The sequence below is a fragment of the Collinsella aerofaciens genome, assembly GCF_015555045.1.
GTDB classification, from domain to species: domain Bacteria; phylum Actinomycetota; class Coriobacteriia; order Coriobacteriales; family Coriobacteriaceae; genus Collinsella; species Collinsella aerofaciens_W.
The window spans coordinates 1-54727 of the sequence record NZ_JADNJQ010000015.1; the positions used below are offsets into that span (position 1 = coordinate 1).

Genomic DNA, 54727 nt, shown 5'->3' on the forward strand with positions numbered 1-54727 from the left:
TCGGGGTCGCCTACCTGCCCGGGCTCGCCGCCAGCCGCGCCGCGGGCCTGTTCGCCGGCGAGGCCAAGACCGACGAGCGCGACGCCGCGGTGATCGCGCGGACCGCCCTGGGCGTGCCGGACTCCCTGTCGGGGGTCCCGGGCCGCGGCGAGGCCCTCGAGGCCGCCCGCGCCCTCTCGTCGCAGCGCGACCACGTCGTCGCCTGCGCGACCAGGGACAAGAACCGCCTGCGCGCGGTGCTGCTCGAGTCCTGCCCGGCCCTCGAGGCCGCGGTCGACCTGTCGGACCGGCGGTGGCTGGAGCTGCTCACCGTGCCCGGCATCGGCCCGAGGACCGCGGCGCAGCTCGCGGTGTCGGTCGACATCGGGAGGTTCCCGGACCACGACCACCTGGCCTCGTACTGCGGCATAGCCCCGAGGGTGAGGAGCTCCGGCACGTCGGTGAGGTCGGTCAGGGCGTCCAGGCGCGGCGACGCGAGGCTCAAGTCCCTGCTGATCTTCTCGTGCAACAGCCTGGTGAGGTCCTCGGGGCGCTACGGCGAGTACTACCGGGCCTGCAGGGCACGGGGCATGGGGCACGGGCGGGCGCTCAAGGCCGTCGCGAGGAAGCGGCTCAGGGCGATATACGCCGTGATGCGCGACCGGGTGCCCTACCGGGAGTAGCCCCGACGGTTGACAAAACTATAGGAACACCTAACGACTACTCATTTAAGTCTGTCCCCAATGACTGCCCAATGGCTGGGAAGGCGCATCCCACACCGACGCATTGCCTTCGGGCCCTCTCCCCAGGCTCTCCATAGCTCAGCTGGACTCCCCGCAACCTGTTCCGAGTTGGCGGAACGAGCGCGACGTGGAGTGTCATTCTTTACCGCGTTAGACTAGACGCAGGGAAAGGAGGAGGACATGGATGCTCGCGTCAAGCAGCTTGTAAATATGATCGAGGACGCTCAGCCTGTCGCTGTCGCGGTACTTGCCAAGCGTCTCGAGGTAAGCGAGCGCGCCGTGAGAAACTATATCCATCGCGCAAACGACAACCTTGCAGGGGTTGCACGCATCGTTGGCAGCAAGGGGCAGTATCGTATCGATGTTGCACGTGCAGATGAGCTTGCTCGCTTGCTAGACGGTGCGGCTCTGGCCCATCCGGGCATTCCTGATACGCGCGACGGCCGTGTGTCCTTCCTTCTTAACGACCTCCTCATGCGGTCCCAGTGGGTGACGATTGAGGAGTATGCGGATTTACTCTACGTTTCGGCGCGAACTCTGTCCAATGACATGCGTCTGGTAGAGCAGAAACTCGCCCAATTTGACTTAACGCTCGAAAAGCGCCCACGCTACGGAATCCGCGTTGCGGGCGGGGAGTCGCAGCGGCGCCTGTGCCTGGCCTCGCTGGTGAGGCCCGTGTTGCCCGACACCGACGATGCAAAGCTCGCCGAGCGCCTGCGGGCCATCGCCGCATGTGTGGACGATGCTCTGACGGCCTCGCCCGTCACGGTGAGCTCGCTGGCATCCCGCAATCTCATCATGCATCTTTACATTGCTCTTGGCCGCATCGAGCAGGGCTGCTATGTCCCAGCTGCAGAATCGGACGTTCAAAAACTGGAGGGAACGCGCGAATACGCCGCGGCTTTCCAGATTGCCGCAAACATCAAGGATGCCCTGGGCGTGAGCATGCCCCGAGAAGAGGTTGCCTTTATCGCAATCCATTTGCTCGGCAGGGGCACGGGCGTGCCCGAGAAGGGCTCTGCCGTTATCTCGGACGAGATGTGGGAGATTGCTTCCGAGATGGTACGTGCGGTCAACGATGAGTTTAGGTTTGACTTTAGCGGCGATCTTGAACTTCGCATGAACCTTGCTCGGCATATCGGCCCTCTGGGCTATCGCCTTGAATATCACATGCATATGGATAACCCCATGCTGTCCGATATCAAGACGAGGTTTCCGTTGGCCTATTCGATGGCAGCTGGCACCTCGCAGGTACTCGAGCGTCATTTTGGCAGCCAGCCCTCTGATGAAGAGCTCGGCTACATCGCCATGGCATTTGCCCTGGCCCTCGAGCAGCAAGCCGACCAGCCGCGTCGCAAACGCATCCTGATCGTGTGCGCCTCGGGAGCGGGAAGCGCCCGTATGCTCGAGCACCAGTACCGCAAGCAGTTTGGCATGTATATCGATTCGATTGAGACATGCGATGTCGCCCGCGTGGGAACGTTCGATTTTTCGCATATCGACTACGTGTTCACAACGGTGCCGCTCAACGTCAAGTTGCCCGTGCCCGTCCGCGAGGCCGATTTCTTCTTGGAGACGAGCGATGTCAACGCTATCCGCAAGGTGCTGAGCGACGACACTGCGCAATCGGACTCCGTGAGCTCTTTCTTTAGCCGTGCCCTGTTCTTCAACCGCGTTGAGGCGTCGTCGAAGCAGGCCGTTCTCCGATATCTCTCCGAGCGCGCCGTCGAGAGCGGCCGTGTCGATGCCCAGTTTGCCCAAGAGGTCGCCGAGCGCGAGAGCGCGAGCGCCACCTCGTTTGGCAATGGGGTAGCCATGCCCCATGGGATGCATCCCTTGAGCGCCGAGGCCTTTGTTACCGTGGGCCTGCTCGAACATCCCATTCTTTGGGACGAATACGGCCATGAGGTCGATATCGTCTTTATGGTGTCGTTTGCCCGGTCGGGCGGCGATGAGGCGCGGATCTTGAGCTCACTGCTCGCCGAGATCTTTATGGACCGCCAGGGGGTCGAGCGCCTACGCGAGCGCCGGTCCTGGCATGAGCTGATGGCGCTTGTGCAAGCGCATACGGCTTAAGACTTCTTTTGTCGATGACCCTGTCAGTCTACCTGCAATAAACCTCGAGGATTGCGGGCGGGAGATAGGCGTTTCGAATATTCAAGTACAAACCAAACATCACGGGAGAGGAGACCGTTATGGACGATCAGGGAACCGAGATGGTTTCGTTTCAGCTGGTCGCTGCAGCGGGAGAGGCACGCAGCCTTGCCTTCGAAGCCCTTGAAAAGGCAAAGGCGGGGGATTTTGACGCCGCCGCCAAACTCATGAAGCAGTCAAAGGATGCGGGAATCAAGGCTCACCACATCCAAACGCAGCTGCTTTCGACTGAGGCAGCGGGCGAGCATCTGTCGGTGGATGTGTTGCTGGTCCATGCTCAGGACCACCTCATGTGCTCCATGCTTGCTCAGGAGCTCGTGCAGGAGCTGATCTGCCTGTATGAGCGCACTGCAACCAAGAACGCCTAGCGGCGTGCGGTGACTATCCAACCAATCAATGCGAAGGGAATCCCTTATGAAGATCCTTCTTGTTTGCGCAGCTGGTCTGTCTACAAGCATTCTGATGAAGAAACTCGAGAAATATGCGGAGCAAAACGGCATCGAGCTCGATATCGATGCGGTGGGTATCGGCGAGTATCAGGAGACGTGCGCCAATTATGACGTGCTGCTCTTGGGGCCGCAGGTGTCCTACCAGCTCAACACCGTCAAGCAGGGGAGCGGTAAGCCGACCGCGGTCATCCCCGCACAGGACTACGGCATGGGCAACGCCGCCAACGTGCTGGCACTCGCCCAGTCGCTGTTGGGTTAGGAGGCAACCATGGAGAAGTTCATGACCCTGCTTCAGGAAAAACTGACCCCTATCGCCAATTTCTGCGGCACCGAGCGCCACTTTGCCTCCATGCAAAAGGGCTTTATGAGCGCGATCAGCTTCATCTTGGTATCTGCCGTCTTTATGATCCTCGCCAACCCGCCGGTCACGGCCGACCTGGTGGCGCAGGGCGGGTTCTGGTCCGTCTTTGGCCCTTGGCTCGATTTTGCCACGGCCAATAAGCTCACGCTGCTCATTCCCTTCAACATGACGATGGGCATACTGTCGGTGATCGTGACGTTCGCAATCGCCTATAACCTGGCGGGCACCTACAAGATGCCCAAGCTTAACGCCGGCATGACCTCGCTGGTGATGTTCCTGATCGCCGCGGCGCCGTCGTCCTACTACCAGCTTGCTGACGAGTCCGTGCTCCAGGCGGTCCCCTGCACCTATCTGGGTGCGCAGGGCCTGTTTACCGCCATCATCGTTGCCTTGGTCTCCGTCGAGGTCACGCGCTTCTGCCAGACCAAGGGCATCACCATCAAGATGCCCGATGGCGTGCCGCCGTTTTTGTCCGAAACCTTTGGCGCCATCGTACCTATGCTCGCCAACATCCTCATCTTCTTTGGCGGCAACCTGCTGATCCAGATGATCGATCCCGCGCTGTCCATCCCCTCGGTTATCGAGAAGCTGCTCGCTGCCCCGCTTTCCGTCGCAGTTGACTCTGTGCCCGGCGCACTGCTTATCTGCTTCATGACGCTGCTGTTTTGGTGCTTTGGCGTCCACGGCAACATGATCGTAATGCCCATCACCGCCCCGGTCACGCTTGCCGCCTTTGCCGCCAACGCCTCGCTCTATGCTGCCGGGCAGCCGCTTGAGTTCCACCCGGCGCTCATGTCGTTGGCCATCAACCTCATCGGCGGCACGGGTAATACGTTCTCTTTTGTGGCGCTCTGCGCGTTTAGGGCAAAGTCGCAGCAGCTCAAGGCATTTGGCAGGGCATCGATCGTGCCGAGCTTCTTCCGTATCTCCGAGCCCGCGATCTTCGGCGCGCCCATCATCTTCAACCCGATCCTCATGATTCCGTTTGTGCTAGGCGGCATGATCTCGGCCCTGCTGTATTGGGGTGCGGTCTCACTGGGTCTTGTCTCTAACTTCTACATCTTGGTGAGCGGCACGTTCCCCATCTTCGTTCAGGGCTTTGTCCAGTGCCTCGACCCGCGCATCTGGGTGTTTACGATCGTTTTGATCGTGGTCATGGCTGTGGTCTGGTACCCGTTCTTTAAGGTGTACGATAACCAGCTCCTGGCTCAGGAGCAGGAGAACGCCGCGGCAGCTTCTGCCGAGGATGCTGAGTAGCATGAGTTACTTTGACAGAACGTCTGCCGCCGGTATGCCCGAGGGCTTTTTGTGGGGTGGTGCCCTCGCCGCCAACCAGGCCGAAGGGGGCTGGAACGAGGGCGGCCGCGGCATGTCGCACTCCGACCTGATCCCACAGGGTTCCGACCGCTGGGATGTAATGTTTGGCAGGCAAAAGCCCGTGGACGATCCGGACAGGCTGTATCCATGCCGCTGGGGCAACGACTTCTTCCATCATTGGCACGAGGATGTCGAGCTCTTTGCCGAGATGGGCTTTAAGTGCCTGCGTCTTTCAATTTGCTGGAGCCGTATTTTTCCCACAGGGATGGAGACCGAGCCCAACGGCGAGGGCTTGGAGTTTTACCGTCAGGTATTCGAGGCGCTGCGCGAGCATGGAATCGAGCCGCTTGTGACGCTGTCGCACTACGACTATCCGTTGGCTCTGGTCGAGCGCTATGGTGGCTGGCAAAGCCGAGAGATGATCGAGCGGTATGCGCACTACGTCGAGACCGTCGGACGCGCGTACCAGGGCCTCGTGCGTTATTGGCTTACGTTCAACGAGATCAACAGCGTGGCGCTGTCCTATCTCAACGCGGGTGTCACGCTCGAGGATGAGCGTGACCGTGCAGCCGTGACCGCGGCGTTCTCGCACCATATGTTTATGGCGAGCGCTCGCGCTGTCGAGATTCTGCACAAGATCGATCCCGCAAACAAGGTGGGTTGCATGGTCGCTGCCGGTGCGACCTATCCGTACCGTTGTGCGCCCGAGGACGTATGGCTTGCGTATGAGGAGGACCGCGGCCGCTACTTCTACACAGACGTGATGGCTGCGGGCGCCTATCCTGCTTGGAAGCTGCGTGCACTCGAGAAAGAGGGTGTTCACGTGCCCTTTGAGCCGGGCGATACGGAGTATCTGGCAGAGCATACGGTCGACTTCATCTCGTTCTCGTACTATTGCTCGCGCTTGGTGTGCGCCGATGATCAGGTGATCGCCGAGAAGGCGGAGGGCAACGTGTTCCCGACGTTGCGCAATCCGTACCTCAAGGATAAAGAGACTGCCTGGAAGTGGCAGATCGATGCGCTGGGTTTGCGCGTGACGCTTGCCGGCTACCACGATCGTTACCATCTTCCGCTCTTTATCGCCGAGAACGGTGTGGGCGGACTCGATGCGCTGGAAGACGGCAAAGTCCACGATGCGTATCATATTGATTACCTGCGAAGGCATATTCTTGCGCTGCGCGATGCAATTGTCGAGGACGGTGTTGACCTGATGGGATACACGCCGTGGGGCTGTATCGATTTGGTGTCGGCCTCGACGGGGCAGATGAAGAAGCGCTATGGCTTTGTTTATGTTGATGCCGATGATATGGGCAAAGGCACGTTCGATCGCTACCGAAAGGACAGCTTCTGCTGGTACCAAAAGGTCATTGCATCAAATGGCGAGGACTTGAGTTAACTCTTGCAGGTCTGTTGCCCCCGCGGTCCGCTTCGGCCGCGGGGGCTTTTGTTATTTACCTAGTCCCCGATGAGACCCTCATTCTGTGGGTAGTCATTGGACGTTCTTAAACGACTAGTCATTTAAGTCTGTCCCCAATGACTGCGGAAACCCGGCACCTGGGGACGTTCCTTTTCTGCCGGCAGCTTGGAACAGTCCTTAAAGCCCGCATCAATCAACTGCGGAAAGCGCATCCCAGAATGAGCGTCCAACATGGGACATGGTTTCCCTTGAGGGCCTCAACCGGAAAATGCATCCCGGAATGTTGCCGGAAAGTGGAACGTAGTTTCCCAAACAGGCCGTGCGCGGAAAGTGCATCTCGCTATCGAACTTCAAAGCGGGATGCATTTTCCGTGCCAGCAGTTCCGGGCAGCCAGAGACCACTCATTTAAGTCTGTCCCCAACGACTAGTAGTAGGCCCACATGGCTTCGACTTCGTTGAGGACCTCTACGACGCCCCAGCGTCGGGCGCTGCGGCTGGCCGAGTTGGGATCGAAGACTTCAATCTGGTCGGCGTCGTCAATACCGTAAAGTACAATGTAGTGGCCCACGTTGGTAAAGGTGCCCGGCCGAACGGCGGCGATGACGGGCGCTCCCGAACGCAGCGCCTGAGTCATCGAGTCGCGATCGTTATGAAGCTCCGTTCCGTTAAGTCCCAACTGCCACGCACCGCTCGTCATAAACGACCATTCGGTTGCACCGGTGGGGGCGTAATTGCCTGCCTCGGAAAGCGCGCACATATTGACGGGGGTCATATCGGTGCGTCCCGTCTTAAAGATATAGACCATGGTGAGGCACGTAGGCCCGCAGGCATTTTGGCGGATGGTACCGCCGGCGTAAGGCAGCTCCGACCATGCAGGGTCGATCTGATAGATATGGGGCATCGTGCCGGCTTGCCATTGCGAGCGCGGGGTCGAAAAGGCGAAAGAATAACCGGGCGCGACGGGGGCCTTGAGCAGCTTGTCCTCGGCGGTGGGCTCGAGACCGGCCGAGCCGTGGGACATACAGGAGCTCATAAGCACAAAGACCAGACAGATGAGGATAGAGCACAGTGCGAGGCAAAGCCGACGAGCCGGCAGGGCGGGGGCATTCACGTACGATGTCGAGCGGTAGGGCTTGCCGTCGCGTCCGCCTTGGGGATGCGAAAAGAAGCGGTTGATATGGCTGCCGGGCTGACGTGCGCCGTTGCGGCGCAGTTGCGGAACCTCGGCTTGGCGCTGTCGAGTGCGCGCGCCCAAGCGGCTATCTTGCTGTGCGCTTGTGCCCGTGCTCGGACGGCCACTCTGCCGTGTTCTGTTTGTCTGCTGCCGAGACGAAGGCCTGGGTTGCTCTTGAGGGCGTTGCGGATTGCTGCTCGTGGCACTTCTGGGCGTCGGCGTGGTGCGGCCAGCAAGGCGAACGCTTTGTCGCCGTTGATCACCGTCGTTGTATCCGTATGCCATTCGTACCGCCTTGTCTCATGTATAACCTGTCTATCCTACAAAAAAGATGTGCAACAAATGGGTCCGCGCGTCAAAAGCTCGGTAAACGGTACGAAAGGCGCAAAACACACGGCCTCAAAAACATCTCTATATGCGTCCGATGAGCGTACGCCCGTCGGACGGGCGACAACAATGAGCGGCAAACCGTGCCGTTCGTCCCAAAAACGGCGCCGCTCGTTTTGCAGCTCTGCCTTCGGTCGAGCCACAAGCGGCGCTGCTGTGCCAAGGCCGTATCTTAAAGCCATGAAATAAAAGCGCGCGGCAAAACAGACCGCGCAAGGGGTGACGCCAAAGAGGCGTCAATAAGGAAAGGAGGGGAACAATGGCGGACAAGAACGCAGAAGTTGCAGTCGAAGGTAACGGCGGCATGAAGAAAACGCTTTCGCTCTGGAACTTCTTCACCATCGGTTTCGGTGCCATCATCGGAACTGGCTGGGTTCTGCAGGTCGGCGACTGGATGGTCGTGGGCGGCGGTCCCGTTCCCGCTATGATCGCATTCCTCTTGGGTGCAATCTTTCTCGTGCCCGTCGGAGCTGTTTTCGGTGAGCTCACGGCTGCTATCCCCATCTCGGGCGGCATCGTCGAGTATGTCGATCGTAGCTTTGGCCGTACGCTGAGCTATATCACCGGTTGGCTCCTGGCCCTGGGCAACGGCATCCTGTGCCCGTGGGAGGCAATCGCTATCTCGACCCTCGTGTCCGAGATGTTCGGCAGCCTGCCCGGTCTTGAGTGGCTGCGTGCCGTCAAGCTCTATACCATCCTGGGCGCCGACGTTTACCTGTTCCCGACGCTGATCGCGCTCGGCTTTGCAACCTACGTCATCTTCCTCAACTTCCGCGGTGCCAGCTCGGCCGCCAAGCTGCAGGCCTTCCTGACCAAGGCCCTGCTCTGCGGCATGCTGCTCGCCATGGGCGTCTCGCTGTTCACCGGCTCGCCGGACAACGCCATGCCCGTGTTCTCCCAGGTCACCGGTGCTGGCGGCGGCAAGCCTGCTACCGAGGGCACCAGCCTGTTCGCAGGCATCGTTTCGGTCCTGGTTCTGACCCCGTTCTTCTACGCCGGTTTCGACACCATTCCTCAGCAGGCTGAGGAAGCGGCCGAGGGCCTCAACTGGAACAAGTTCGGCAAGATCATCTCCCTGGCCCTGCTGGCCGCAGGCGGCTTCTACATGGTCTGCATCTACTCGTTCGGTACCATTCTCGACTGGCATGAGTTTGTTAAGAGCCCGGTTCCCGCGCTTGCCTGTCTCAAGGGCATCAACATGCTCCTGTACCTGGCCATGCTCGTCATCGCCACGCTTGGACCCATGGGCCCGATGAACTCCTTCTACGGCGCAACGAGCCGCATCATGCTCGCCATGGGCCGCAAGGGCCAGCTGCCCGAGAAGTTCGCCGAGGTCGATCCCAAGTCCGGCGCTCCCAAGCTCGCCTGCGTCGTTCTGGGCGTCATCACCGTCGTCGGTCCGTTCCTGGGCAAGAACATGCTCATCCCTCTGACCAACGTGTCGGCTCTCGCCTTCATCTTCTCCTGCGGCATGGTCGCCCTCGCTTGCCTGCGCATGCGCTTCACCGAGCCCGACCTGCCTCGTCCCTACGAGGTGCCCGGCGGCAAGTTTGGCATCAGCCTCGCTATCGTTGCCTGCGGCACCATCATTGGCCTGCTCGTGATCCCGTTCTCTCCCGCCTCCCTCAACATGGTGGAGTGGAGCATCGTGATCGGCTGGTTGGCTATTGGCCTGGCCCTCATGGCTTTCACCAATTCCCGCAAAAAGTAACGCCGAGCCGGGGCGGATCGGGTGCGCGGAATCCTCTCTTCCGTGCACCGAACCCGGCGCCACTTGGGTAGCTTTGTGAGGCCTTAACCCAACACGGCCTCGCCCACTATATGGATCCATAAGGAGGAACCATGTCCACTAAGTATGCAATCGTTGGCGGTAAGCTCATCGACGGTACCGGTGCCGAGCCGGTCGAGAACTCCCTCGTTCTCGTCGACGACAACGGCAAGATCGAGTACGCCGGTGCTATGCAGGACCTTCCCGAGGGCGTTGAGGTCATCGACGCCGCCGGCAAGACCGTCCTTCCCGGCCTGATCGACACCCACCTGCACTTCTCGGGCAACTTGACCGACGATGACACCGACTGGGTCATGCAGCCGCTCCTCGAGAAGCAGGCCGTCGCCGTCAAGCAGGCCTACGACTGCCTCACCCACGGCCTCACCACCGTCTGCGAGATCGGTCGCTTTGGTATCCAGATCCGTGACTGCATCGACAAGGGCGTCTTCAAGGGCCCGCGCGTTCTGGCCACCGGCCTTGGCTTCTGCCGCGTTGCCGGCCACGGCGACTCCCACCACTGCAGCCAGGAGCTCAACAAGGAATCGCACCCCTGGGGCGATCAGGTCGACGGTCCTTGGGATCTGCGCAAGGCCGTCCGTCGTCGCCTGCGCGAGAACCCCGATGCCATCAAGATCTGGGCTACCGGTGGCGGCATCTGGCGCTGGGACTCCGGCCGCGACCAGCACTACTGCTCCGAGGAGATTCAGGCCGTGGTCGAAGAGGCCAAGATGGTCGGCATCCCCGTGTGGAGCCACTGCTACAACAACCACGCCGCTGCCTACGATTCCGTTCGCTTTGGCTGCGAGCAGCTGATTCATGGCTTCGATATCGATGAGCGTACCATGGACCTCATGGCCGAGCAGGGCACCTTCTTCACCCCGACGATCGCCTTCCTGCCCACCTGGTACGCCACCTATCCGCCCGTTTACGTCCCCGAGCTGCACGACAAGTACGAGGGCACCCTGGTCGAGAAGGAGCTGCAGCGCAACTACGACTGCCTGCGCGAGGCCAAGAAGCGCGGCGTCGTCATGACGATCGGCTCCGACTCCTTCTCCTTCGTCACCCCGTACGGCACCTGCTCCATCGAGGAGATGTACGAGTTCGTCGACAAGATCGGCTTCACCCCGGTCGAGACCATCACCTGCGCCACCCTCAATGGTGCCAAGATGTGCCACATCGAGGACGAGACCGGTTCCATCGAGGCCGGCAAGTGCGCCGACCTGCTGGTCGTCAACGGTGACGTCACCGCCGACATCCACGTGCTCAACACCGACAACATGGACGTCATCATGAAGGACGGCTGGATTGTCGAGGCCGGCACCTTCGGCGAGGCAAACAAGTACAGCGCCTAAGCTACCGTTCATCGATGGCTTGATGTAAAAAACAGTATTTGATTGCATAATGCAATGGAGAGGGTCGCTTGCGGCCCTCTTTATTGCTATGGGGTGCGTCAGTAAGAAGGAGATGACAGTGGATCTCAATAGGCTGATTCTGGGCAAGAGCTACAACTCTACCAAGGTCTTTCGTACCGCTCAGCATGTGGTTCAAGCCATCTTGCTCGGTATTGTCGTTCCACTGCTTATCCTGCTGCTCATCTGGGATCTAACCGATAATCCCAATCCCGTTCCGGCCGTTGTCGTCATTGCCGGCTTGGTCATGCTGTGCTTCTTCTTCTCGTACGTCTTTGTCGTTCCCGACGACCTCACATCGAGCGCAACCGACCGCACGCTCGCCATCGCTTCAAAAATATTCGCCTACACGTCGCGCGGCCTTACGCCCGAAGCTGCCCTGGGCGCCTCTAAGATCATCCTGTCCGAAACTATCGCCTCTGCCATCTGCTTTACCGACGGCAAGCAGGTGCTGGCGAGCTGGGGCGAGGACTCGGCAAAATGCCCCGCGGGCACCCCGGTGGTGCTGCGGACCACGCTCAATGTGATCAACAGCGGTGAGCAAAGCGTGTTCTCGCGCGATGCCTCGACCGAGACGGGTGGCTACTTTCCGCGCCTGCGCGCCGGTATTGTCGCACCGCTTACCGTGCGCGGGCATTGCGTGGGCACGCTCGAGCTGTATTATCCCCGTCTGAGCAGCATCGATATGCGCCAGACGGCGCTTGCCTCGGGCTTTGCCGACCTCATTTCCACGCAGCTTGCAAGCTTTGAGCTCGAGCGCCAGGACGAGCTTACGGCCCGCGTGGAGCTGCGCGCCTTGCAATCGCAGGTCGATCCTCATTTTCTATTCAATACCATCAGCACCATCGTGTCGCTCGTACGTACCGAGCCGGACAAGGCCAGGTCGCTGCTGATTGACTTTTCCAATTACTACCGTCAGACGCTTTCTGATTCCGATACCCTCACAACGCTCGAGCACGAGGTGGAGCAGGGCACTCGCTATATCAATCTTATGCAGGCTCGTTATGGCGACGGCCGTCTGCGCGTCTCGGTCGATATCGACTTTGAGGTGCGCGATTGCATGGTGCCGCCGTTTATCTTGCAGCCGTTGCTCGAAAACTGCATCAAGCACGCGCAGCGCGAGACCGAGCCGCTTTCTATTCATGTTAGGGCTTTCGAGACCGATGACGGTTTGGAAATCATCGTCGAGGACGATGGCATCGGTATGAGCGAAGAGGTCTGCGCGCATCTGTTTGAGCAACATCGCCGAGAGGAGCCCGAGAGCATTACCGCCGACGGCTCCGTCAAGCGAGGTTGCGGCCTGGCGCTCTTCAACGTGCTTCAGCGCATCCATTTCTTTTACGGAGAAGATTCCGGCATGCGCGTGAAGTCCCAGGAGGGCGTGGGAACGCAGGTCATCGTCGAGCTGAACGGCGAGCCGCATGAGCCCGCGCCGTTGACGGCGTAGCACGCGGTTGGATTGAGAGAAAAAGAGGGGAAGCACATATGTCCGAAGGCTGGAACATCTTGGTGGTTGATGACGAGCCTCCAATTAGGGCTGAGCTACGCTATCTGTTGGAAAAGGATATGCGTGTGGGTCAGATTGCCGAGGCGGGCAATGTCACCGAAGCCGTGGAGTCGATTCTGTCGAATAAGCCCGACGTGCTGTTTTTAGACATTACCATGCCCGGTCGCTCGGGAATTGAGCTTGCCGAGACGCTGCAGAACCTAAAGACGCCGCCGGTGGTTGTGTTTGTGACGGCGTTTGCCGAGTTTGCCGCCGATGCGTATAACCTCGATGCGGTCGACTATGTCGTCAAGCCGGTCGAGGACGCACGCCTGTCAAAGGCACTCGACAAGATTGAGGCAGCCTTGGGTGCCCGTCGTGTTATCCACGCTCCGCGCCAGCCTTTGCGTCTGACGGTGGACCGCGGGGGCAAAAAGGTGTTCATTCCCGCCGCAGACGTCTGCTACTTTGAGGCGCGCGCCGATTTTTGCAATGCCATCTGCGCCGAGGGAACGTACCTGATCAATGAGTCGATCTCTTCGCTCGAGCGTCGCTTGGTCTCCGAGGGCTTTATTCGCGTTCATCGCAGCTATCTGGTCAATTTGGAAGACGTGCACAATGTTGAGATCGGTTCCACGGGTCTTATGGAGCTCAGGCTCGACCACGTGAACTCGACGGTGCCGGTGTCCCGTCGTCGTGCCGCCGAGGTCAAGTCGCACCTGGGGCTTGCGTAAGAGGCTTGCGTGCCGTCGTTTACCATCGCAGGTTTGGCATGGGCGCGCGGTGGGCATAATGGGTGGCATCGAATGAAATCGAAAGGATCATTATGCCCGCGCTTATCACCCATCATCTGTTTGGCGAGGAAAGCATCGACCGTCTTCCGCAGGGCGTCATCGCGTCCGATGAAGAGCGCATTGCCTTTATCTTGGGCAACCAAGGCCCCGACCCGTTCTTCTTTCACATTCTGACACCGCGTGTTTCCGACTGCACGCTGCTGGCACAGGTCATGCATCGGTCGCGCATGTCTCGTCAGTTTGCGTGCCTGCGCGACGGCGTGTCACATCTGCTGCCGCGCGACGCCAGCTTGGGTCGCGCCTTTGCGCTGGGCCTGCTGTCTCATTACGTGCTCGACCGCAACGCCCATCCCTTTGTCTATGAGCAGCAGTTTGGCATCGTGGAGTCCGATTCAGAGCTTGAGGATTCGAGCAGTCAGGTCCATGCCGTGATCGAGAGCGACCTGGATGTACTGATGCTGCAGCTTAAACGCGATGGCGCTACGGTCGACGATTACCCGCCGACGGGCGAGATCGTCACCACCGATCGCATCAATCGCGTGGCCGGCGTGCTGATGAGCTATGTTGCCGGACGCGTGTACGGCATTGACATTCCGGCGGGGGAGTACGGTGCTGCCGTTGCCAATATGCAGCGACTTTACCGCGCGATTGAGCCGGCCGGCTCCGCAAAGACGTGCGCGATCTCGCTGGTTGAGGGCTTGGTGCACGACTACTCGCTGCTCGACGGCCTTGCCCATCGCGTGACGACGGAGCTGCCCGAGCGCACCGGTAACCTGGGCCATCTGACATGGAAGAATCCCTTTACCGACGAGGTCTCGAACGAGAGTTTCCCCGAGGTCTTTGATCGCGCGCTGGTCGATTACGAGTGCACGGTCGCACGTTTTATCGAGACCGGTGACATGGATGCCGTGACCAGTCACGTCAACTACAGCGGTCGCGTGCTCAATGCCGATGAGGAGTTCGACCGCGAGGAATAGGGCCCGTGCGTGCCCCTTTGCCGAATCCTTACCGGCGGTTCTGGACAATTGGGGTACGATGAACTAACTGCATATCGGGCGAATACGAAGGGTCCCTGTCCATGAAATACACCAAGCTCGAGCGTAACTGGGTTATGTATGATGTGGGCAATTCGGCCCTTGTGCTGCTCAATACCTCGGTGGTGCCCATTTACTTTAACGCCATCAATACCGGCGCTTCCTCGGCCGACCTGGTGGTCGCCTGGGGCAATGCGCAGACGATCGCCTCGCTGGTCATCGCCATGCTCATGCCCATTCTGGGCGCGCTTGCCGACTACGCCGGCAACAAGATCAAGTTCTTCTTGGGCTTCTTCCTCACGGGCCTGGTGCTTTGCCTGGCGCAGGCTATCCCAATGTCCGCCATGGCATTTTTGACCGTGTACGTGCTGTGCACCATCGGCCTTAACTCTTCTATGACGTTCTACGACGCCATGCTGCCCGACATTACGACCGACGAGCGCATGGACGCCGTGTCCAGCTCGGGCTATGCCTGGGGCTATATCGGTTCCACCGTGCCGTTCGTCATCTGCCTGGCGCTCATCATGGGTGGCCCCGCTCTTGGCGTCCCCACCATGCTGGCAACGCGTCTGTCGTTTATCATCACTGGTGCCTGGTGGCTCATCTTTACCCTGCCGCTCATTCGCACCTATAAGCAAAAGTACGGTCGCGAGCACGGTCCCGAGGACACTATCGGCCACATCGTGGGCGGTGTGTTCTCCGAGGTCGGACACACCATGCGCGAGATCGCCCACAACAAGACCGTGCTGGTCTACATGATCGCGTTCTTCTTCTATATCGACGGTGTGCACACGGTCATTTCCATGGCCACCAGTTACGGATCGGCCTTGGGCATCGATTCGACGCAGCTGGTGCTGGCGCTGCTCGTTACGCAGTTCGTGGCCTTTCCGTCCGCCATCATCTACGGCAAGCTCGCCGGACGCGTGGGCACGCTCAACATGATCCTGGTGGCGGTCGCCGCCTACATGGGCATTGTGCTGTTCGCCGCGTTCTTCCTAAAGACCGCCTTTGAATTCTGGGTGCTTGCCATTATGGTCGGCCTGTTCCAGGGCGGCGTGCAGGCGCTCAGCCGTAGCTACTTTGGCCGCATTATCCCCAAGGAAAAGTCCAACGAGTACTACGGCTTCTTTGACATCTTTGGTCGTTATGCAAGCGTTATGGGCACCTTCCTGGTGTCGGTCGTCACCTCGCTGACCGGCAACCCGTCGCTGGGCGTCCTTTCCATTGGTGTGCTGCTGGTCGTTGGCTTTATGCTGCTGGTTCGCCTGTCCCGCATGACTCGGGCGGCAGAGCATGCCGCATAGGAGCGAGCGGCTATTGTGCCTGTCCACGGTACTCTTTTGGGGTTATCCGCAATAAACATTGCGACTTGCGAGCAATGATTTGCCCAAGTGGGTATGATGGAATCAGCTAGGTCGCGGGGCGTCGCCTGTGTTTGGCGGCGTCCCGTTTTTGTGTTGCAGGGAGGGTAAGGCATGAACGCCACGGTCGTGATTCCAACGTATTGGGCGGGCGATGACGCTTGCGCAAACGCCCCTGGCACCTATGACCATTCGACGCGACTCAACGCCGACAATCCCGAACTCGACCGCTGCCTGGCCTCGCTTGAGCAGGTACGTGACATCCCGCGCATCATCCTTTTGGTGGTCTGTCCCGTTTCTGCCACAGCCGATGTGTCGCTGCGCGTGCACGAGATTGTCGACGCGCATCCCACGCTCAAGGTCACCGTTGTCACCAACACCCAGGCCTCGCGCATCGCAGACCGGGTTGCTCAGATCGCGCCCAAGGGTTCGGGCGAGTGCGTGAGCCTGCGAGGCTACGGCGCCATCCGCAACATGGGGCTAGCCTGTGCCGCTGTGCTGGGGCATGACGCGGTTATCTTTTTGGATGACGATGAGACTGTCATCGACGCCGACTTTATGAAGCGCGCGACCTATGCGTTGGGGCAGCAGACGCGTCAGGGCTTGCCGATCTTGGTCAAGAGCGGCTATTTCTACGATCGCGACGGCTCGCCGCTGGCTCCCACGGACAAGGCGGGCATCTGCCACCGTTGGTGGACCAAGCGCATCGAGTTCAACCGTTGGATGAAAAAGGCGCTCTCGGGCACCCGCATCTCGCGCTCCAACTACGTGTGCGGCGGCCTGATGGCCCTGCACGCCCGCGCCTTTACGCGTGTGGCCTTTGACCCGTTTATCACCCGCGGCGAGGACTTGGATTACCTCTTTAACATGCGCATGTTTGGCTACGACGTGTGGTTCGATAACGAGTGGACCGTGCGCCATCTGCCTCCGGAGTCCGAAAAGCGCTCACCGCGCTTTATGCAGGATGTATACCGTTGGTACTACGAACGGGCCAAGTTGACATTCGCCGCGCATCAAAAGGAGCTCATTCCCGTTACGGCGGCATTACTCATGCCCTACCCGGGCCCGTGGATTTCGCGCGAGCTCGACGACCGTGTGCGCAAGACCGCTATGGTCCGCAGCGTGTTTACCCGCGAGCATGAGGGCTACCTGCGCATTTGGCGCCATGGTATCGGTGAGGCAAAGGCCTATGCGCGCCAAAACGCTGCAAGCTACCTGCGTTTCCAGAGCTTTTGGCCCAAGATCATGGACGGGCTTTGGCGCGACGTACAACTGATCAGTATCCTGGAGGGGGCCGAATGATCGACCGCCGCGCCCAGCGCGATAGTTCAATATCAATCTTTCGCATCATTGCCGTTGCCTGCGCCATTTGCGTGCTGGTGTACTTTATTTTTGCCTTGGTGACCGGTATCGAGCCGATCGCCACGGTGATTGCCTGCGCGCTACTGTGCATCTTTCTGTGCATCTTTATCTTTTTGACGCTCAATCCCGATTCGGTGCGCTCCCAGTACACCGAGGAGACGCTCTCGGTGGCCTCGGCCATGCTCGAGGACATTAAGGGCGGTCTGACGCAGGAGTCGGCGCGTTTGGTGTGCCGGCGCATTTTGCCCGAGACGCGCGCCATGACGGTGGCCATCACCGACGAGGGCAACGTGCTTGCCTGCGCGGGAGAGTTTGAGGAAAAACTACTGCCAGATTCTCCCATCCACACGCTTGCCACGCGCTACGTTATCGAACATGGCATCGTGCAGTCGTTCAACCGTATGGTGGATGTCGTGGGCTCGGACGGCTCGCACAACCAAGTCCCCGCCGGCATTATCGCCCCCATCAAGGTGGGCGATCGTACCGTCGGCACGCTCAAGTTCTACTACAAGACCCCGCGCGCCGTCGACCGTACCCAGTACGCGCTTGCCTCGGGCTTTGCCGAGATCTTGTCCACGCAGCTCGCTATCCACGAGCTCGAGGTGCAAAAGGAACTCACGGCGCGCGCCGAGGTGCGTGCGCTGCAGGCGCAGATTAACCCGCACTTCCTGTTCAACACGCTGAACACCATTGCATCGTTTACGCGCACCGATCCGCTGCGGGCCCGCGAACTGCTTCGTGAGTTCTCATCGTTCTATCGTGCCACGCTCGACAACTCGGGATCGCTTATTCCGGTCTCGCGCGAGGTTGCACAGACCAAGCGCTACCTTACCTTTGAGAAGGCCCGCTTTGGCGAGGACCGCGTGCTTGCGACGTTCGATGTGTCCGAGGACGTGGAAGATACGCTGGTGCCGGCGTTCGTGATCCAGCCGATTGTCGAGAACGCCGTGCGTCATGGTATGGGCGATGACGACGCCCTGAGGATCGACGTGACCGTTCACCAAGACGGCGAGGATGCAATCTTGATTGCCGTGGCCGATAATGGCGTGGGCATGGATGAGGGTACCGCCGCCAGACTGTTTGACGAACGCTCTGCCCGTCCCGACGCCAGCTCTCCCCAGGGTGGCGGCGCCGGTGTGGCCATGCACAATATTTCGGAGCGCATCCATCGCTTTTATGGGCCGCACTCCTATACGCGTGTCGAATCGGCGCCGGGCAAGGGCACCAAAGTGCTCCTTCATCTTGATTTGTCAGAGAGCATCTTCGACATTCAAGAGTAAAATAAAAGGCTACGGGCTCAACGTCATGCGACGGATGCCCGGCGTAGTTAGTTGACGAAAGGTTTTATCCCTATGCTGCGTGCGATGATTGTGGATGATGAGGCGCCGGCTCGCTCGGAGCTTCGCTTCCTGCTCGAGCAAACGGGCAAGATCGGCACGATCACGGAGGCGTCGAGCGTCCGCTCCGCCATCGAGATGCTTATGGAAAGTCGCGTGGATGTCGTGTTTCTCGATATCTCGATGCCCGGTGCCTCGGGCCTGCAACTTGCCGAGGCGCTGCATAAGCTCAAAAATCCGCCGGCGATCGTGTTTGTGACTGCGTATAGCGACCATGCGGTCGAGGCATTCGACGTGGATGCCGTCGATTATCTGATGAAGCCGGTCGAGGAAGCTCGCTTGGATCGCGCGATCGAGAAGGTCATGCAACGCGCCAAGCTGGTTACGGACAGCAAGGTGACCATCGAGCGTATCCCGGTGGAAAAGGGCGGCCGCAAGGTGCTCATTCCCGTGGACGACATTAGCTTTATCATGGCCAAGGACGATTACTCTTGCATCTATACCGTCGATGATCGCTTTTTGTCGACGACCTCGCTGGCGCAGTTTGAGGCTAAGCTCTGCGATTTTGGCTTCTTCCGTGTTCACCGCCGCTATATCGTCAACTTGGCGTGCGTTACGGACGTCGAGACGGTGCCCTCGGGCGCCATCCAGCTGGGCATTACGGGCGTCGACGAACGCGTGCCGGTTTCGCGCCGCCGCGTCGTGCCGCTCAAGAAGGCCCTGAGTCTCTAGCACACTGGCCCCGCAGCCCTGTAGACCCATCGTCTGCGGAGCCGTGGGGCCTTTTTTGTATGTATCTGCCGAATCGTTTTTTGCGGAAGGGATCCCATGAACAGTGCAAGCGCCAAGCGCATCGACATCATCTCGGACACCCACGGCTATCTTTCGCCTGCGCTCCTGGATGAGCTTGAGGGCGCAGACCTGATTATCCACGCCGGAGACCTCACGTCAGAGATGGACTACGAGCACCTATGTACCATCGCCCCCGTGCGGGCTGTACTGGGCAACAACGATTACTACCGCGACTACGGCCCCGATGTAGACCGTCTTGCACTCTTTACCTACGAAGGCCTCAAATTCGCCGTAGCTCACTACCGCGAAGACCTTCCGGTGGGATCCGTAGACGTAGCCATCAACGGTCACACCCACGTAACCAAAGAAGCCCAAGTGGGCCGTTGCTTAGTCCTCAACCCGGGCAGCGCCAGCTACCCCAGAGGCACCCGAGGCCCCACCATGGCCAGAATGCTAGTAAAAGACGGCAAGATCATAAGCACCAAGTTTATTGACCTAGACTAACCGCAACAAAAACGGGGGATGCACAATGCATCCCCCGTTTTTCTTTAAGCCAAAGGCCGAAATTCAACAAGATTCATCAGACCAACCCCGCCGAGGAGCACGCGGGCTAGCCGCGCGCGGCGCACGCCCGCAAAACTGGTTGAATAATGTGACGGCAGGGAGGGTCTCCGGGGCTGAGGGCGGGGGTTAAGTTTGTCGCGAGTTCCGCACGCAAAGGAAAGCACTTAATGTGCTTTCCGTCTTGCGCAGGACTGTAGGGCAGCAAACTTAACCCCCGCCCTCAGCCCCGGAGACCCTCCCGGATGGCCCCGAAAAATTTTTTCAAAAAAGTTGTTGCGCGTCGGACAGACTTCTGTGTATACTAATCCCCGCAGCGCACGCGAGCGGAAACAAACGCGAACGTCTGCCTGGGGAGTTAGCTCAGTTTGGTTAGAGCGCCGGCCTGTCACGTCGGAGGTCGCGGGTTCGAGCCCCGTACTTCCCGCCAACGCAATTAAAGCCACGTCTTCGGACGTGGCTTTTTGCGTTTGATGCACTTTGTTTCGATAGAACGATCGCCCTGGCGCATCTTCGCCCAGAATCCCCGCGTCTTCGGGAACGCAAGTAAAATCCAGTAAGTATATCTGTCTAAACAACAGCTTTGTTGCGCAACACCTGTTCAACGAGGCAGGGGGTTAGGTTATACTAAATTGCACTGTAGGCCGCATCTGATGCATTTCGCTCCAAGCGCGGCACTCAGTGGATATCCTATTTATCATTTGGATGTCCTAGCGGTCATTTAGCGTCTCGACACAAGCTCGGCCCCGGAGCTCGTTCGAGCTGTTCGTATTCCTTGAAAGGGGAAAAATGGACATATCGAGGAAGACTGATTACGCCCTTCGTATGCTGGCGATGCTTGCCGAGGATCCGGAGCGTTTGCTTTCTGTTCGCACCGCTGCCGAAGAGGTCAATGTCCCGTATTCGTTTGCCCGCTCGATTCAGCACGGTTTGGTCCAGGCCGGTATTGTGGAGAGCCTGCGCGGCGTCCACGGTGGCATGCGTCTCAAGGTCAGTCCGGACGATGTCACTATCCGCCAGGTCGTCGAGGCCGTTCAGGGTCCTATGGTTATGAACGATTGCACCGCGCCCGATGGTGACTGTGCGCGCATGGGCACGTGCTGCTATCATCCCCTGTGGGCCGGAGCCCAGGCGTTGATGCGCGACTACCTCGATTCCGTTTCGCTCGGCGACATCGTCGCTCACCGCCAGTTCCCGGCCGTCGATCCCAAGTTCGCCGACCGCGAAGCGTTTCCCGAGTACGCCACCTGCGCGTGCGCTTACCGGGAGGAATAGCGCCGCATAAGGAGCATAGCCATGATTCAGGACCCCTTTCGTTCGATGATTCGTTCGGAAGGGGTCCTGCGTTATCGCGACCTTCCGTGGCGCCGCACACGCGATCCGTACATCATTTGGCTTTCTGAGGTCATGCTGCAGCAAACGCAGGTGCCGCGTGTGGAGGCGCGCATGCCGGTGTGGCTCGATCGTTTTCCGACCGTGCAGGCGCTTGCCCAGGCCGCGCCTTCCGATGTTTTGGACGCTTGGCAGGGGATGGGCTACAACCGACGCGCTCTGGCGCTTCACGGGGCCGCTCAGCGCGTTGTAGAGGACTGGGACGGGGAGTTTCCACACGAGACGCGTGACTTGGTCGCTCTGCCTGGTATTGGCCCGGCAACGGCGCAGGGTATCCGGTCGTTTGCGTTTGATCTTCCGGGCGTGTATCTGGAGACCAATGTGCGCACGGTCTTTCTGCATCACTTCTTTCCCGATGTACCGGCTGTTCCCGATCGCGAGCTGGTGCCGCTGATTCAGGCGGCCTGTCCGGCGGCCCTCGGTGCGTCGGCGGACGAGATCGCTCCCTTTGCCGTGCCGCTCGATGATGCCGACACGCCGCGCGCGTGGTATTACGCGTTGCTAGATTATGGCGCATATCTAAAAAAGACGTTGCCCAATCCGTCCAGGCGGTCGGCGGGCTATAGCCGTCAGTCCAAGTTTGAGGGCTCGCGTCGCCAAAAGCGCGCGCATATCGTGCGTATGTTGCTGGCAGCGCGCGATGGGCAGCCGGCGGGGATTACGCTTGCTGATGCCGTGGTGGGCGTTAACGAAATGGAGACGGCAGCCGGTCGCGGGCCGGTCGAGTGCGACTTGATCGCGGGCATTCTAGCCGACCTGGAGCGTGAGGGATTTTGCCGAGCCGAGGGCGATCGCTGGCTGAGCATCTAGCCTATGCAAATCTGAAGAACAGGATTGTAAGGTTTAAATTCGCGGCTTGAGGGCATCCTAAAGACAAGGTCGCTCAAAGCCTATGGGCGGCACGTGTTGAAGGGAAGTACACCTATGGATTTTGAGAATTCCCAAACCAAGAAGAACCTCGAGACCGCTTTTGCCGGTGAGTCCCAGGCACACACCAAGTATCGCTACTACGCATCCAAGGCCAAGAAGGATGGCTACGTTCAGATCTCGAATATCTTTGCCGAGACGGCGGGCAACGAGTCCGAGCACGCCAAGCTGTGGTTTAAGTATCTGCACGACGGCGCCGTTCCGGACACTCTGGACAACCTGCGCGACGCCGCCGCGGGCGAGAACTACGAGTGGACCACGATGTACGACGAGTTCGCCAAGACCGCCGAGGAGGAGGGCTTTGCCGAGATCGCCGAGAAGTTCCGTGGTGTCGCCGCCGTCGAGAAGGCCCACGAGGAGCGCTACAACAAACTCGTCGAGCGCATCGAGTCGGGCGAGGTGTTTGAGCGCGAGGGCGTAAAGGTGTGGAAGTGCCTGAACTGCGGGCACCTGCACGTTGGTGCCGAGGCGCCTGAGGTGTGCCCGGTGTGTAACCACCCCAAGGCGTACTTTGAAGAGCAGGTGGTGAACTACTAGCGCTTGGCGCTGGCGTGAGCTGGGCCGGGAGGGCCGGACTACCTTCCCTCCTCGCTCACGGCTTCGCAGGGTCGCGTTGAGGGAAGGTAGTCCGGCCCTCCCGGCCCGCTTTGGTTCGTTGCGTGCTCGCTACAGAAAAGCTGATAACTAAGTTTGTGTGCCGCCCCTATCGGGGCGGCACGCTTTTATATGGGGGCTGGTTGGGACGGCAGCGTTCATGGGTGGGGTACACTGGGTGGCGACTTTTAGTTTATCTACTACCTGATGGGGTGTTTTTTATGGGCAAGAAGTCTCGGGCTCGGGTTGCTGCGGCGGGAACTCGCAAGGATCCTGGTCGTCGGGTTGCCGAGGGTAAAAAGGCCGATCGTGCTGAGAAGGACAAGAAAGTCGGCGCGCATGCTCATCCTGAGTGGGCGCCTCATTTGAATTCGGCTAGTGAGGACTTGACCGCCAAGCTGTTTACGATGGTCGAGGTCATCTTGGGCGTGGTGCCTGTGGTGGTCATTGGCCTGTTCCTGGCCTCTAAGGATGCCACGAGCGTGGATAAGCTCACCGAGGTCTTTTCGCAGGAGCCCTCGATGGTGGTCACGTTTATTTCTGCGTGCTTGCAGCCGTTTGTGGCGTACATGCTGTACATGATTTATCGCAAATACTGCGAGGGCGATGCGGGCTTTGCCGCCGGCAACCTGATCGGTCTTTTGTGCTCCGAGATCCTACTGCTCAATATCCCGGGCGTCATCGGTATGGGCATCTTGCTGTGGCGTGTTTGGCGCAACGTCGCCCCGCACTTTGAGAGCTGGTTGTTTGAACGCCGTGCAATGGGCGTGCTGGCAGACATCGCCGGGTCGCTCGTGATTCTCGTCTTGGCATTTATGTGCGCCACCGCCGCCCGAGGTCTCGCAGGCATGTAGTCTGTCCTCACCGACCACGGAGCGCAGGGCGGGGAAACCTTTGCCTCTCGCTCACGGCTTCGCAGGGTCGCGCGAGGCAAAGGTTTCCCCGCCCTGCGCTCCGGCGTTGAGTCGTCGCATGCTCGTTACAGAAAAGCTGATAATAAGTTTGTGTGCCGCCCCTTTGGGGCGGCACTTTTTGTGTGGGGTCCCTGTCTCCACAATTTCCGTCAAGCTTTTGGTTAGATTTTGGTCAGTTGGCGTAAGGGTGGAAGGCCAAAAGATTGATGGCGAAAAAAGCTCAGAGAAAGTGCTGGTAGGGGAGTTGTTGAGCTTTTCGACAGCTTTTGAGCAAAAGAAACTTTGTGGCTATTGCCGGCGATTGCGTTGTCGCGGTCATGGCGGTGCGGGATGCTGGTCGTAAGCGTCGAATGCTCCGATTTTGGAGGCCAGCATGGATCTGTTTCTTGAGACTCCGCAGCAACAAGCTGAGCGCATGCTGCGTCAGCAGCAACGACTCATGGAGATGCAAATGCAAGGGGCGGCAGCCCAGCCCTTTGCGCAAAATGTCGTGCCCGCTGCTGTACCTGCAGCTGTGCCCGGGTGCGAATCGGCACCAGAGGCCTATTCCGTACAGCAAGATTCATATGCGCAGGAGCTCGCGTTCGACAAGCGTCGTGCGCGTCGTCGCCGCGTGGGCCAGCGCCTGCGCACATTGGCGATGATCGTGCTCATTCCGCTAGGACTTGCGGCGATTTTCTTGGTCTCGTATGCGCTCACCTGCATCCTCAACGGTGCTTCGCCCAGCGAAGTGCTCCAACATCTGTCAGCCCTCGGCCAGCGCCTAGGCGATGTCATAACAACAATCCGCGCCGGCTGGGAGAGTTAGCGTTTGTCACATTAGGACTTCTAGGGTGTAGGGATTATCGCCACGAGCGGAATTCTTGCATCCTGTGGGTCCTGTCGTGCGACTGAATAGTATTATTGAAGATGAATAATAATATGATTTGTTATGTATAAGCAGGATTTAGAACAGACTCTTTTGGGCATTGACGAAGAGGCGGAGCTGGAAATAGGTCCAAGAGACGATAGGCCGAGCGTTGTATTGGTGGGAGGAAGCGCCTTCATGCTAAACGATGTGACGAATCGGTCGGTTACACATGGCATTGATGTGTTTGAGGCAGACAGGTGCCTCCGCGAGATCATAGCTCGATACCCCGAGGTGAACGGTATGGCGGTGGCATATTGCAACCAGATGCCATTCAATTACGAAGATCGTTTGATTCCGTTAGATATTGGGGCGCGTTTTATCAGGTACTTTACGCCATCCTTGGAGGACCTGGCGGTAATGAAGCTCTATGCCTATCGACCGAACGACATCGTCGATCTTCATAGTCAGGCATTCGTCGACCGACTTGATTGGGGGTTGCTCGAACGGCTTATATTCGACGAGGGAGAGGCGCTGGCGTCGTCGCCTTCGGAGCGGAGTTATCAAGAGATGGTCTGCGCATACAGGCAATACAAAAAGGAGGTGCTCGGTTGAATCTGACCTTTGAGGGATTCTTAAAAGGCTATTGCCGAGAGCTATCCGGACAGCAGTCACTGAGTTTTAGAAAGCTGGTTGAGCGGGCAACGACGGTTGAACCGCGTGTGGCAGAGCCGCTGTTTTTGCTTGCTTTAGCGCAGGGCAAGGCCGAGTACGTCTTGGGTTTATCCGAGGGCTTGTGGATGGAAGAGGGCTATCGAGGCGTTTTGTCCTTATACAACCAGGCGGGCAGTCTTGTGTCTCTGTGCGCCAAGGACGATCTCCCTAATCGTTATGCCAATGTTTGGCACGCGTATCGAGGGGTAAAGGAAAAACCGGCGGCGGACAGAAGAGTCAATGCCCTGATGCGCAAAAGAACGTTGGAAGCATTAGCGGGTTCGAGTTTGTCGCGCTATGGTCTCTGCCGCGATCTGCACCTGAATAAGGGAAACGTGTACGCATATTTAGCCGGCGACGACTCAAAAGTAAGTAGGGAGACGGCGCGCCGCATTATGGAATATGCGGAAGAGAGGGGCGCGGGAGAGCGGGACGAGTGCTCCGTGTGTGTGACGGGGTAAGATTGATCGCGGTTTTGATTGGTGCTCGATTGGGTTTGTTGGGCGGAGTTTATGTCTGCTATTGATATTGTGCTTGTTGTGATCGCCTTGGTGGCGGTGGGGGTTGCTGTGGCTTGCGCCCTCCAGCTCAAGAGCCTGCGTGCCGAGTTGCGGGAGCGTGGCGACAGTAGCGCGGAAACGCTGGCAGCACTCGAGCAGGCCAACAACGCGCTCGATGCCCTGAACGTCGCGCTGGCCGAAACTCGCCGCACGGCCAATGCCATCGCGCAGCAGCAGACGACAGATGCGGCCGTGGAGCAGCAACGTTACCTGACCATCGCACGTGAGTTTTCGCAAGCTGGTGACCGGATGGATGACCTGCGCCGCGAGACGGCCCAACAGCTCGGTGCCAACCGCGAGGGTATCGAGCATCGCCTGGACAAGGTGCGCGAAACGGTCGATGCTCAGCTGGGCGCCATCCGCAAAGACAACAACGTGCAGCTCGATCAAATGCGTGCGACGGTGGACGAGAAGCTCTCCCGCACGCTCAACGACCGACTGTCGGCATCGTTTAAGCAGGTGAGCGACCAGCTCGAGGCCGTGTACAAGGGCCTGGGCGACATGCAGTCCATCGCCACCGGCGTGGGCGACCTTAAGCGCGTGCTGGGCAACGTGAAGGCGCGTGGCATTTTGGGCGAGGTGCAGCTGGGTGCAATTCTGGCGGACATCCTTACGCCCGACCAGTATCTGGAAAACGTCGCCACCAAGCCCGGCGCCTCGGAGCGCGTTGAGTTTGCCGTCAAGCTGCCGGTGGACGAGGGCGATCCCGTGCTGCTGCCGATCGACTCCAAATTCCCGGGCGACGCGTACGAGCACTTGCTCGACGCGCAGGAGTCGGGCGATGCGGAGACCGTGGCGGCTGCGCGCAAGACGCTCGACACCATGGTCAAGCGCGAGGCAAAGGACATTTGCGAAAAGTATCTGAGCGTGCCCGCAACGACCAACTTTGGCATCATGTTCGTGCCGTTTGAAGGGCTGTACGCCGAGGTCGTCAGCCGCTCCGGGCTTATCGAGACCCTGGGCCGCGACTATCACGTCAACGTTGCCGGCCCCAGCACCATGGCGGCCATTCTCAACAGCCTGCAGATGAGCTACCAGACGTTTAGGCTGCAAAAACGCACCGACGATGTACTGCGAGTGCTCTCCGCCGTCAAGGCCGAGCTGCCGCGCTATCAAAAGGCGCTGCGCCGCGCCCAGCAGCAGATCGAGACCGCGGGTAAAACGGTCGAGGGCATTATCACCACGCGCACCAACGTCATGGAGCGCAAACTCAAGGATATCGACGCGCTGGAAGACGCCGACCAAGCCGATGAGATCTTGGGACTCACGCCCGCGGGCCTTTCCACAGACCAAGAAGACGAGGACTAATTGCAACAAGGCAGCGGGGCACCGGCGCAAACGCGGGCACCCCGCTGCCTTTCACATCGCGCTTGCCTGAAGTGCGCTTTAGTGTGCAACAATGGCGTTTCGCCCTATCAGACGCGAAAGGAAGCCCATGTCTCAGAGAAACACCAGTCCGCTGAAACGCTCCACCGTGCGCCGCACGCTGCAGCGGTTTTGGGGTGTCACGCGCACGCAGCCGCTGATTGTCTTTCTCTCGGTGTTCTCGTCGGCGGGCTACATCTTTTTGCTGACGTTTGCCAATACCTATGTGATGGCCCTCATTGTCGACCGCGTTCAAGCCGGTCCCGTGGCGGGTGATCAGGTGTTTGAGGTCTTCGGCCCCTATATCCTGGCGCTCGTACTCGTTAACCTGGTGGGCCAAATCCTCTCCAAGCTGCAGGACTACACCGTCTACAAGCTCGAGATTGCGGGCAACTATCACCTGGCGCGCCTGTGCTTCGACACGCTCTCCAATCAATCCATGACATTTCACACCAGCCGCTTTGGCGGATCGCTCGTGAGCCAGACGAGCCGTTTTATGAGCGGCTATACGGGGCTGGTCGACGTGACGGTGTATTCGCTCATCCCCACCATCACCTCGGTCATCTGCACGGTGGCGGCGCTCGCCCCGGTGGTGCCGACGTTTACCGTGATCCTGGTGTGCATCATGGCCGTCTACATCGCGTTTGTCTGGCTTATGTACAAGCGCATCATGCCGCTTTCGGCCGCGACGTCCGCCGCGCAGAACAAGCTCTCGGGCGTGCTCTCCGACGCGGTCACGAACATCTTGGCCGTCAAGACCTGCGGGCGCGAGGACTTTGAACGTGATCTGTTCGACGCCGCTGATCGTGCCGCGCGCGATGCCGAGACGGTCTCGATGCACGCCATGATGCAGCGCAACTTTACGACCTCGGGTCTTATCGTCATCACCATGGCCGTGGTGAGCGTATTCGTGGCGGGCGGCAACGCGTGGTTTGGCATCTCGGCCGGCTCGCTCGTCATGATCTTTACCTACACCTATAACCTCACCATGCGCCTGAACTACGTAAGCTCCATGATGCAGCGCATCAACCGCGCGCTCGGCGATGCGGCCGAGATGACGCGCGTGCTGGACGAGCCGCGTTTGGTGGCAGATGACCCGGACGCCCCCGAGCTCAAAGTGACCGAGGGCGCGATTGATTTTGAGCAGCTGAGCTTTGCGTACCGTGACGCTGCGGCGGGCGAGAGCGTGTTCGATGACCTGACACTTCATGTGGCGGCGGGCCAGCGCGTGGGTCTGGTGGGCAAATCGGGCTCGGGCAAGACGACGCTCACCAAGTTGTTGTTGCGCCTGGACGATGTACAGGGCGGCCGCGTGCTCGTGGACGGCCAGGACGTCTCGCGCTGCACGCAGCAGAGCCTGCGCCGTCAGGTTGCCTACGTGCCGCAGGAGGCGCTGCTGTTCCACCGCTCCATTCGCGAAAACATTGCCTACGGTCGTCCCAACGCCACTGATGAGCAGATTCGCGAGGCGGCTCGCTTGGCTAATGCGACCGAGTTTATCGACCGCTTGCCCCGTGGCTTTGACACTATGGTGGGCGAGCGCGGCGTCAAGCTCTCTGGCGGTCAGCGTCAGCGCGTGGCTATCGCCCGCGCCATCCTAACCGACGCGCCGATTCTGGTGCTCGACGAGGCGACGTCTGCCTTGGACAGCGAGTCCGAGGCGTTGGTGCAGGAGGCGCTCGAGAATCTGATGCGCGGCCGCACCTCCATTGTGGTGGCGCACCGCCTGTCCACCGTGGCGGCGCTTGACCGCATTGTGGTGCTGGCCGATGGCGAGATTGTCGAGGACGGCACGCATACGCAGCTCGTCGAGGCGGGTGGCGAGTACGCGAGCCTGTGGAGCCGTCAGACCGGCGCATTCTTGGAGGCGTAAGCGTCTCGGACGTGGGACAATTGTGCCCATAAGTTTATTGTGCCGTTGAGCCGAGGAGTCGTTATGCCACGCGAGACCAATGCCGCCAAACGCGAGCGCGCCGTTGAGGTGTGTGAGCGCCTCAACCGTCGCTATGGCCCGGTCGAGTGCTTTTTGGACCACGAGAATCCCTTCCGCCTGCTGATCGCGGTGTTGCTCTCGGCGCAAACGACCGACGCGCAGGTCAACAAGGTGACGCCGAAGCTGTTTGCCCAGTGGCCCACGCCCGAGGCCATGGCCGGGGCGAGTGTGGCTGACGTGGCAGACACCATCAAGTCACTCGGCTTTTATAAGAGCAAGGCCAAGCACGCCGTGGAGGCCGCGCAGATGATCGTCGCCGACTATGGCGGCGAGGTGCCGGCCGACATGAAGGAACTCGTGAAGCTGCCGGGCGTGGGACGCAAGACGGCGAACATCGTGCTCAACGTGGGGTATGGCATCGTGGAGGGCATTGCGGTGGACACGCACGTCAACCGCATTGCGCATCGCCTGATGTTGAGTCCCAAGACACATGCCAAGGAGCCGCTCAAGACCGAGCAGGATCTGCTCAAGATTTTGCCGCACGAGTATTGGGAGTCGGTCAACCATCAGTGGATCACCTTCGGTCGCGAGATCTGCGACGCCCGCAAACCCAAGTGTGACGAGTGTCCGCTGGCAGATTTGTGCCCCAGCGTGCGCGTAGCGGGGTAGGGCGGAACGCATCTTCGTCTGGCGTTTTTTGCGGGGCCGGGTTTGCTCTTGAGCCGGAGTCCTCTCCATGCGCTACCATGACAGGCAATGAAATCCGCCGCATACCCGCCGAGCTTGCCCCGGCGGGCTTTTGGCGTTGCAATGCCGGAGGAACAGCATGCTCATTCACCGTATAGCCGCGCAGCTCTACACTGCCGAGGCCTTGCAGGCCGTCGAGGCCGGGCTCGATGCTGGCGAGGACGTGACGCTGGCTGTGTCGCAGTCGGGCCGCACGCTTATGGCGGCCGCCCAGTTTGCGCGCCGTCCGCGCCCGACGGTCTATATCGTGAGCGGCGAGGATGCGGCCGATCGCGCCGCGCGTAGCCTTGCCGCCTACGTGGGCCTGGCGCACGTGTGTCGTTTTCCTGAGCGCAAGGACTATCCGTGGCGCGAGCAGGCGCCGGACGACGCCGTGGTGGCGCAGCGCTGCGAGGCTCTGGGGCGCATCGTGCGCGGGGACAACTGCATCATGGTCGCCTCGGCTCGCGCGCTGCTGCGCTGCGTGCCGCCGGTCGAGAGCCGCTACTGGGAGTCCACTACTTTTGCGGTGGGCGAGGAGATTCCCTTTGACGAGGTGCCGCAGCGCTTGGTGGGCATGGGCTACACCAATGCCGGCGCCGCCGATGCGCCCGGCTTGTTTCGCGTTCACGGCGACACCGTCGAGGTGTTCCCCGCACAGGAAAAGGCACCCGTGCGCATCGAGTTCTTCGGCGACGAGATTGACCGCATCCGCCGCATGGTGAGCTCCACGGGGCAGACCATCGGCAACGAGGACAGCATCGAAATCTTTCCCTGCCGCGAACTGGCACTCACCGACGAGGCCGTCCACAACATGCATGTGGCGCTCTATCGCGCCAGCCAGGATGACAGCAAACTGGCGGCGCTGCTCGAGATGGTGGATGCGCGCATCGTCACGCCCGAGCTCGACCGCTTTTTGCCGGTGATGTACGGCCAGACCGTAAGCCCGTTGGCGCACGTGAGCGGCAAGGCGCTCGTGGTTCTGTCCGAGCCGCGCTCGCTGTTCGACGACTGCCTGCGCGCCTACGAGGATATCGAGGCGCGTGCCGGCGAGGCAGGGATTGACCGCCTGGATGGTCTGTACGTGCGCGCTCAACAGCTCGATTTTGGTGCCCAGCAGCGCTTGAACTACGTAAGCCTCATCCGTGCCGGCGGTGCGGTGACGGCCGAGCTCAAGATTGAGCAGCCTGCTATCGCAGGCTCGGACAACCGTTTTATGACGCGCGTTCAGGAAGTCGTGGGCAAGCGCTATGCCTGCGTGTTTGCCATTCCCGACCGCGGCGCGCGCGAGTCGATGGAGCTCACCTTTGGCGACGAGGGCATTACCTTTGAGGAATCGCTGACGGCCGCGCCCGAAAACGCCGGCGTCATTGGCGAGCGCGTGCGCGTGGCGGCGGCAGATTCTGCCGATCGTGCTGCCCGTCAGGATGCTCATGCTGCAATTCGCGAGCGTAAGGCTGACGCGCTCAACGCCCGCTCGCTCGAGGCGGGCGCGGCCCAGGCTGCCGCCGGTGCTGCCGTGCCCACTATCTCGCGCGGACGCGTGACCTTTGTCGATGCCGCCCTGCCGCAGGGCGTGGTGGTGCCCGATGCCAACCTGGCCGTGTTCTCGATCGCCGACCTCAACGCCCGTATGGATGCCAACCGCGCGCGCAGCCGCCGCAAGGTGGACATTACGCAGATCACGTTTCCGTTTAAGCCGGGCGACTACGTGGTGCACGCCACTCACGGCATCGCGCTCTTTAGCGAGATCGCGCGCCAGGAAGTGGGCGGCAAGGAGCGCGACTACTTTTTGCTGGAATATGCCGACGGCGACAAGCTCTACGTGCCGCTCGAGCAGGTCGACCGCATCACGCGCTATGTTGGCCCCGACGGCGACAAGCCGCGCCTGACCAGGCTCAACACCGCCGACTGGACGCGGGCTACCAACAAGGCGCGCAAGAATGCCAAAAAGCTGGCGTTTGACCTGGTCGACCTGTATACACGCCGCTCGTCGATTACCGGTATCGCCTGCCCGCCCGACACGCCCGAGCAGATCGAGATGGAGGAGAGCTTTCCCTACGACGAGACGCGCGACCAGCTGGAGGCTATTGCCGACATCAAGGCCGACATGGAAGCGCCCAAGCCCATGGACCGCCTGCTGTGCGGCGACGTGGGCTTTGGCAAGACCGAGGTTGCCCTGCGCGCGGCGTTTAAGTGCGTGGACTCCGGCCGCCAGGTCATGGTGCTCTGCCCCACGACCATTCTGGCCCAGCAGCACTATGAGACGTTCTTTGAGCGCTTTGCCCCGTTTGGCCTCGAGGTCGAAGTGCTCAGCCGCTTCCGCACCCCGGCGCAGCAAAAGCGCGCGCTTAAGGCGTTTGCCGAGGGCACGATCGACGTGCTCATCGGCACGCACCGCTTGCTTTCTGCCGACGTGAACCCCAAGAACCTGGGCATGGTGATCATCGACGAGGAGCAGCGCTTTGGTGTGCAGCACAAGGAGCAGCTCAAGAACCTGCGCGAGCAAATCGACGTGCTCACGCTTTCGGCAACGCCTATTCCGCGAACCATGCAGATGGCCACGAGCGGCGTGCGCGACATGAGCCTGATCACCACACCGCCGACCGGGCGTCGTCCCGTGATCGTGCACGTGGGGGAGTACGACCCCGATGTGGTGAGCGCGGCGATTCGTCTGGAGGTGGGCCGCGGCGGCCAGGTGTACTACGTGTCCAACCGCGTTAAGACCATCGATGACGCCGTGGCGCGCGTGCATGAGGCCGCGCCCGAGGCGCGCGTGGGCGTGGCACACGGCAAGATGAGCCCGCGCGAGGTCGAGGACGTGATGATCGAGTTCGCGACCAAAAAGATCGACGTGCTCATCGCCACGACCATCGTGGAGAGCGGCATCGACAACGCGACCGCCAACACGCTGATCATCGAGGATTCGCAGCGCCTGGGTCTGGCGCAGCTTTACCAGCTCAAGGGCCGTGTGGGCCGCTCTGCCACGCAGGCCTACGCGTACTTTATGTTCCCGGGCGAGCTGCCGCTCACCGAGGAGGCCACGGCGCGCCTGACCGCACTTTCCGAGTTCCAGGATCTGGGCAGCGGCATGCGCATCGCCATGCGCGACCTGGAGATTCGCGGCGCCGGCTCGCTTATGGGCGCCGAGCAGCACGGCAACTTGTCGAGCGTGGGCTTTGACCTGTTTACGCAGATGTTGGGCCAGGCGGTAGCCGAGGCGCGCGGCGATGACGACGCCGGCGTGGAGGCGGCGAGCGTGGGTATTAACCTGCCGGCCGACTACTTCTTGTCCGAGGAGTACCTGCCGGCGGTGGACCAGCGCGTGCTCGTGTACCGTAAGCTCGCAGCGGCCGAGGACCTGGAGAGCATCGACGAGGTGCAGGAAGAGACCGAGGCCGCGCATGGCGAGCTGCCGTTGGCGGGACTCAACCTGTTCAATCGCGCACGCATCCGCATTCGTGGCGAGCGCCTGGGGCTCGAGAGCGTCACGCTCAGCGGTGGGCGTATCACGTTTTTGGGCGTCGATGTGCCCAAGAAGGTGGCCTTTGAGCTAAAGACTCGCTATGGCGCGGTAAACTTCCCCAAGAGCCGCAAGCTGTCGGTGCCCTACAAGGCGGGCGCCGGCGCGGGCAGCGGCCTGGGCCGCGGTCTCGACGCCAACGACGGCACCGGCCCGGTGGCGGCGGCGCTCATGCTGCTGCAGCAATTAGGTGCTAGCGACGACGACTAACGGGTCGACGCTGCAAACACCCCATTTGGGCACTCTGGCTCCATCGAAAGGAAAGCATGTTCGGATACATCTATAAGAAAGATGTCGCCATTATCGCGGTTGTCCTGTGTCTTTGTCTGGGCGTGGGCAGTTTCTTCGATTATCAGATCTCGAGCGCGCTGTTCAATATCGGCAGCATGTACGGTCGCTTTATCGAGGCGGCCGGCGAGCTGCCGTTTGAGCTGACGGCGAGCATCGCAGGCGTTATGCTCGTGCGCGCGGTGCGTCCCGATTCCAGGGGGAGCAAATGGCTCGCTGTGCTCGGCATCCTCGTCAACGTTGGCCTGACCGGCTACGAGATCGTTTCGTCCCTGAGGGTTGGCGGCAAACTCATCGCGGCTCAGTTGGTGCTGACGTTTGTGCTGGTCATCGTCGCCAACCTTATCGTCTATCGCCTCACGCGCACGACCGAGCCCGACGAGCTCACACGCTGGGCGTTGATGGTGCTTGCCGTGTGGGTCGCTCAGGCCATCATCCTCAACGTGATCGTCAAGCCGCTGTGGTCGCGCCCGCGCATGCGCGTGATCGAGGTCACGCCGGGGCTCAATTTTCAGCCGTGGTGGGTGATCGGCAATCCCGACAAGTGGACCTATATCGCCGCCGGCGTAATCAAGGACGGCTTTAAGTCGTTCGCGAGCGGGCACACCGCGCATGCGGCGATGGGTCTTATGCTCGCCGGACTTCCCGCGGTGGCCTTTAAGGAAAAGCCCTCGCGCCGTCGGGTGGTCTTTTGGACGGCGGCTGTGGTCGCGGCGCTCGTCGCGCTTGGCCGCATCGTGATTGGAGCGCACTTTTTGAGTGACGTGAGCTGCGGTTTTGCTCTGGTACTGGCACTTGAGTGCCTTGCTGCGCGCATTGCCTATCCCAACGGCGTACAATAGCTCCGTTTGAATCATCTGGCCGATACCCGGTAAGAGAGGATTGCCATGCTCGCGTTCAACAACGATTATTCCCACGGCGCACACCCGGCGGTGCTGCAGGCGCTCGTCGACACCAATATGGAGCCGCAGCCCGGCTACGGTACCGATGCGCATACCGAGCGCGCTAAGCAACTTATCCGCGAGGCCTGCCAGGCCCCCGATGCCGACGTGTTTTTTCTGGTGGGCGGCACGCAGGCCAACGCGACGGTGATCGACATGCTGCTCGCGCCCTACGAGGGCGTCGTTGCTGCCGAGACCGGCCACGTCGCCTGCCACGAGGCGGGCGCCATCGAGTTTGGCGGCCACAAGGTGCTCACCATCCCCGGCTACGAGGGCAAGATGCACGCCGAGGACCTCGAGAACTATATCCAGGTGTTCTACGAAAACGAGAGCTACGAGCATACGGTGTTCCCGGGCGCCGTGTACGTGAGTCTATCGACCGAGTACGGCACGCTGTACTCCAAGGCCGAGCTCGCGGCGATTCACGCGGTGTGCCAGAAGCGCGAGATTCCGCTGTTTGTGGACGGTGCTCGCCTGGCCTATGCGCTGGCGGCCGATGAGTGCGACATTACCCTGCCCGAGCTGGCGCAGCTGTGCGACGTGTTCTACATCGGCGGCACCAAGTGCGGCGCGCTCTGCGGCGAGGCTGTGGTGTTCTGCGGCATGCACGCCCCGGCGCATCCCATTCCGCGTATTAAGCAGCATGGCGCGCTGCTTGCCAAGGGCCGCCTGACGGGTGTGCAGTTTGAGGCGCTCTTTACCGATGGCCTGTATTTTGAGATTGGTCGCCAGGCGATTGAGACCGCTCAGGCGCTGCGTCACGTGCTGCACGAGCACGGCTACCAGTTCTTCTTGGAGACGCCGACCAACCAGCAGTTCGTGATTCTGCCCAACGAGGACATGGCCCGCATTCGCGAGCATGCGGCGATTGAGTACTGGGAAAAGTACGACGAGACCCACACGGTGGTGCGTTTTTGCACCAGCTGGGCCACGACGCAGGAGGATATCGACGCGTTGGCGGCTGTCCTGTAGCCTGATGTAATGACGAGAGGCCGCCTTGCGCTGGGTTTGGCGCAAGGCGGCCTTTGCTTTTGAGGGAGAAGGGTTGTATGACCGAGATGTCCGAGCCGACGATTCGCCTGGCGACGCCCGATGATGCGCCGGCGTTGCTTGCCATCTATGAGCCGTATGTGCGCCAGACGGCGATTACCTGCGAATACGAGGTGCCGAGCGTTGAGGAGTTCGCCGGGCGCATCGAGCGTACGCTCAAGCGCTACCCGTATTTGGTGATGGAGCTGGACGGGCGTCCGGTGGGTTATGCCTATGCGAGTCCGCTTAACAGCCGCGAGGCGTACGACTGGTCGGTCGAGACATCAATCTACCTGGCGCGCGATGTACGCCACGGCGGGCTGGGCCGCAAGCTGCACGACGCGCTTAAGCAATGCCTGATCGCGATGGGCATCACCAACATGTGCGCGCTCATCGCCGTGCCGCACGATAAGGACGACGAGTATCTGACGCACAACAGCCAGGATTTCCATGCCCATATGGGATATCGCCTGGTGGGCGCTTTCGACCGTTGTGCCCAGAAGTTCGGTCGCTGGTACGACATGTGCTGGATGGAGCTGGTCCTGGCCGAGCGCGTCCCCAACCAACCCAAACCAACCTGGTTCCCCGACCTCCCCAAACCTACCATTTAGGGACAGGTTTATTTTGGCAGGTTAGCCGATGGGCTCGGTGTATTTGGCACGGTCGGTGCGCTGGATGCGCTTGGAGACATGGAGCGGTCGGCCGTCGGTGTCGTACACGTAGTCGGTGATCAGGATCAGCGCCTGCCCGCGCCCAACGTTGAGCAAAAACGCCTCGTTTTGCGAGGCATAGCACACCTCAAAGGTCTTATGTCCCTGTGCCGGTGCGCGATGGAACTCCTGTCGCAGCGTGGCGTAGAGCGAACCGTTGATATCGCGATCGATGAGTGCCTCAAAGCTCGGTGGTAGATAGGTGGTCTCCAGGCACAGCGGCGCATCGTCCAGATAACGCAGACGGACAAGTTTGACGAGCTTGCTGCCCACGGCGGCATCAAAGAACTTAGCTATGCTGCCGCCCGCCTTGGTAAAGCCCGAGTCCACGGTGCGCGTGGTGGGCTTCATGCCCTGGCCTTCGACCTGCTTGGTATAGCTCGAAAACACCAGGTTGTTCTCATGGAGCGCGGGCGTGTCGGCCACAAAGGCACCACGTCCGCGCTCGGTGCGAACCAGGCCCTCATCAACGAGCACCTTAAGGGCATGGCGCACGGTGCTGCGCGACAGCCCCGATTCGTCCATGAGTTCCATCTCGGACGGCAGCTTGTCTCCGCGCGCGTAGGTGCCGGCGGCGATGCGGTCGCGCAGCATGCCCGCCAAGCGCTCGTATTGGCTTAGTTTCTTTTTAGATGAGACGCTCATATTGCCAACCTATATCTAACTTGTATGCCTAACTAAGCAAGCATGTATTCAATACAAGAACAAAACTGCTGGTAACGAACAATCGAAAACCTTACCAGCAAAATTTCTAAGACAAATATAGCATACAACTAGTCGACATAACCAAAACATGTATGTAACTTGTATGCCATCGAGAGCATCAAACGAGAAGAAAGGCTGATGCACGATGACTACTCAGGAACAGGTTAAGGATGTCGTCTCCCAGGTTTTGGCTGACAAGGCTGACAAGGGCGGCATCAAGCGCGTCGTGTGGATTGGCGCTGGCGGATCCAACGGCGGCAACTATCCTGCCCAGTACTTTATGGAGCACGAGGCCACGCAGGTCGTGAGCTCCAGCTACACCAGCAACGAGTTCGTGCACGCAACCCCTGCCTACGTCAACGAGAACACCTTGGCCGTCGTCGTGTCCATGCGCGGCACCAAGGAGACCATCGTCGCCGCCCAGGTCGCCAAGGACCACGGCGCCAGCACCATCGCGATCTATGTCGACGAGTCCGGCCTCACCGAGGTCTGCGACCACAAGATTCAGTATGACAGCCTGGCCGTCGATGAGTCCTGCATGGGCCGTACCAACTCCGCCGTCGTGACCATGATCGCCATGGAGCTTACGCAGCAGACCGAGGGCTATGCCGAGTACGAGACCGCTATGGCCGCGTTCGACTTGGTCGACCCCATCTATCGCAAGGCCGTCGAGTACACCCGTCCGCTCGCTGCCAAGTGGGCCGAGCAGAACGCTGACAAGCCCTGCATCAACGTCATGGCCCAGGGCCCGCTCTTTGGTGCCGCCTACGTCTTTAGCATCTGCAACGTGCAGGAGATGCTGCAGATCGACTCCTGCACCATCAACACCTGCGACTTCTTCCACGGCCCCTTCGAGATCCTGGACAAGCGCACCTCGCTGTTCCAGCTCATCAGCGTCGGCCGCAGCCGCTGCAACGACGAGCGCGGCATCCGCTTCGTCAACCAGTACGGTGGCGAGCGCGTCTATCAGCTCGACGCCAAGGAGCTCGGCCTCAACGACATCAAGGACAGCGTGAGCGAGTACTTCAACCACCTGATCTTTGCCCCGATCCTCAACAACGTGTATATGCGCGCGCTCTCCGCCGTCACCCACAAGGACTACATGACGCGCCGCTACATGTGGAAGCTCGACTACTAGGGGATAGAGCGGCCTAACAGCTCGATGTCCTCATAAGTTGCGGTGGAATAGTTCCTGTTTGGGGGCTTGAAGCCTCTATTTGGGAACTAGTCCACCGCAACCGCCAAGTAATCCGCTGAGGACGGAGGAAAACGGATCACTTTCCCGCTCGCCGATTTGTGTCTTGAAAAATGTATATAACGACTATAACGTAGTACGAAACATATTGGAAACAATACCGAGGAGGCTGCGTTGAAGAAGAGCAATCTGGGCTATGTGCTGGTGCTGATCGCCGCGCTTATGTGGGGCAGCATCGGAATCTTTGTAAACGGCATCTCGGCCATGGGCGTTTCGTCCCAGAGCATGGCTGCCTTTCGCTTGTTGGTCGGAGCGCTTATCTTGGCGCCGGTCCTGATGTTTATGGGCTGCCGTCCGGGTGAGGGGTCTACCGTGGCTCAGGGTCCGCTGGCCCTGTTCAAGGCAAGCCCTAAAGAGCTTGTTCCCTGTGCGCTTGTCGGCATCGTCGGTTTGGCCGCCGCCAACACCTGCTATTACGAGTGCATGGGCGAGGTGGGCATGTCCACGGCCTCGGTGCTGCTCTACACCTCGCCGGTGTTTGGCGTCATGCTCGGCCGCGTGCTTTATCGCGAGGACGTGACCCCCAACAAGCTCGTTGCCATTGTCTTTAACATCGTAGGCTGCGTGCTTGCAGTGACCAATGGCGACCTTTCCGGTTTTCATTTTTCGGTTTGGGGCGTCACGTCGGGCGTGATTGCAGGCCTTTGTGGTGCGTCGCTCGCGGTGTTTAGCCGAATAGCAACCAAGACGGTCCACCCGCTGGCTGTCACGTTTTGGGGCTTTGTTTTTGGCGGTGCGGTTATGGCAGCTATCGCGGCTCCGTGGCCGGATGTCGCCGCGGCAATGTCGCCACAGCTGCTGCTGCTGTTCCTTGGCTTTGGACTCATCCCCACAGCCGTTGCTTACATCTTATATATGCAGGGTCTGTCCATGGGGCTCGAGACATCGAAAGTTCCCGTCGTAATGTCTTTCGAGACGGTTGTCACCGTACTGGTGGGCATTGGTGTCTACGCCGAGCCCGCCGGCGCGATTAAAGTCCTGGGCATCGTGCTGGTGCTCGCGTCCATCCTGATTATGAACACCGACTTCTCCAAGCTGCGCAACAGCGCCTTTGTCGGCCATATCGTTGAGAGTATGACCTTTAAGCCCAACGCGTGGTGGACCGAAAAATCTCAGGACATGGATCTGTTTAAGGAACGCACCGGCATTGCGCTGGAACCCACCGTACAGGAAAGCCCCTGGTACTTCGTGCGATAGGGGATTGCGCGCAGGGTCTGACCTGGGGTTATCCAGCTAGCGCCGGCCTACCCAGCCCAACGTTTCGAGTACGTTAAACCCGTCAACGGTCGATTTTCACCCGCGAACGGTCTTTATACTAATTAGCAATATAAGCAACGTATAAGACGTTATAATGACCATAACGAAAAGGAGGAGGCAAGATGAATCAGATCATTCTCGCATCTCATGGCGGCCTGGCCGCAGGCGCCAAAGACACGCTCGAGATGGTTCTCGGCGACGTGTCGAACGTCCACGTCGTGTCGCTTGCTCGTGACGACAAGGAGCCCATCACCAATAAGGTTGAGGCTATGATCGCCACGTTCAACGCGGACGACACCGTCTATGTGCTGACCGATATGCTCGGCAGCTCGGTCAACAACAACATGGTCGAGCTTTCCAAGAACGGCACGAAGTTCACGGTTGTCAGCGGTTTCAACATTCCGTTGGCACTGACGCTCGCTATGAGCCCCGTCCCCGTCAAGGGCGCCGAGCTCGCGGCCCTCATCAACGAGGCCCGCACCGGTCTGACCAACCCCAACGCACCGGTCGAGGCCGCCGCGGCTCCCGCCAAGAAGGCCAAGGCGTCCCGTCACAGCTCCGGTCCCGCCAAGATCGTCCTCGCACGTCTTGACTACCGTCTGCTGCACGGCCAGGTCGTCTTTACCTGGACCACCAAGGTTCAGGCCGAGCGCATCATCGTCGTCGACAACGCTGCCGCCAACGATGACATCAAGAAGGGCGCTCTTAAGCTGGCCAAGCCCCAGGGCGTGCGCCTGAACGTCTTCACCGTCGAGCGTGCCCTCGCCAAGATGGACAAGCTCAACACCCTCGGCGAGCGCGTCATGTTCGTCTTTGGCAACACTGCCGAGATGCTGCAGTTCTGCCAGGGCTACAAGCTCGACGCCATCAACCTGGGCGCCACCGCCAACCACGACGGTGCCGATCAGGTCGGCGGCAAGGACAGCTCCGTCTTCCTCGACGCCAACCAGAAGGCCGACGTCAACCAACTGCTCGACATGGGCATCAAGCTCTACGTCCAGCAGACCCCTACGTATCAGAGCGTCGACATCGACGCCAAGCTGTAATCAACCAGGCTTTTGCCTGACTGAAAGGAGAAGGGTATGAATACGTTCATCAGTGCGGTGCTCGTCGGCCTCGTCGGCGTGTTCTGCATGTGGGACTCCCGCCTGCTCGGTCGTCTTAACTTCGAGCAGCCCCTCGTTGGCGCTACGCTCGTCGGTCTGCTGCTGGGCGATGTGCCCACCGGCCTTGCCGTCGGTGCCGCCGTCGAGCTCGTGTCCATGGGCCTGGTGCAGGTCGGCGCCGCCGTTCCGCCCGATATGGTCCTGGGCGGCATCGTGGCCGCTGCCTTTGCGTGCCTGACCGATGCTTCCGCCGAGACCGCCATGACGATCGCCATCCCGGTCGCCGTCCTGGGTCAGCTTCTCGGCATCGTGTTCCGTTCCATCATCGCCGCCCTCACCCATGTGGCAGATAGCGCGATCGATAACGGAAAGTTCAAGACCGCCTACCGTATGCACATCTGCGCCGGCTCCGGTCTGTACGCCGTCATGTACTTCCTGCCGATCTTCCTCGCCGTTTTTGTTGGCACCGACCTGGTTCAGGCCATCGTCAACATGGTTCCCGAGTGGCTGTCCACTGGTCTTAACGTTTCGACCAAGATCATGACCGCCTACGGCTTGGCCCTGCTGCTCACCATGATGATCAAGAAGGGTATGACTCCGTTCCTGTTCATCGGTTTCCTGCTCGCCGCTTACCTCAACCTGTCCGTCATCGCGGTCGCTCTGATCGGTGTGTGCCTGGCTGTCGTCTTCATGGGCTTCAAGTTCAACGGTTCCCATGCAGCCGCCGGTGTTGATTCCGACTACGATCCGCTCGAAGACGACGAAGACTAAGGAGGAACACACTATGGCAACCGCAACCAAGGACGTGTCCCTGAACAAGAAGGTCAGCCAGTTCTTCTGGCGCTCCTGGGCCATCCAGGCCTCTTGGAACTACGAGCGTCAGATGAACATGGGCTTCCTCTACGGCATGGTTCCCACGCTCGATCGCCTCTATCCGGATGAGTCCGACCCCAAGCAGCTCGCTGCGAAGAAAGAGGCTTACCACCGTCACATGGCGTTCTACAACTGCACCCCGCAGACGAGCGCTTTCATCCTGGGCCTCTCCGCCTCCATGGAGGAGGAGTACGCCAAGGATCCCGAGAACTTCGATCCCGATTCGATCAACGCGGTCAAGACCTCCCTCATGGGTCCGCTTTCCGGCATCGGTGACTCCTTCTTCCAGGGCACCATCCGCGTTATCGCCTTTGGCCTGGGCGTTCAGCTGGCTCAGCAGGGCTCCATCATGGGCCCGATCCTGGCCATCCTCATCTCCATCGTCCCCTCTGTGCTGATCACCTGGTTCGCAGCCAAGATGGGCTATCAGGGCGGCCACGAGTACCTGAGCAAGCTTCAGGGCGGCGACCTCATGGAAAAGCTCATGTATGTCTGCGGCATCGTGGGTCTTATGTCCGTGGGCGGCATGATCGCTACGCTGATTGGCGCCACCACCCCGCTGCAGTTCGCTGAGGGCACCGTCGTTATCCAGGACATCCTGGACGGCATGATGCCCCAGATGATCTCCCTTGGCCTCACTGGCCTTATGTACTGGCTCATCAAGAAGAACGTCAACACCGGTTGGCTTCTCGTGATCGCCATCGTGGGCGGCATCGCCCTCTCCGCGGCCGGCATTCTGGCCTAGTCGCGACCAAGCGCCTAACCGCTTTCCCCCGGGGGCCTGCCTGGCATCCCATACCCCAGGCAGGCTTCCATCCCCAAAATGCGACAATGGGACAGTCCCCTTGTCGCATCCTCAACGGACCGGCGACTCGGTCCAAACCACGGTAACCCTGCGAGCGCCCGGCAATGTGGCGCCGCAAAAATCGAAAGGAATGTGTCAGATGTACGAGATCGACCTTAACCTCCCTAAGCAGATCGTCGCTGACGTCCTGTCCAACCACGAGATCCACAGTGTCGCCTTCGTCGGCTGCGGTGCTTCCATGTCCGACCTGTACCCCGCCAAGTACTTCCTGGCCAACAACACGGACAAGCTGAACGTTCAGATCTTCACCGCTAACGAGTTCAACTACGACACGCCTTCCTGGGTCAACGAGCACACCTTCGTGATCACCTGCTCCCTCGGTGGCTCCACGCCCGAGACCGTCGAGGCCAACAAGACCGCCAAGAAGCACAACTGCCCGGTCGTCTCCCTCACCAACAAGGCTGGCTCCGCTCTGACCGTCGACGCTGACTACGTCATCGTTCACGGCTTCCACGCCAACTTCGCTGCCAAGTGCGAGAAGCCCGGCTATGCCATCGCTCTTGCTCTCGAGATCCTTCAGCAGACCGAGGGCTATGACAAGTACGACGACATGATCACCGGCCTCACCAACGTCTTCGATCTCTGCGAGAACGCTGCTCAGTCCTGCAAGAAGCTCGCCAAGAAGTTCGCTGAGGACTTCAAGGACGACAAGATGATTTACTTCATGGCCTCTGGTGCCTCCGAGAAGATGGCTTACTCTCACGCCGCCTTCCTGTTCACCGAGATGCAGTGGATCGACGCCGCCGCCTACAACACCGGCGAGTACTTCCACGGCCCGTTCGAGGTTTCCACCGAGGGTAAGCCCTACGTCTTCTTCATGTCCGATGGCGCTACCCGTCCGATGGACGCCCGCGCCCTCACCTTCCTTGAGCGCATGGGCGCCAAGGTCGCTCTGATCGACTCCAAGGACTACGGCCTGGCTGACGCCGTGCCCGCGAGCGTCGTCACCTACTTCAACCCGCTGCTGCACCTCGCCGTTATGCGCGAGTACGGCAACCAGATCGCCGAGGCCCGTCAGCACCCGCTGACCATGCGCCGCTACATGTGGAAGCTTTCCTACTAATCACAAGTAAGTAGACCTTACGGGTTGATTGAGAGGGGATGGGGTTTGCGCCCCGTCCCCTTTTTTGCTCTGGGGAGGGCGTGTCTGTCGCGTCGCAAATCCCAGATAAAACCTACCAAAATAAACCTGTCCCTTTTTGGCAGGTGGGAGGAGATGCGTATGATCAAGGCAGTGCTGTTTGACATGGACGGCGTGCTGGTCGATACCGAGTGGTTCTACAACCGTCGTCGCGTGGCGTTTATGGAAGAGAAGGGCTTTCACTTTGACGAGATCCCCGATCTTTCGGGGTCTAACGAGCCCGCCATTTGGAAGTCGCTGGTACCTGACGATGTTGAGCTGCGCGAGCGCCTGCGCGTGGAGTACAAGCAGGTCTATAGCCCGGACCATCCCGTTCCGTATGCCGAGCTGCTCAACGAGCAGACGGAGCCGGTGATGCGCGCACTGCACGAGCGCGGCGTGAAGTGTGCCATCGCGAGCTCGTCCTATCGCGAGTTGATCGACGAGCTGGTGGGGATTGCCGGTATCGCCGACGTGCTGGACTACACCATCAGCGGTCACGAGTGCAGTGCGTTTAAGCCCGACCCCGAGATCTACCTGCGTGCCATGGAGGCGCTGGGTGTGGAGCCTACCGAGTGCCTGGTTATCGAGGACTCGCCTTTGGGCATCGAGGCTGGCAAACGTTCCGGCGCCCGCGTCCTGGCACTGCGCCCGCACGAGGGCGTCAACCTCGATCAATCGCGAGCCGATGCCGTTATTGATAATCTGACCGACATTTTGGCCGCTTTGTAGCGTCAATCCGCCGCGAGAAGCACTGATTCACGTGTCTTTTGCTGCGGATTGGCTTAATTTGTCATCTATTTGGATCCGTTTGGCTTCGATTCGAACTAAGTGAGTAGACTTTTTGGCGCAGGTCGAGCACAAGGCGTATCTGCCTTAGTAAAACCGCAGGTCACAGAGGTGACAGTTTTTGGTGTGCTCGGCAGGTCACGAAAAGTCTACTCACTTGGAATTTGGGCCATTGGTCGCGGGCTTGCTTTTCCCGTTTTGGTTGTCGAGAGAGGGTGAATTGAAGCGCCCCCGCACGCTCCATGCTACAATCGCGGGCATGCCCCACAACTATATCTGCCTTCGAAAGGAGCCTCCGTGGCGAACGCCATCGAACAGCTCACGGACCGCGTGCTCGTGCTCGGCCGCCTTACCATCGTCCGCCGCGCTATTACCGCCGTGGCGGTCACAATTTCTGCCGTCCTCCAGACATTTCTGATCCAGGCGTTCATTCAGCCCGCCGACCTGCTCCCGAGCGGTCTCACCGGCGTCGCGGTCCTACTCGATCGCGTTACCTCGCTGGGCGGCGTTCATATCGACATCTCGCTCGGCATGCTCGCGCTCAACATCCCCGTGGCGCTCCTATGCTGGAGCGGCATTAGCAAGCGCTTCGTCATCTTCTCGATGATGCAGGTCGTGCTCTCGTCGCTGTTTCTCAACGTCTTTCACTTCGCGCCGTTTTTGGGCGACAAGATCATGCTCATCATTTTTGGCGGCGTGGTCTCGGGTCTGGGCGCCGCCATCGCGCTTAAGTCCGGCGCATCCACCGGCGGCACCGATTTTATCGCGTTGTGGGTTTCCAACCACACGGGCAAGACCATCTGGGGCGTCATCTTTGGTTTCAACTGCTTTATCCTGGCGATCTTTGGCTTTATGTTTGGCTGGGACAACGCGGCGTACTCCATCGTGTTCCAGTTTATTTCGACCAAGACCATCGACAGTTTCTATCGTCGCTACGACCGTGTGACGTTGCAGATCACGACGCGCAAGGCAGACGAAGTCATGACCGCCTATGTTGACCATTTTCAGCACGGTATTAGCTGCGCCGAGGTCATCGGCGGATACAGCCGCGAAAAGATGTATTTGCTGCACGCCGTTGTCTCGACCTATGAGAGCCAGGACATTATCAAGCTAGTGTGCGACATTGATCCCGGCGCCGTGATCAATGTGTTCCACACGCTCAACTTTGTGGGCGGCTGGTGGGGCGGTCATGTCGACGAACCCATGCCCACGGCCGTACCCGATCCCGACAAGCCCGCACGCATGGCCAGCAGGCAGGCGCGCCTCAGCGAGCAGGACAGCCTACAGCAGGACGACGGCAAGTAGGGTATTGGCATTTGCCGGTCCTGCGCAACCCATCCGAACGAGCCCCTCGAAAGCCCCGTTGCTTTCGAGGGACTCTCGTTTGCCCAGATAAAACCTACCAAAATGAAGCTGTCGCTTTTTGGTAGGGAGGGTGTATCGTTTTATCAATATGAGGTAACATGAAACTAGACGTTATATACGTATTAGTTATTTCGATATTTCGATAAGAGTGATTAGATATGCCTACACCCAAAAATGCACCGCTTTACCAGCAGATTTACGACGAAATCAAGGATGCGATCGAGAAAGGTGTTTATGCACCCAAGGAGCGTATTCCGTCCGAGCTTGAGCTAGCCGAGCAGTACGAGGTGAGCCGCATCACGGTGCGCCGAGCCGTCGAGGAGCTGTGCTCCGATGGCTACCTGGTTAAGCAGCAGGGCCGTGGCACCTTTGTCTCCACGCCGCACATCAACCGCCAGTTTCACGCCTCGACGCTGCAGACGTTTACCACGCTGTGTGCCAACAACGGCATGAAGGCCGGTGCGCATGTGGTCGATCGCCAGATTGTTCCGGCGCGCCAAAACGAGATGGAGTTCTTTGGCCTGCAGAAGGATGCACTGCTGCTGCATATCAAGCGCGTGCGTACGGCCGACGGCGAGCCCATCTTTGAGGAGAACATCTTTGTGCCGTTTGACGCCTACCGTGAGCTTTTGACGGCCGATCTTGAGGACAAGTCGATTTTTGCCGAGGTCGAGCGTGTTGGCGGAACGCCGATTGTCTCGGTTGGCTACCGTACGGTCGAGGCCGTTCGAGCTAACGCCGAGCAGGCGGCCGAGCTGGGCATTGCTCCGCACGATCCGCTGCTCAACCTGCGTGCCGGCTTTACCGGTCCCGATGACGAGCCGGTTTTGATGGGTAAGCAGTACTACGTGGGATCGCGCTACGTTATGGTCATGTAAGTTACGCGGTTTTACCAAACCGCGTAACGGCTCGACGCTGCAAACGCCCCTAAGCGGCAATCTGACGTTCAATCGTCGGTCGCGTACCCAAAGTACGCTTCCCTCCTCTTTCACGTCACCTTGCTCGCTTAGGGGCGTTTTCGCTGACTTATGCTCAACCAGCGACGTTTGCGCGCTTGTCAAGAGATTAGCCGTTGGGAAAGTGTCCAAAAATCCCACGCTCGTTCCTTTTGGATTGCGTTGCCCGTGGCCGACGGCCGTGCGGCACCGGTCCGCGTGGCGGCGTATAATCGGCGGCAGATGACTTGGACGTTAGGAAACCATGACCGATAGCATGCAGCAGATGGCGCTCGACACGCTCGGCGCCTATTTTGGCTACACCTCGTTTCGCCCGGGGCAGGACCGCATGGTGGATGCGATTCTTGCAGGCCGCGATGCGCTGGGTGTTATGCCCACGGGCGCCGGCAAGTCCATTTGCTACCAGGTGCCCGCGCTCATGCTGCCCGGCATCACCTTTGTGGTGAGTCCGCTGCTGTCGCTTATGGAGGACCAGACCCGTGCGTTGCTCGCGGCGGGTGCGCGACCTAGCTATCTCAACTCCAGCCTTACCCCGGCCCAGCAAAACACCGTGCTCAAGCGGGCGCGTGAGGGCCGCTACCAGCTTATGTACGTGGCGCCCGAGCGCCTGCTCGAGCCGCGCTTTTTAGCCTTTGCGCAGGAGGCCGCGGTGGACGGCGGCATTGGCGTGCCGCTCGTGGCCATTGACGAGGCCCACTGCGTGAGCCAATGGGGCCAGGATTTCCGCCCCGCCTACCTGCAGATTCGCGAGTTTATCGGTTCGTTGCCGCGGCGTCCGATCGTGGCGGCCTTTACCGCCACGGCGACCGAGCGCGTGCGTGCGGACATTCAGCAGATGCTCGGCCTGCAAAACCCCGCGACCGTGGTGACGGGTTTTGATCGCAAGAACCTCTACTTTGGTTGCGAGGAGATGGGCGACAAGGCCAAGACCGCGTGGGTGCGCGACTATGTGATCGCGCATTCGAGCGAGAGCGGCATCGTGTATTGCTCGACCCGCAAGACGGTCGATGCGCTGGCCGCGGAGCTTGCCGAGGCACTGGGCCCCAGCGGCATTCGTGTGGGGCGCTACCATGCCGGCATGGGCAACGACGCCCGCCGCCAGAGCCAGCGTGCCTTTATCGACGACGACATCCAGGTGATGGTTGCCACCAACGCCTTTGGCATGGGCATCGACAAGCCCAACGTGCGTTACGTGATTCACAACAACGTGCCCGAGAGCATCGAGGCCTACTACCAGGAGGCGGGCCGCGCCGGCCGAGATGGCGACCCGGCCAGCTGCCATCTGCTGTGGAACGGTAACGATTTCCGCATGCGGCGCTTTTTGATCGACCGCGGCGATGCGGCCGACGAGGCGCTTGACGACGAGCAGCGCGCGTGGGCGCTCCAGAACCGTTATCGCCTGCTCAGCCAGATGGAGGGCTACTGCAATACCACCGGCTGCCTGCGCGAATACATGCTGCGCTACTTTGGCGACGAAGCCGCGGCCGAGCATGCGGTTGCGGCTGCTGCGGGCGGCACCACAGACGACGCCGAGGGCTGCGGCAACTGTAGCAACTGCCTCACGCAGTTCGAGGTCGAGGACGTCACCGACATGGCCCGCGCCGCCGTGCGCTATGTGGCCACGCGCCCTATGCGCTTTGGCAAGTCGCTGATCGCCGACGTGCTTCACGGCGGCAACACCGAGCGCATTCGCCAGATGCATCTGGACGAGGATCGCGGCTACGGCGAGCTGTCGAGCGAATCGGTCGGGCGCATCAAGGACATCATCGGCCAGCTGTGCGGGCGGGGCTACCTGGCCACCTCGCAGGGCCAGTATCCGGTCGTGGGTCTGGGCCCGCGTGCCGGCGAGGTCGAGGACGAGACGTTCGCCTTTACCGTTAAGCGTCGCGCGTCCAAGCGCAAGGCCTCGGCCCGTGCCCGCCGTGCGGTGGATTTGCTGCGCGAGGAGGCCGAGCTGGATCAGCGACCGCGCGTGGGCGACGACGCCGAGCTGTTTGAGCGCCTACGGGCACTCCGCAAGGAGATCTCGACCGAGCTGGAGATGGCGCCGTATATGGTCTTTTCCGACAAGGCCCTGCGCGGCCTGTGCCGCCTGCGTCCGCAGACGCGCGAGGAGCTGATCCAGGTCAACGGCATTGGCGAGAAAAAAGCCGACGCCTTTGGCGAGCAGTTTATGGCGGCGATTGAAGAATTTGAGTCCGAGCATGCGCGGGATGGAGTGTAACGATGGCATTCGACGATAAAACCGACCGCACTGACGTGCCCGCCGTGCCGCTGTACCAGCAGGTCATGGATGACCTAAAGGGCGAGATCGCGCGCGGCGTGTACCCCGCCGGCTCGCGCATCCCTGCCGAGATGGAGCTCGCGAAGTCCTACGGCGTGGGGCGCATCACCGTGCGCCGTGCCATCGAGGAGCTGTCGCGCGCGGGGTATCTCAACCGCCAGCAGGGGAGGGGCACGTTTGTGTGCGCCCCCAAGCTCAAGCGCAAGATTCGCCAGAAGGGTGACGTCCAGAGCTTTACTGAGGGTTGTGCTGCCAACGACATGGTGCCGGGTGCGCGTCTGGTGTCGCGCACGGTGGTCGCGGCGACGCACGAGGATGCGGCGTTCTTTGGCGTGGAGCCCGGCTGCGAGCTTATCGTGGTCGAGCGCGTGCGCACGGCCGACGGCATCCCCGTCATGCTCGAGAACAACGCCTTTGTGCTTGCCGACCATCCCTACCTGCAGACGCTGGCCGACGAGGACCTCACCGATAACTCAATCTTTGCGCTCGTTGCCGAGCATTCGGGTCGCGCGCCGCTCAAGTCCGACCCCTGCACCGTGGAGATTGCGCTTGCCGATACTCAGACGGCCCCGCTGCTGGAGGTGCCGGTCGGCGAGCCTCTCTTCTATATGGAGGCCTACTTTACCGACGCCGGCGGGCGCCCTCTACTGCTCGGCCGCCAAAAGATCGTGGGCTCGCGCTACGTCTTCGACATCTAACGTCCACAGATAGAACAACATAGAACAAATTTGCTGAGATGACTTCACGGGCGTTGTTACACGTGCTATAAATAGGACAACATAGAACGACAGCAGGTACGAGCTGTCGTCGTTCAAAGCCGCCCCACAAGGAGGAGCATCAGCATGAACGCACATGATCTGGTTCAGGAAATCATCGAGCGCAAGGGCAAGATCGAGAACGTCTTTTGGATCGCTTGCGGCGGTTCGATGATCGATCTCATGCCGGCCAACGAGCTGCTCAAGCGTGAGGCCACCACGTTTACCTCGACGGTCTACACGGCACGCGAGTTTTGCCTGATGGCTCCCAAGAGTCTTGGCGAGAAGTCGCTCGTCATCGCCTGCAGCCACAGCGGCAACACGCAGGAGGTCGTCGACGGCTGCGAGATGGCGCTGGCCGCCGGTGCCGAGGTCATTGCCCTCACTGACTGCGAGGGCTCCAAGATCGATAACGGCAAGTGGACCACCTGGGTCTATCCGTGGGGCGAAGGCGTGCCGCAGGCCGAGGTACCGCAGGGCATTGGCGCTCTGATCGCCGCCGAGTTGCTCGACCAGCAGGAGGGTTACGAGGCGCTTGCCGACATGTATGCCGGCCTCAAGCAGATGGATGCGCTGCTGCCCGCCGCCCGTGAGAAGGTCAACGCCGAGCTGGGCGCCCGCTTTGCCGAGCTCTGCCAGCAGCACAAGTTCTTCTATATCCTGGGCTCCGGCCCCAACTTTAGCCAGACCTATGCCATGGCCATCTGCTCGCTCATGGAGATGCAGTGGCAGCACTGCTGCTACATCCACTCCGGCGAGTACTTCCATGGCCCGTTCGAAGCCACCGAGCCCGGCGTGTTCTACTTTGTGCAGCTCGGATCGGGCGAGTGCCGCCCCATGGAGGAGCGCGCTCTTGCGTTCCTCAACACGCACACCGATACAGTCATGGTGCTCGATGCGCTCGAGTACGGCGTGGGTGAAGTGCCTGCCAGCGTGCGTTCGTACCTGGAGCCGATCTTCTTCTACGCGATGAGCTGCGAGCTGCGTGCCGCCCGCGGCAAGGTGTTCGACCACAGCCCCGAGATTCGTCGCTACATGGGCATCGAGCAGTACTAGGTACCGGGAAAAGCATTCACCTTCGATTCGCAAGCGAACAGCGTGCGTAAAAAGCGGGCCGCGCCGGGGATTTCCGGTGCGGCCCGCTTAGTATCGCGCTTAGATTCGCAAGGTTGCGGTAGCCAGCGGCCTACTTTGCGTCGTAGGCCTCGGCGTCCCACCAGTCGAGCTGGGCGATGTTGTCGCGGATGTGCTGGCAGCTCTTGTGGAGGCCCTCGAGCTCGTGCTCGGACAGGTCCAGCGTGTAGACCTCCTCGACGCCCTCGGCACCGATCACGCACGGCAGGGAGGTGAAGATGCCCTCCTCGCCATACTGGCCGGTCATAAGCGTAGAGGCCGAAAGCACGGCATGCTCGTTGTGCAGCACGGCGGCGCAAACGCGCGCGGCGGAGTTGGCGACGGCGTACTCGGTGCACTGTTTGCCCTGGTAGGTTACGTAGCCGCCCTTGCGCGCGAGCTCCTCGACCTCCATGTGGTCAAAGGCGTACTTGTCGGGGTTCTCGGCCTGAAGCTCGTTAAGGCTCTTGCCGGCGATGGTTGCGGCCTTAAAGGCAGCCAGCTGGCTAAAGCCGTGCTCGCCGATCATGTAGGCGTCGACGGACTTGGGGCTTACGCCGACCTTCTTGGAGATCTCGGTGCGCAGGCGGGCGGAGTCCAGGCCGCAACCCGAGCCGATGATCTTCTTGGGATCGTAGCCGGTCAGGTGCCACAGCTCGGTGCACACGACGTCGCAGGGGTTGGAGATGCTCACGAAGATGCCGTCGAAGCCGGCGTCGACGATGCGCTTGGCAAAGGAGCGGGCGGCGTCGGTGGTAAAGAACAGCTCGCCGTCGCGGTTGCCGGCGGCCAGCGCGACCTTGCCGGCGGCGTTGACGATGACGTCGCAGCAGGCAAGCTCCTCGTAGTGGTCGTAGCAGTTGACGATCTTGGTGTTGTACGGGACAAACGAAAGGGAGTCGCGCAGGTCCTGGACCTCGGACGTCACCTTGGCCTGGTTGATATCGCACAGGTACAGCTCATCGGCAATGCCCTGCATGAGCAGACTGTTGGCAACATGTGCTCCTACGTGGCCCTGGCCGACCACACCGATCTTACGCGTCTGGTACATATATGTATCCTTTCGGCCGAGTTTTTCGCGTCGAACCATTGTAGCGTCCTGCTGCCACTTTGCTAGGCTAAAGCGCCATAGATTTTTGGGCATGCCTTAATCTCTACTTTTGGAGTGATTTGGGCCGCTGACGGCATCGCCGGGCGATGTACTCGCGCGGATGGGGCCGGTCGTTGTACCATAACTGCAACTGACTCGTAAGGAGCATCCATGCCCATTCGCATCCCCGACGCCCTCCCTGCCGCCGCGCAGCTCGAGAGCGAGAACATCTTTGTCATGACCGAGTACCGCGCGCTGCACCAGGACATCCGTCCGCTGCGCGTGCTCATCCTCAACCTCATGCCCACCAAGATTGCCACCGAGACGCAGATCATGCGCAAGCTCTCCAACACGCCGCTGCAGGTGGAGGTGGACCTGCTGCGCACCAAGACGCACGAGGCCACGCACGTGAGCGCCGGCCACCTGGAGACGTTCTACCGCACGTTCGACGACATCCGCGACATCCACTACGACGGCCTGATCATCACGGGCGCGCCGGTGGAGCAGATGCCGTTCGAGGAGGTCGACTACTGGCCCGAGCTCTGCCAGATCATGGATTGGTCCACCACGCACGTGCACTCTACGCTGCACATTTGTTGGGGCGCACAGGCCGGTCTGTACCATCATTACGGTATCCAGAAGTATGACCTGCCGGCAAAGGCGAGTGGCGTGTTCGAGCATTATCTGGTGAAGCCGCAAAGCCCGCTGGTCCGCGGCTTTGACGACCGTTTCTATGCCGTGCATTCGCGTAACACCGATGTGCGCCGCGAGGACGTGGAGGCCGAGCCGCAGCTTGAGGTCGTGGCCGTGTCCGACGAGGTGGGCCTGTACATCGTCAAGTCGACCGACAGCCGTCGCTTCTTTGTCTTTGGCCACCCCGAGTACGATACCGACACGTTGCGCCTGGAGTACGAGCGCGACGTGAAGCGCGGCCTCAACCCTCAGGTGCCGGTGCATTACTTCCCGGGTGACGACCCCGCCGCCGAGCCGCGCAACGTCTGGCGCAGCCAGGCTCAGCTGTTCTACACCAACTGGCTCAACTACTATGTCTATCAGACCACGCCCTACGACCTGGCCCGCGCCGGCGAGGAGCACTAGACCGTCGGGAAGTGCGCCAGCCGTTAGGCGCTGATGATGTGGGGTAGCGGCAGGTCGTGGGCGTCGGTGGGGATGTGGTCGACACGCTGCTCGTCAAAGGCGATGCCGATGATTTGACATGCAGGCGAGAGCATGGGCAGGTAGCGGTCATAGCAGCCGCCTCCGTAGCCTAGGCGCGCGCCGGTTTGGTCGAAGGCCACGAGCGGCACAACAATCATGTCGAGTGCTTCGGCAGGCACGATAGGGAAGCGGTTGCTGTCGATGTTCGTAGCCGCAAAGGCCTGCGTGGGGTGGGCGATAAACGGAGCCGCGGACGCATCGTCGGCGGCAACTGCCCGCATACACATGCGCTGGCCACAAGCCACGGTGTCTGTTGCCGAGAGCATGCACGGATAGGCCACGCGCCAGCCGCGCGCGGCGGTCGCAGCGGCAAACGCGGCAGGGTCTGCCTCGGAACCCACCGCGGCATAGACGGCAACGGTGCGCGACACCGCGGCATCCAAGCGATCCGACAGCTCAACCAGCCGCGCACAGATAACGGCAGACTTTGCCGCCCGCACATCCAAATCAAGAGCATCGCGCCGAGCAATCACCGCCCGTCGCAACTCAGCCTTGTCCATCCCGGCCCTCTCTCCCAAACCTACCAAAAAGGGACAGGTTTATTTTGGCAGGTTTTATCTGGTCAAACGTCGAAGCCGCCACAAAGGCGCCCTGTGTGGCGGCTTCGACTCGACGTTGGCTTCACAGCGCCGCAGCGATCGCTTCAGTCACAAACTTATTGAGTGACTCACCCTTCTTTGCCGCTGCCAGCGCTGCTTGCTTATGGAGCTCAGAGCCCGTTCTTACGTTGAACGAGCCCTTAAAAGCCCGCTCGGGTTCCTTGCCCTTCTCGGCGCAAAACTCAAGGTAATCGTCGACGGCGTCGTGGAAGCATTGCTCCACTTCTTCAGCCGTGGAGCCTTCAAATACGATTGCGTCCCTAATGCCGGCGACCATACCTGTTAGCACATGCTGTTCGGCATTGAACTCGACCGGGGCGAAATAACCTTTGTATGCCAAAACGTTACTCATGACTACCTCCGACATCTTGCAGAAAGCGAACGATGTTTCGAATGGTCCCCGCTGTCAATTCGTCAGATGGATGAGGCGCGTGCATTACGAACATCCTGCCATCTGATGGCCTGTAGAAGCGAACGCGCGATCCGGATGTCTTGCCTTTGCTGTCCATTTCAAAGCCATATGAAGCCATGACTTTTAAAAAATCCGCATACCGATAAGTTGAAGGGCAGCTAAACAGTTGGGCGATGAGTTTATCGGATCGAGTCATCCCGCCTCACATTCTGCAACTATATTCTAGTTGCAATTTCAGGTCGTTGCAAGCACCTCTACTATAGAACATGTGTGCGTATAGAACAAGTGTTCGAATCACCACTGAGAATGGGGACAGGCATCTTTGTGGTGGTCTGTGCTGTGGAGTGGGCGTCTGCGGCAGTTCGTCTCGATCTGTAACAGTAACTCGGCAAAATTGGACCTAGATGTTACAGATTGAGACAAAGGGCCGGCGTCATCCGGAAACGTCTCGATTTGTAACATCTGGAGCCAATATTGCCGCCTTAGCGTTACAGATCGAGACAAATCGGCAGACTGCGGCAAAAGAAAAAGGTAGATTTGGGTATGTAAATATACTGGTTGAGTTCGTTAAATCAGTGGTTGGTGATACCACTTACCAGATTTGTTGAACAATTGG

49 protein-coding genes and 1 tRNA gene are annotated in these 54727 nt (G+C 60.1%); 44 read left to right on the top strand and 6 right to left on the bottom strand.

Translation table 11 applies throughout. The features are described 5' to 3' along the window. From I2E45_RS06235 to I2E45_RS06260, 6 genes are all read left to right on the top strand, one after another. Positions 1 to 662: transposase (locus I2E45_RS06235; protein WP_195445066.1), on the top strand; the 662-nt coding region annotated here is incomplete at its 5' end. Between the two features lie 240 nt (positions 663 to 902). Next, complete coding sequence (locus tag I2E45_RS06240; protein WP_195445069.1) at positions 903 to 2798, top strand: BglG family transcription antiterminator; 1896 nt, start codon at positions 903 to 905, stop codon at positions 2796 to 2798. Positions 2799 to 2917: 119 nt separating this feature from the next. After that, positions 2918 to 3244, top strand: coding sequence for a PTS lactose/cellobiose transporter subunit IIA (locus I2E45_RS06245; protein ID WP_117757821.1), 327 nt, complete (start codon positions 2918 to 2920; stop codon positions 3242 to 3244). Between the two features lie 46 nt (positions 3245 to 3290). Continuing rightward, complete coding sequence (locus I2E45_RS06250; protein ID WP_117648560.1) at positions 3291 to 3584, top strand: PTS sugar transporter subunit IIB; 294 nt, start codon at positions 3291 to 3293, stop codon at positions 3582 to 3584. A 9-nt stretch (positions 3585 to 3593) separates the two neighbouring features. Continuing rightward, positions 3594 to 4943 carry a PTS sugar transporter subunit IIC gene (locus I2E45_RS06255; protein WP_195361524.1) on the top strand — a complete coding sequence of 450 codons (1350 nt, stop codon included), beginning with the start codon at positions 3594 to 3596 and terminating at the stop codon, positions 4941 to 4943. A 1-nt stretch (position 4944) separates the two neighbouring features. Next, a complete protein-coding gene (locus I2E45_RS06260; RefSeq protein ID WP_255413168.1) occupies positions 4945 to 6399 on the top strand; it encodes a family 1 glycosylhydrolase in 1455 nt (484 codons plus the stop codon). A 446-nt stretch (positions 6400 to 6845) separates the two neighbouring features. On the opposite strand, the gene I2E45_RS10395 is transcribed toward I2E45_RS06260, so the two are convergent. Further along, positions 6846 to 7676: a C39 family peptidase gene (locus I2E45_RS10395; RefSeq protein ID WP_229026474.1), complete on the bottom strand. Its 831-nt coding sequence runs from the start codon at positions 7674 to 7676 to the stop codon at positions 6846 to 6848. Positions 7677 to 8241: 565 nt separating this feature from the next. Here I2E45_RS10395 and I2E45_RS06270 point away from each other — a divergent pair. The 25 genes from I2E45_RS06270 to I2E45_RS06390 all read left to right on the top strand — a co-directional run bounded on the left by I2E45_RS06270 (position 8242) and on the right by I2E45_RS06390 (position 36250). Next, positions 8242 to 9693 (top strand): APC family permease, encoded by a 1452-nt coding sequence (locus I2E45_RS06270; protein ID WP_118385411.1) that lies wholly within the window; start codon positions 8242 to 8244, stop codon positions 9691 to 9693. Between the two features lie 131 nt (positions 9694 to 9824). Next, positions 9825 to 11102: a metal-dependent hydrolase family protein gene (locus I2E45_RS06275; protein WP_195445071.1), complete on the top strand. Its 1278-nt coding sequence runs from the start codon at positions 9825 to 9827 to the stop codon at positions 11100 to 11102. A gap of 112 nt (positions 11103 to 11214) precedes the next feature. Beyond that, positions 11215 to 12606 (top strand): sensor histidine kinase, encoded by a 1392-nt coding sequence (locus tag I2E45_RS06280; RefSeq protein ID WP_226790488.1) that lies wholly within the window; start codon positions 11215 to 11217, stop codon positions 12604 to 12606. 38 nt (positions 12607 to 12644) lie between these two features. Further along, a complete protein-coding gene (locus I2E45_RS06285) occupies positions 12645 to 13379 on the top strand; it encodes a LytR/AlgR family response regulator transcription factor (protein WP_195445074.1) in 735 nt (244 codons plus the stop codon). A gap of 92 nt (positions 13380 to 13471) precedes the next feature. After that, complete coding sequence (locus I2E45_RS06290; protein ID WP_195445077.1) at positions 13472 to 14416, top strand: zinc dependent phospholipase C family protein; 945 nt, start codon at positions 13472 to 13474, stop codon at positions 14414 to 14416. 101 nt (positions 14417 to 14517) lie between these two features. Then, positions 14518 to 15777, top strand: a complete 1260-nt coding sequence (locus I2E45_RS06295) for an MFS transporter (RefSeq protein WP_195445079.1) — start codon at positions 14518 to 14520, stop codon at positions 15775 to 15777. 171 nt (positions 15778 to 15948) lie between these two features. Continuing rightward, entirely contained in the window at positions 15949 to 17136 is a 1188-nt protein-coding gene (locus I2E45_RS06300; protein ID WP_195445081.1) for a glycosyltransferase, read from the top strand. Further along, a complete protein-coding gene (locus I2E45_RS06305; RefSeq protein ID WP_055310084.1) occupies positions 17133 to 18476 on the top strand; it encodes a histidine kinase in 1344 nt (447 codons plus the stop codon). The genes I2E45_RS06300 and I2E45_RS06305 overlap by 4 nt, the downstream gene beginning before the upstream one ends. Before the next feature lie 72 nt (positions 18477 to 18548). Then, a complete protein-coding gene (locus I2E45_RS06310; RefSeq protein ID WP_195445084.1) occupies positions 18549 to 19265 on the top strand; it encodes a LytR/AlgR family response regulator transcription factor in 717 nt (238 codons plus the stop codon). A gap of 96 nt (positions 19266 to 19361) precedes the next feature. Next, the gene (locus I2E45_RS06315) at positions 19362 to 19829 is read left to right on the top strand and encodes a YfcE family phosphodiesterase (RefSeq protein ID WP_117821523.1); all 468 of its coding nucleotides are present in this window, start codon (positions 19362 to 19364) and stop codon (positions 19827 to 19829) included. Positions 19830 to 20238: 409 nt separating this feature from the next. Next, a tRNA-Asp gene (locus I2E45_RS06320) sits at positions 20239 to 20316 on the top strand. Positions 20317 to 20675: 359 nt separating this feature from the next. Continuing rightward, the gene (locus tag I2E45_RS06325) at positions 20676 to 21161 is read left to right on the top strand and encodes an RrF2 family transcriptional regulator (protein ID WP_195239506.1); all 486 of its coding nucleotides are present in this window, start codon (positions 20676 to 20678) and stop codon (positions 21159 to 21161) included. Between the two features lie 21 nt (positions 21162 to 21182). Next, positions 21183 to 22088 (top strand): HhH-GPD family protein, encoded by a 906-nt coding sequence (locus tag I2E45_RS06330; protein ID WP_195445086.1) that lies wholly within the window; start codon positions 21183 to 21185, stop codon positions 22086 to 22088. A 114-nt stretch (positions 22089 to 22202) separates the two neighbouring features. Beyond that, positions 22203 to 22742 (top strand): rubrerythrin, encoded by a 540-nt coding sequence (gene rbr / locus I2E45_RS06335; RefSeq protein WP_117634424.1) that lies wholly within the window; start codon positions 22203 to 22205, stop codon positions 22740 to 22742. A gap of 278 nt (positions 22743 to 23020) precedes the next feature. Continuing rightward, positions 23021 to 23653 carry a hypothetical protein gene (locus I2E45_RS06340; RefSeq protein ID WP_195445087.1) on the top strand — a complete coding sequence of 211 codons (633 nt, stop codon included), beginning with the start codon at positions 23021 to 23023 and terminating at the stop codon, positions 23651 to 23653. Between the two features lie 433 nt (positions 23654 to 24086). Continuing rightward, entirely contained in the window at positions 24087 to 24521 is a 435-nt protein-coding gene (locus I2E45_RS06345) for a hypothetical protein (protein ID WP_195239509.1), read from the top strand. A 123-nt stretch (positions 24522 to 24644) separates the two neighbouring features. Continuing rightward, on the top strand, positions 24645 to 25175 hold the full coding sequence (locus I2E45_RS06350) for a DUF6036 family nucleotidyltransferase (RefSeq protein ID WP_229058865.1): 531 nt from the start codon (positions 24645 to 24647) through the stop codon (positions 25173 to 25175). Further along, positions 25172 to 25735, top strand: coding sequence for a transcriptional regulator (locus I2E45_RS06355; protein ID WP_195445089.1), 564 nt, complete (start codon positions 25172 to 25174; stop codon positions 25733 to 25735). The genes I2E45_RS06350 and I2E45_RS06355 overlap by 4 nt, the downstream gene beginning before the upstream one ends. 51 nt (positions 25736 to 25786) lie before the next feature. Continuing rightward, positions 25787 to 27142 (top strand): DNA recombination protein RmuC, encoded by a 1356-nt coding sequence (locus I2E45_RS06360; protein WP_022095168.1) that lies wholly within the window; start codon positions 25787 to 25789, stop codon positions 27140 to 27142. A gap of 127 nt (positions 27143 to 27269) precedes the next feature. Further along, positions 27270 to 29072, top strand: a complete 1803-nt coding sequence (locus tag I2E45_RS06365) for an ABC transporter ATP-binding protein (protein ID WP_022095167.1) — start codon at positions 27270 to 27272, stop codon at positions 29070 to 29072. Between the two features lie 63 nt (positions 29073 to 29135). Continuing rightward, a complete protein-coding gene (nth, locus tag I2E45_RS06370; protein WP_006235145.1) occupies positions 29136 to 29801 on the top strand; it encodes an endonuclease III in 666 nt (221 codons plus the stop codon). 157 nt (positions 29802 to 29958) lie between these two features. After that, positions 29959 to 33591: a transcription-repair coupling factor gene (gene mfd / locus I2E45_RS06375; RefSeq protein WP_006235144.1), complete on the top strand. Its 3633-nt coding sequence runs from the start codon at positions 29959 to 29961 to the stop codon at positions 33589 to 33591. Positions 33592 to 33647: 56 nt separating this feature from the next. Then, a complete protein-coding gene (locus tag I2E45_RS06380) occupies positions 33648 to 34511 on the top strand; it encodes a phosphatase PAP2 family protein (RefSeq protein ID WP_195445090.1) in 864 nt (287 codons plus the stop codon). A gap of 45 nt (positions 34512 to 34556) precedes the next feature. Next, on the top strand, positions 34557 to 35582 hold the full coding sequence (locus tag I2E45_RS06385) for a threonine aldolase family protein (RefSeq protein ID WP_195445091.1): 1026 nt from the start codon (positions 34557 to 34559) through the stop codon (positions 35580 to 35582). Between the two features lie 77 nt (positions 35583 to 35659). Then, positions 35660 to 36250 (top strand): GNAT family N-acetyltransferase, encoded by a 591-nt coding sequence (locus I2E45_RS06390; protein WP_195445092.1) that lies wholly within the window; start codon positions 35660 to 35662, stop codon positions 36248 to 36250. Positions 36251 to 36271: 21 nt separating this feature from the next. Here I2E45_RS06390 and I2E45_RS06395 read toward each other — a convergent pair whose 3' ends face one another. Beyond that, complete coding sequence (locus tag I2E45_RS06395) at positions 36272 to 36994, bottom strand: GntR family transcriptional regulator (protein WP_195445094.1); 723 nt, start codon at positions 36992 to 36994, stop codon at positions 36272 to 36274. A 205-nt stretch (positions 36995 to 37199) separates the two neighbouring features. Between I2E45_RS06395 and I2E45_RS06400 the strand changes: the two genes are divergently transcribed. The 12 genes from I2E45_RS06400 (at position 37200) to I2E45_RS06455 (ending at position 50735) form a co-directional block, all read left to right on the top strand. Next, entirely contained in the window at positions 37200 to 38192 is a 993-nt protein-coding gene (locus tag I2E45_RS06400) for an SIS domain-containing protein (protein WP_195445096.1), read from the top strand. 231 nt (positions 38193 to 38423) lie between these two features. Next, positions 38424 to 39506, top strand: a complete 1083-nt coding sequence (locus I2E45_RS06405) for a DMT family transporter (RefSeq protein WP_117746782.1) — start codon at positions 38424 to 38426, stop codon at positions 39504 to 39506. Between the two features lie 182 nt (positions 39507 to 39688). Continuing rightward, a complete protein-coding gene (locus tag I2E45_RS06410; RefSeq protein WP_195445098.1) occupies positions 39689 to 40612 on the top strand; it encodes a PTS mannose/fructose/sorbose transporter subunit IIAB in 924 nt (307 codons plus the stop codon). 36 nt (positions 40613 to 40648) lie between these two features. Beyond that, positions 40649 to 41443 (top strand): PTS mannose/fructose/sorbose/N-acetylgalactosamine transporter subunit IIC, encoded by a 795-nt coding sequence (locus I2E45_RS06415; protein ID WP_006235136.1) that lies wholly within the window; start codon positions 40649 to 40651, stop codon positions 41441 to 41443. 13 nt (positions 41444 to 41456) lie between these two features. Then, entirely contained in the window at positions 41457 to 42290 is an 834-nt protein-coding gene (locus I2E45_RS06420) for a PTS system mannose/fructose/sorbose family transporter subunit IID (RefSeq protein WP_195445101.1), read from the top strand. Positions 42291 to 42489: 199 nt separating this feature from the next. Then, positions 42490 to 43473 carry an SIS domain-containing protein gene (locus I2E45_RS06425; RefSeq protein WP_229025861.1) on the top strand — a complete coding sequence of 328 codons (984 nt, stop codon included), beginning with the start codon at positions 42490 to 42492 and terminating at the stop codon, positions 43471 to 43473. A 159-nt stretch (positions 43474 to 43632) separates the two neighbouring features. Further along, positions 43633 to 44262: an HAD family hydrolase gene (locus I2E45_RS06430; protein ID WP_195445103.1), complete on the top strand. Its 630-nt coding sequence runs from the start codon at positions 43633 to 43635 to the stop codon at positions 44260 to 44262. Between the two features lie 354 nt (positions 44263 to 44616). Next, positions 44617 to 45624 carry a YitT family protein gene (locus I2E45_RS06435; RefSeq protein ID WP_195445105.1) on the top strand — a complete coding sequence of 336 codons (1008 nt, stop codon included), beginning with the start codon at positions 44617 to 44619 and terminating at the stop codon, positions 45622 to 45624. Between the two features lie 218 nt (positions 45625 to 45842). Next, complete coding sequence (locus tag I2E45_RS06440; RefSeq protein WP_195445107.1) at positions 45843 to 46562, top strand: GntR family transcriptional regulator; 720 nt, start codon at positions 45843 to 45845, stop codon at positions 46560 to 46562. 322 nt (positions 46563 to 46884) lie between these two features. After that, positions 46885 to 48864, top strand: coding sequence for a RecQ family ATP-dependent DNA helicase (locus I2E45_RS06445; RefSeq protein ID WP_195445109.1), 1980 nt, complete (start codon positions 46885 to 46887; stop codon positions 48862 to 48864). Between the two features lie 2 nt (positions 48865 to 48866). Further along, positions 48867 to 49622, top strand: a complete 756-nt coding sequence (locus tag I2E45_RS06450; protein ID WP_035136787.1) for a GntR family transcriptional regulator — start codon at positions 48867 to 48869, stop codon at positions 49620 to 49622. A 144-nt stretch (positions 49623 to 49766) separates the two neighbouring features. Then, on the top strand, positions 49767 to 50735 hold the full coding sequence (locus tag I2E45_RS06455; protein ID WP_195445111.1) for an SIS domain-containing protein: 969 nt from the start codon (positions 49767 to 49769) through the stop codon (positions 50733 to 50735). A 130-nt stretch (positions 50736 to 50865) separates the two neighbouring features. Here I2E45_RS06455 and I2E45_RS06460 read toward each other — a convergent pair whose 3' ends face one another. Further along, positions 50866 to 51843 (bottom strand): L-lactate dehydrogenase, encoded by a 978-nt coding sequence (locus I2E45_RS06460; RefSeq protein ID WP_195445113.1) that lies wholly within the window; start codon positions 51841 to 51843, stop codon positions 50866 to 50868. A 210-nt stretch (positions 51844 to 52053) separates the two neighbouring features. Between I2E45_RS06460 and metA the strand changes: the two genes are divergently transcribed. Then, a complete protein-coding gene (metA, locus tag I2E45_RS06465; RefSeq protein ID WP_195445115.1) occupies positions 52054 to 52980 on the top strand; it encodes a homoserine O-acetyltransferase MetA in 927 nt (308 codons plus the stop codon). Between the two features lie 23 nt (positions 52981 to 53003). Here metA and I2E45_RS06470 read toward each other — a convergent pair whose 3' ends face one another. From I2E45_RS06470 to I2E45_RS10605, 3 genes are all read right to left on the bottom strand, one after another. Continuing rightward, positions 53004 to 53600 (bottom strand): 5-formyltetrahydrofolate cyclo-ligase, encoded by a 597-nt coding sequence (locus I2E45_RS06470; RefSeq protein WP_195445117.1) that lies wholly within the window; start codon positions 53598 to 53600, stop codon positions 53004 to 53006. A 121-nt stretch (positions 53601 to 53721) separates the two neighbouring features. Then, positions 53722 to 54051: a type II toxin-antitoxin system HicB family antitoxin gene (locus tag I2E45_RS06475; protein WP_138374399.1), complete on the bottom strand. Its 330-nt coding sequence runs from the start codon at positions 54049 to 54051 to the stop codon at positions 53722 to 53724. After that, on the bottom strand, positions 54044 to 54307 hold the full coding sequence (locus I2E45_RS10605; protein WP_195445119.1) for a type II toxin-antitoxin system HicA family toxin: 264 nt from the start codon (positions 54305 to 54307) through the stop codon (positions 54044 to 54046). The genes I2E45_RS06475 and I2E45_RS10605 overlap by 8 nt, the downstream gene beginning before the upstream one ends. Positions 54308 to 54727 lie beyond the last annotated feature (420 nt).

Bases quoted from the DNA above. Each gene is read 5' to 3' on its own strand.
- I2E45_RS06425 (WP_229025861.1), top strand. From the start codon at position 42,490: ATGTACGAGATCGACCTTAACCTCCCTAAGCAGATCGTCGCTGACGTC.
- I2E45_RS06390 (WP_195445092.1), top strand. From the start codon at position 35,660: ATGACCGAGATGTCCGAGCCGACGATTCGCCTGGCGACGCCCGATGAT.
- I2E45_RS06245 (WP_117757821.1), top strand. From the start codon at position 2,918: ATGGACGATCAGGGAACCGAGATGGTTTCGTTTCAGCTGGTCGCTGCA.
- I2E45_RS06445 (WP_195445109.1), top strand. From the start codon at position 46,885: ATGACCGATAGCATGCAGCAGATGGCGCTCGACACGCTCGGCGCCTAT.
- I2E45_RS10605 (WP_195445119.1), bottom strand. From the start codon at position 54,307: ATGACTCGATCCGATAAACTCATCGCCCAACTGTTTAGCTGCCCTTCA.
- I2E45_RS06340 (WP_195445087.1), top strand. From the start codon at position 23,021: ATGGGCAAGAAGTCTCGGGCTCGGGTTGCTGCGGCGGGAACTCGCAAG.
- I2E45_RS06385 (WP_195445091.1), top strand. From the start codon at position 34,557: ATGCTCGCGTTCAACAACGATTATTCCCACGGCGCACACCCGGCGGTG.
- I2E45_RS06250 (WP_117648560.1), top strand. From the start codon at position 3,291: ATGAAGATCCTTCTTGTTTGCGCAGCTGGTCTGTCTACAAGCATTCTG.
- I2E45_RS06310 (WP_195445084.1), top strand. From the start codon at position 18,549: ATGCTGCGTGCGATGATTGTGGATGATGAGGCGCCGGCTCGCTCGGAG.
- mfd (WP_006235144.1), top strand. From the start codon at position 29,959: ATGCTCATTCACCGTATAGCCGCGCAGCTCTACACTGCCGAGGCCTTG.
- I2E45_RS06300 (WP_195445081.1), top strand. From the start codon at position 15,949: ATGAACGCCACGGTCGTGATTCCAACGTATTGGGCGGGCGATGACGCT.
- I2E45_RS06325 (WP_195239506.1), top strand. From the start codon at position 20,676: ATGGACATATCGAGGAAGACTGATTACGCCCTTCGTATGCTGGCGATG.
- I2E45_RS06450 (WP_035136787.1), top strand. From the start codon at position 48,867: ATGGCATTCGACGATAAAACCGACCGCACTGACGTGCCCGCCGTGCCG.
- I2E45_RS06460 (WP_195445113.1), bottom strand. From the start codon at position 51,843: ATGTACCAGACGCGTAAGATCGGTGTGGTCGGCCAGGGCCACGTAGGA.
- I2E45_RS06345 (WP_195239509.1), top strand. From the start codon at position 24,087: ATGGATCTGTTTCTTGAGACTCCGCAGCAACAAGCTGAGCGCATGCTG.
- I2E45_RS06415 (WP_006235136.1), top strand. From the start codon at position 40,649: ATGAATACGTTCATCAGTGCGGTGCTCGTCGGCCTCGTCGGCGTGTTC.
- I2E45_RS06270 (WP_118385411.1), top strand. From the start codon at position 8,242: ATGGCGGACAAGAACGCAGAAGTTGCAGTCGAAGGTAACGGCGGCATG.
- I2E45_RS06475 (WP_138374399.1), bottom strand. From the start codon at position 54,051: ATGAGTAACGTTTTGGCATACAAAGGTTATTTCGCCCCGGTCGAGTTC.
- I2E45_RS06350 (WP_229058865.1), top strand. From the start codon at position 24,645: ATGTATAAGCAGGATTTAGAACAGACTCTTTTGGGCATTGACGAAGAG.
- I2E45_RS06365 (WP_022095167.1), top strand. From the start codon at position 27,270: ATGTCTCAGAGAAACACCAGTCCGCTGAAACGCTCCACCGTGCGCCGC.
- I2E45_RS06330 (WP_195445086.1), top strand. From the start codon at position 21,183: ATGATTCAGGACCCCTTTCGTTCGATGATTCGTTCGGAAGGGGTCCTG.
- I2E45_RS06430 (WP_195445103.1), top strand. From the start codon at position 43,633: ATGATCAAGGCAGTGCTGTTTGACATGGACGGCGTGCTGGTCGATACC.
- I2E45_RS06400 (WP_195445096.1), top strand. From the start codon at position 37,200: ATGACTACTCAGGAACAGGTTAAGGATGTCGTCTCCCAGGTTTTGGCT.
- nth (WP_006235145.1), top strand. From the start codon at position 29,136: ATGCCACGCGAGACCAATGCCGCCAAACGCGAGCGCGCCGTTGAGGTG.
- I2E45_RS06295 (WP_195445079.1), top strand. From the start codon at position 14,518: ATGAAATACACCAAGCTCGAGCGTAACTGGGTTATGTATGATGTGGGC.
- I2E45_RS06455 (WP_195445111.1), top strand. From the start codon at position 49,767: ATGAACGCACATGATCTGGTTCAGGAAATCATCGAGCGCAAGGGCAAG.
- I2E45_RS06470 (WP_195445117.1), bottom strand. From the start codon at position 53,600: ATGGACAAGGCTGAGTTGCGACGGGCGGTGATTGCTCGGCGCGATGCT.
- I2E45_RS06380 (WP_195445090.1), top strand. From the start codon at position 33,648: ATGTTCGGATACATCTATAAGAAAGATGTCGCCATTATCGCGGTTGTC.
- I2E45_RS06420 (WP_195445101.1), top strand. From the start codon at position 41,457: ATGGCAACCGCAACCAAGGACGTGTCCCTGAACAAGAAGGTCAGCCAG.
- I2E45_RS06440 (WP_195445107.1), top strand. From the start codon at position 45,843: ATGCCTACACCCAAAAATGCACCGCTTTACCAGCAGATTTACGACGAA.
- I2E45_RS06240 (WP_195445069.1), top strand. From the start codon at position 903: ATGGATGCTCGCGTCAAGCAGCTTGTAAATATGATCGAGGACGCTCAG.
- I2E45_RS06395 (WP_195445094.1), bottom strand. From the start codon at position 36,994: ATGAGCGTCTCATCTAAAAAGAAACTAAGCCAATACGAGCGCTTGGCG.
- rbr (WP_117634424.1), top strand. From the start codon at position 22,203: ATGGATTTTGAGAATTCCCAAACCAAGAAGAACCTCGAGACCGCTTTT.
- I2E45_RS06315 (WP_117821523.1), top strand. From the start codon at position 19,362: ATGAACAGTGCAAGCGCCAAGCGCATCGACATCATCTCGGACACCCAC.
- metA (WP_195445115.1), top strand. From the start codon at position 52,054: ATGCCCATTCGCATCCCCGACGCCCTCCCTGCCGCCGCGCAGCTCGAG.
- I2E45_RS06360 (WP_022095168.1), top strand. From the start codon at position 25,787: ATGTCTGCTATTGATATTGTGCTTGTTGTGATCGCCTTGGTGGCGGTG.
- I2E45_RS06305 (WP_055310084.1), top strand. From the start codon at position 17,133: ATGATCGACCGCCGCGCCCAGCGCGATAGTTCAATATCAATCTTTCGC.
- I2E45_RS06290 (WP_195445077.1), top strand. From the start codon at position 13,472: ATGCCCGCGCTTATCACCCATCATCTGTTTGGCGAGGAAAGCATCGAC.
- I2E45_RS06280 (WP_226790488.1), top strand. From the start codon at position 11,215: ATGACAGTGGATCTCAATAGGCTGATTCTGGGCAAGAGCTACAACTCT.
- I2E45_RS06255 (WP_195361524.1), top strand. From the start codon at position 3,594: ATGGAGAAGTTCATGACCCTGCTTCAGGAAAAACTGACCCCTATCGCC.
- I2E45_RS06285 (WP_195445074.1), top strand. From the start codon at position 12,645: ATGTCCGAAGGCTGGAACATCTTGGTGGTTGATGACGAGCCTCCAATT.
- I2E45_RS06260 (WP_255413168.1), top strand. From the start codon at position 4,945: ATGAGTTACTTTGACAGAACGTCTGCCGCCGGTATGCCCGAGGGCTTT.
- I2E45_RS06275 (WP_195445071.1), top strand. From the start codon at position 9,825: ATGTCCACTAAGTATGCAATCGTTGGCGGTAAGCTCATCGACGGTACC.
- I2E45_RS06410 (WP_195445098.1), top strand. From the start codon at position 39,689: ATGAATCAGATCATTCTCGCATCTCATGGCGGCCTGGCCGCAGGCGCC.